General features: G+C 49.9%; 44 protein-coding genes and 1 pseudogene (1 of these 45 running past the window's edge). 8 read left to right on the forward strand and 37 right to left on the reverse strand.

Annotated features, from left to right (window positions below; genetic code table 11):
• From SBI19_RS19565 to SBI19_RS19600, 8 genes are all read right to left on the reverse strand, one after another.
• A partial coding sequence (locus tag SBI19_RS19565; RefSeq protein ID WP_483312318.1) for a glycoside hydrolase family protein occupies positions 1–474 on the reverse strand: 474 nt, incomplete at its 3' end.
• A 40-nt stretch (positions 475–514) separates the two neighbouring features.
• Entirely contained in the window at positions 515–1,438 is a 924-nt protein-coding gene (locus SBI19_RS19570; RefSeq protein ID WP_317971223.1) for a carbohydrate ABC transporter permease, read from the reverse strand.
• Positions 1,439–1,449: 11 nt separating this feature from the next.
• The gene (locus SBI19_RS19575) at positions 1,450–2,391 is read right to left on the reverse strand and encodes an ABC transporter permease (protein ID WP_317971224.1); all 942 of its coding nucleotides are present in this window, start codon (positions 2,389–2,391) and stop codon (positions 1,450–1,452) included.
• Between the two features lie 84 nt (positions 2,392–2,475).
• A complete protein-coding gene (locus SBI19_RS19580) occupies positions 2,476–4,158 on the reverse strand; it encodes an extracellular solute-binding protein (RefSeq protein ID WP_317971225.1) in 1,683 nt (560 codons plus the stop codon).
• 112 nt (positions 4,159–4,270) lie between these two features.
• The gene (locus SBI19_RS19585; RefSeq protein ID WP_317971226.1) at positions 4,271–5,728 is read right to left on the reverse strand and encodes a response regulator transcription factor; all 1,458 of its coding nucleotides are present in this window, start codon (positions 5,726–5,728) and stop codon (positions 4,271–4,273) included.
• 2 nt (positions 5,729–5,730) lie between these two features.
• A complete protein-coding gene (locus tag SBI19_RS19590) occupies positions 5,731–7,485 on the reverse strand; it encodes a cache domain-containing sensor histidine kinase (protein WP_317971227.1) in 1,755 nt (584 codons plus the stop codon).
• A 157-nt stretch (positions 7,486–7,642) separates the two neighbouring features.
• Positions 7,643–10,360, reverse strand: a complete 2,718-nt coding sequence (locus SBI19_RS19595) for a glycosyl hydrolase family 95 catalytic domain-containing protein (protein WP_317971228.1) — start codon at positions 10,358–10,360, stop codon at positions 7,643–7,645.
• A gap of 361 nt (positions 10,361–10,721) precedes the next feature.
• On the reverse strand, positions 10,722–12,530 hold the full coding sequence (locus SBI19_RS19600) for a beta-L-arabinofuranosidase domain-containing protein (protein ID WP_317971229.1): 1,809 nt from the start codon (positions 12,528–12,530) through the stop codon (positions 10,722–10,724).
• Positions 12,531–12,722: 192 nt separating this feature from the next.
• Here SBI19_RS19600 and SBI19_RS19605 point away from each other — a divergent pair, with 192 nt between their 5' ends.
• A complete protein-coding gene (locus tag SBI19_RS19605; RefSeq protein ID WP_317971230.1) occupies positions 12,723–13,601 on the forward strand; it encodes a helix-turn-helix domain-containing protein in 879 nt (292 codons plus the stop codon).
• Positions 13,602–13,658: 57 nt separating this feature from the next.
• On the opposite strand, the gene SBI19_RS19610 is transcribed toward SBI19_RS19605, so the two are convergent.
• From SBI19_RS19610 to coxB, 18 genes and pseudogenes are all read right to left on the reverse strand, one after another.
• Positions 13,659–13,829, reverse strand: coding sequence for a hypothetical protein (locus SBI19_RS19610; RefSeq protein WP_317971231.1), 171 nt, complete (start codon positions 13,827–13,829; stop codon positions 13,659–13,661).
• Positions 13,830–14,051: 222 nt separating this feature from the next.
• Positions 14,052–14,129, reverse strand: a pseudogene (locus tag SBI19_RS29670) (hypothetical protein); the annotation flags it as partial.
• A 566-nt stretch (positions 14,130–14,695) separates the two neighbouring features.
• Positions 14,696–14,956, reverse strand: a complete 261-nt coding sequence (locus SBI19_RS29600; protein WP_350340453.1) for a Spo0E family sporulation regulatory protein-aspartic acid phosphatase — start codon at positions 14,954–14,956, stop codon at positions 14,696–14,698.
• Positions 14,957–14,986: 30 nt separating this feature from the next.
• On the reverse strand, positions 14,987–15,901 hold the full coding sequence (locus SBI19_RS19620) for a glycoside hydrolase family protein (protein WP_317971232.1): 915 nt from the start codon (positions 15,899–15,901) through the stop codon (positions 14,987–14,989).
• Between the two features lie 16 nt (positions 15,902–15,917).
• Positions 15,918–16,472, reverse strand: a complete 555-nt coding sequence (locus SBI19_RS19625) for a beta-xylosidase family glycoside hydrolase (RefSeq protein ID WP_317971233.1) — start codon at positions 16,470–16,472, stop codon at positions 15,918–15,920.
• Between the two features lie 494 nt (positions 16,473–16,966).
• Positions 16,967–17,752 carry an imm11 family protein gene (locus SBI19_RS19630; RefSeq protein WP_348538017.1) on the reverse strand — a complete coding sequence of 262 codons (786 nt, stop codon included), beginning with the start codon at positions 17,750–17,752 and terminating at the stop codon, positions 16,967–16,969.
• A gap of 87 nt (positions 17,753–17,839) precedes the next feature.
• Positions 17,840–23,242 (reverse strand): S8 family serine peptidase, encoded by a 5,403-nt coding sequence (locus tag SBI19_RS19635; RefSeq protein WP_317971235.1) that lies wholly within the window; start codon positions 23,240–23,242, stop codon positions 17,840–17,842.
• Between the two features lie 1,464 nt (positions 23,243–24,706).
• Positions 24,707–26,023 carry an ABC transporter permease gene (locus SBI19_RS19640; RefSeq protein ID WP_317971236.1) on the reverse strand — a complete coding sequence of 439 codons (1,317 nt, stop codon included), beginning with the start codon at positions 26,021–26,023 and terminating at the stop codon, positions 24,707–24,709.
• Positions 26,016–26,918 (reverse strand): ABC transporter ATP-binding protein, encoded by a 903-nt coding sequence (locus SBI19_RS19645; RefSeq protein ID WP_317971237.1) that lies wholly within the window; start codon positions 26,916–26,918, stop codon positions 26,016–26,018. The genes SBI19_RS19640 and SBI19_RS19645 overlap by 8 nt, the downstream gene beginning before the upstream one ends.
• On the reverse strand, positions 26,915–27,820 hold the full coding sequence (locus SBI19_RS19650) for an ABC transporter ATP-binding protein (protein ID WP_317971238.1): 906 nt from the start codon (positions 27,818–27,820) through the stop codon (positions 26,915–26,917). Before SBI19_RS19650 ends, SBI19_RS19645 begins: the two co-directional genes overlap by 4 nt.
• Positions 27,817–28,212 (reverse strand): GntR family transcriptional regulator, encoded by a 396-nt coding sequence (locus SBI19_RS19655; protein WP_317971239.1) that lies wholly within the window; start codon positions 28,210–28,212, stop codon positions 27,817–27,819. The genes SBI19_RS19650 and SBI19_RS19655 overlap by 4 nt, the downstream gene beginning before the upstream one ends.
• 49 nt (positions 28,213–28,261) lie before the next feature.
• Positions 28,262–28,984 carry a hypothetical protein gene (locus SBI19_RS19660; protein ID WP_317971240.1) on the reverse strand — a complete coding sequence of 241 codons (723 nt, stop codon included), beginning with the start codon at positions 28,982–28,984 and terminating at the stop codon, positions 28,262–28,264.
• A gap of 170 nt (positions 28,985–29,154) precedes the next feature.
• A complete protein-coding gene (locus tag SBI19_RS19665; RefSeq protein ID WP_191206679.1) occupies positions 29,155–29,616 on the reverse strand; it encodes a DUF420 domain-containing protein in 462 nt (153 codons plus the stop codon).
• 68 nt (positions 29,617–29,684) lie between these two features.
• The gene (gene ctaG / locus SBI19_RS19670; RefSeq protein ID WP_317971241.1) at positions 29,685–30,593 is read right to left on the reverse strand and encodes a cytochrome c oxidase assembly factor CtaG; all 909 of its coding nucleotides are present in this window, start codon (positions 30,591–30,593) and stop codon (positions 29,685–29,687) included.
• A 974-nt stretch (positions 30,594–31,567) separates the two neighbouring features.
• The gene (locus tag SBI19_RS19675) at positions 31,568–31,888 is read right to left on the reverse strand and encodes a cytochrome C oxidase subunit IV family protein (RefSeq protein ID WP_317971242.1); all 321 of its coding nucleotides are present in this window, start codon (positions 31,886–31,888) and stop codon (positions 31,568–31,570) included.
• A 4-nt stretch (positions 31,889–31,892) separates the two neighbouring features.
• Positions 31,893–32,513 carry a cytochrome (ubi)quinol oxidase subunit III gene (locus tag SBI19_RS19680; protein ID WP_317971243.1) on the reverse strand — a complete coding sequence of 207 codons (621 nt, stop codon included), beginning with the start codon at positions 32,511–32,513 and terminating at the stop codon, positions 31,893–31,895.
• Positions 32,510–34,318, reverse strand: coding sequence for a cytochrome c oxidase subunit I (gene ctaD / locus SBI19_RS19685; protein ID WP_317971281.1), 1,809 nt, complete (start codon positions 34,316–34,318; stop codon positions 32,510–32,512). The genes SBI19_RS19680 and ctaD overlap by 4 nt, the downstream gene beginning before the upstream one ends.
• 76 nt (positions 34,319–34,394) lie before the next feature.
• Entirely contained in the window at positions 34,395–35,462 is a 1,068-nt protein-coding gene (gene coxB / locus SBI19_RS19690; protein ID WP_317971244.1) for a cytochrome c oxidase subunit II, read from the reverse strand.
• A 386-nt stretch (positions 35,463–35,848) separates the two neighbouring features.
• Here coxB and SBI19_RS19695 point away from each other — a divergent pair, with 386 nt between their 5' ends.
• Both SBI19_RS19695 and SBI19_RS19700 read left to right on the forward strand, forming a co-directional pair.
• Positions 35,849–36,667 (forward strand): hypothetical protein, encoded by an 819-nt coding sequence (locus tag SBI19_RS19695; RefSeq protein ID WP_317971245.1) that lies wholly within the window; start codon positions 35,849–35,851, stop codon positions 36,665–36,667.
• 150 nt (positions 36,668–36,817) lie between these two features.
• Positions 36,818–37,150, forward strand: coding sequence for a winged helix-turn-helix transcriptional regulator (locus SBI19_RS19700; protein ID WP_317971246.1), 333 nt, complete (start codon positions 36,818–36,820; stop codon positions 37,148–37,150).
• Positions 37,151–37,168: 18 nt separating this feature from the next.
• On the opposite strand, the gene SBI19_RS19705 is transcribed toward SBI19_RS19700, so the two are convergent.
• The 5 genes from SBI19_RS19705 to SBI19_RS19725 all read right to left on the reverse strand — a co-directional run bounded on the left by SBI19_RS19705 (position 37,169) and on the right by SBI19_RS19725 (position 41,989).
• On the reverse strand, positions 37,169–37,858 hold the full coding sequence (locus tag SBI19_RS19705) for a DUF421 domain-containing protein (protein ID WP_317971247.1): 690 nt from the start codon (positions 37,856–37,858) through the stop codon (positions 37,169–37,171).
• 44 nt (positions 37,859–37,902) lie between these two features.
• The gene (locus SBI19_RS19710; protein WP_317971248.1) at positions 37,903–39,582 is read right to left on the reverse strand and encodes a glycoside hydrolase family 9 protein; all 1,680 of its coding nucleotides are present in this window, start codon (positions 39,580–39,582) and stop codon (positions 37,903–37,905) included.
• Positions 39,583–39,751: 169 nt separating this feature from the next.
• Positions 39,752–40,420, reverse strand: a complete 669-nt coding sequence (locus SBI19_RS19715; RefSeq protein ID WP_317971249.1) for a GNAT family N-acetyltransferase — start codon at positions 40,418–40,420, stop codon at positions 39,752–39,754.
• A gap of 27 nt (positions 40,421–40,447) precedes the next feature.
• Positions 40,448–41,125, reverse strand: coding sequence for a GNAT family N-acetyltransferase (locus SBI19_RS19720; RefSeq protein ID WP_317971250.1), 678 nt, complete (start codon positions 41,123–41,125; stop codon positions 40,448–40,450).
• A 6-nt stretch (positions 41,126–41,131) separates the two neighbouring features.
• Complete coding sequence (locus SBI19_RS19725) at positions 41,132–41,989, reverse strand: carbon-nitrogen hydrolase family protein (protein WP_317971251.1); 858 nt, start codon at positions 41,987–41,989, stop codon at positions 41,132–41,134.
• A gap of 179 nt (positions 41,990–42,168) precedes the next feature.
• Here SBI19_RS19725 and SBI19_RS19730 point away from each other — a divergent pair, with 179 nt between their 5' ends.
• Complete coding sequence (locus SBI19_RS19730) at positions 42,169–42,699, forward strand: hypothetical protein (RefSeq protein WP_317971252.1); 531 nt, start codon at positions 42,169–42,171, stop codon at positions 42,697–42,699.
• On the opposite strand, the gene SBI19_RS19735 is transcribed toward SBI19_RS19730, so the two are convergent.
• Together SBI19_RS19735 and SBI19_RS19740 are read right to left on the reverse strand one after the other, a co-directional pair.
• Positions 42,696–44,183 (reverse strand): nicotinate phosphoribosyltransferase, encoded by a 1,488-nt coding sequence (locus SBI19_RS19735; protein ID WP_317971253.1) that lies wholly within the window; start codon positions 44,181–44,183, stop codon positions 42,696–42,698. The genes SBI19_RS19730 and SBI19_RS19735 overlap by 4 nt on opposite strands.
• 140 nt (positions 44,184–44,323) lie before the next feature.
• Positions 44,324–46,492, reverse strand: coding sequence for a DNA topoisomerase III (locus SBI19_RS19740; RefSeq protein ID WP_317971254.1), 2,169 nt, complete (start codon positions 46,490–46,492; stop codon positions 44,324–44,326).
• A gap of 263 nt (positions 46,493–46,755) precedes the next feature.
• Here SBI19_RS19740 and SBI19_RS19745 point away from each other — a divergent pair, with 263 nt between their 5' ends.
• Positions 46,756–47,598: a LysM peptidoglycan-binding domain-containing protein gene (locus tag SBI19_RS19745; RefSeq protein WP_317971255.1), complete on the forward strand. Its 843-nt coding sequence runs from the start codon at positions 46,756–46,758 to the stop codon at positions 47,596–47,598.
• A gap of 545 nt (positions 47,599–48,143) precedes the next feature.
• Here SBI19_RS19745 and SBI19_RS19750 read toward each other — a convergent pair.
• From SBI19_RS19750 to SBI19_RS19760, 3 genes are all read right to left on the reverse strand, one after another.
• Entirely contained in the window at positions 48,144–49,064 is a 921-nt protein-coding gene (locus tag SBI19_RS19750; RefSeq protein ID WP_317971256.1) for a TauD/TfdA dioxygenase family protein, read from the reverse strand.
• 161 nt (positions 49,065–49,225) lie between these two features.
• On the reverse strand, positions 49,226–50,281 hold the full coding sequence (locus SBI19_RS19755; protein ID WP_317971257.1) for an aliphatic sulfonate ABC transporter substrate-binding protein: 1,056 nt from the start codon (positions 50,279–50,281) through the stop codon (positions 49,226–49,228).
• A gap of 78 nt (positions 50,282–50,359) precedes the next feature.
• Positions 50,360–51,286 carry a TauD/TfdA dioxygenase family protein gene (locus SBI19_RS19760; protein WP_317971258.1) on the reverse strand — a complete coding sequence of 309 codons (927 nt, stop codon included), beginning with the start codon at positions 51,284–51,286 and terminating at the stop codon, positions 50,360–50,362.
• Positions 51,287–52,116: 830 nt separating this feature from the next.
• Between SBI19_RS19760 and SBI19_RS19765 the strand changes: the two genes are divergently transcribed.
• The 3 genes from SBI19_RS19765 (at position 52,117) to SBI19_RS19775 (ending at position 55,934) form a co-directional block, all read left to right on the forward strand.
• Positions 52,117–52,896, forward strand: a complete 780-nt coding sequence (locus SBI19_RS19765; protein WP_317971259.1) for an ABC transporter ATP-binding protein — start codon at positions 52,117–52,119, stop codon at positions 52,894–52,896.
• A gap of 67 nt (positions 52,897–52,963) precedes the next feature.
• Positions 52,964–53,794 (forward strand): ABC transporter permease, encoded by an 831-nt coding sequence (locus SBI19_RS19770; RefSeq protein WP_317971260.1) that lies wholly within the window; start codon positions 52,964–52,966, stop codon positions 53,792–53,794.
• Between the two features lie 811 nt (positions 53,795–54,605).
• On the forward strand, positions 54,606–55,934 hold the full coding sequence (locus tag SBI19_RS19775) for an FAD-dependent oxidoreductase (RefSeq protein WP_317971261.1): 1,329 nt from the start codon (positions 54,606–54,608) through the stop codon (positions 55,932–55,934).
• Between the two features lie 106 nt (positions 55,935–56,040).
• On the opposite strand, the gene SBI19_RS19780 is transcribed toward SBI19_RS19775, so the two are convergent.
• Positions 56,041–57,671, reverse strand: partial view of an S-layer homology domain-containing protein gene (locus SBI19_RS19780; protein WP_317971262.1) — the 3' portion only. 874 nt of this gene lie beyond the right edge of the window; only the last 1,631 of its 2,505 coding nucleotides appear in the window; its start codon lies off the right edge, out of view; its stop codon occupies positions 56,041–56,043.

Here is a 57,671-nt window from a genome sequence, read left to right on the forward strand (position 1 = left end):
CCACTGCTTAAACCACATTCGAAACGTGCCGTCCGGCAGCCGGTACACGCAGGCATCGATCACATTCTCTTCACTAATTCCAAGTGTGGACTGGAACTCCCAACGAATGAGGTCAGGGCTTGTATAATGCCTGATACGAGCCTTGCCCGTCCAATCTATCGGTACGCCGTGGACATATGTGACATACATATGGTAGAGCCCGTCATGCCAAATGATTTCAGGCGCCCAGAACGTATTTCTGCCCCATTCTGTTTCGAGACCTTCCAAGGTTCCCCGGTAAAGCCAGGTTGCTCCGCCATCCGATGAAGAAGCAACGCCGAGATCGGTGCCATGCACCCATCCGAATTTCGGACCCTCCACCGTTGCCCGGCGGTTCGTATAAATCATCCACCACTCCTTGGCCTGCCGGTTCCAGATGACTGTAGGATCTGCTGCCCCGTCATAGATTGGGTCTCTGAACAATGGCGATTTCATTCCTTCTCATCTCCTATCTTTCTACTTAGCGGTTTCCGGATTACCCTTTTACGGACCCTAACAAAACACCTTTAATAAAGAACCGCTGCGCGAACGGGTACATAACAATCATCGGAATTGACGCAATGACCATCGAGGCGAGCTGGAGCGTTTGCGCCGTAACAAGCCCCTGCCCTCGCGCTTTGTCCAACAGATCGAAGACGGAGGCGTTTGACAGTTGGGCAGAGCTCGCCATCTGCTCGACTGCCGTGCTTGTCTGAAGCAATTTCAATATCAGATATTGAAGGGTTTGCAGATGCTCGGACTGCGTGAAATAAAGGGTAGTACCGTAATCGTTCCATATGGCTACTGCCGAGAAAACAGATAACGCCGCTAAGACCGGCTTTGAAAGCGGCAGAACAATGCGGAAAAACAAAGTAAATTCGCCAGCCCCGTCCAATTTCGCCGATTCGAATAACGACTCAGGGAGGGCTTTGTAGTTCGCATTCAGCACTATGACGTTCCAGAATCCTCCGAATAAGGAAGGGATGATGTAGACCCAATAGGTATCGTACAACCCCAGCCAATTGATCACCATAAAGGAAGGAATCAACCCGCCGCTGAGATACATGCTCACAAATCCGACAGCCGCAACCCATTTTCTCCCGATCAAATAAGACCTTGAGAATGCATAGGCAAACATCGCGGTGTACAGTACGGACACGACTGTAACGATCACGGTCCGTGATGCGGTAATCCAAGTCGCGTTAATCAACCCTGGATCAGATAAAACGGTCAGCCAGCTTGCAGAGGTAAACTCTCGAGGCCATAAAAACACAGGTCCGCGCTGAAGATCCAATCCCCCGTTCAAGGAGCTCACGACCGCATACCAAAATGGATAAATGGTCGCAATCATCAGAATCAGCATGAACACGACATTCGTTATATGAAAAATCCGCTCTCCCGGAGACTTTCCTCCGACCATATCGTTCACCCCTAGAACAGACCCGATTTCGTCAATCTCTGCGAAGCAAAATTTGCTCCGACCAATAAGACAAGCGCAAGCACCGATTTCAATAGCCCTATTGCTGTCGCAGTGGCAAATTGGAATTGAAGCAGGCCCGTTTGATAAATGTACGTATCGATAACCTGACTTGCCGACAGGTTGAGCGAATTTTGTAATACGAATATTTGCGTGAAGTTATTGTTGAGCATCCCGCTGACCGCGAAGATGATCAGAATCATGACCGTTGGCATGATGCTGGGGATCGTAATATGCCGCATTCTCTTGAACCGCCCAGCACCGTCGATTGCAGCTGCCTCGTACAGCGACTGGTCGATGCCAGCCATCGCCGCCAGGTATAATATTGCTCCCCAACCGAGGTCTTTGAGCAAGCCCGTTCCGATCGCAATCCCCCAGAAGTAGCTCGGATCCGCCAAAAATTGAACCGGCTCGTGAACGAGATGCAGTCGCATGAGCACATCGTTTACAATGCCGCCTTGGGGGTTCAGGAGGGTGATAAACAGGCCGCCATAAATAACCCAAGACAAAAAGTGCGGCAAATAGGTCACGGTTTGAATAACCGATTTGAATTTCGAACTCGCGATCTCATTCAGCAACAGAGCGAACAGAAGCGTGACCGGCAATCCGACAAGCGAGCCGAAGAGATTGATGCCGATCGTATTTTTGATCATCGGCCAGAACTGAAAATTGTCGAAGATGATCGTAAAATTTTGAAAATGGTTCCACGGGCTCGTAAAGATCCCTTTGATCCCTGTAATCGGATCATAGCTCTTGAACGCCATTAACAGCCCGAAAAACGGGAAGAAGGTAAAGACGCATATCAGGATAATAGCCGGCCAGATCATGATATTGAGCTCCAGCTGCGTCCGAAAATCGTGTCCGAGAGAATAACCCTTGCTGCTGGAAGGTTTCATCCGGTCTCGTTCCTCCTTTATGGCAAAAAACAAGCTGCGCCAATGCGCTGGGCACTTTGGCACAGCTCGTATGCACTTTTTCGATTACGAATTGATTCCTTTAACCGTCACGCCAAACGCTTGCTCCTGCTTATGGAACTGCTCGTTGATTTTCGCATCGATCTCGGTTTGTCCCATTTGCTTGACCTTATCGATCATCTCGTTGTAGTACTTATCTTTCAATTCAGCATCCTTCGCGAGGACGATCTTGGAGATTTGGGCCTGCAAATAAGTCGCGATTTGCACCTTATCGTTCGCCATTTTGCTGCCTGCCGGAATGAAATCGTTCGGCATGGCGAGCGGCGAGCTATCGTATAGGACCGAAGCCTTGGCGGCTGCCGTCTGCACCTGCATAGCCATGAGTCCATCGGTACCGACCTTCGTGGTAGGAGCGGCTGTTGCGTGATCATGCCAAGCAATATTGTGGAACGGCCAGAACGCAAATACGCCGGTTGTCGAGTAATCGTTCTGGTCCTTCTGCCCCTGCTCGTTCAAGACGACAAGACCATTCTCAAGCGTATATTGTTTTCCTTCAAACCCGTAATAATTGAGCATAATCCCTTCATCGCTGGTCATGTAATCAAGCCACTTGGCGATCTTCTCCGGATTCGAGGCCGTTTTGGAAATGAATGTCTGCATCCAGCCTGTTCCCGCTTTCAACGACCTTCCGTACACAGGCTTCGTGTTCTGATTCGACAGGATCGGGCCGGGCGATACCCAAGGGATGCCCGAGTTGGTTTTGCTGGCCGTACCCCCGATATAGCAGAATACGCGTCCGGCATTGATGGCTGCGTCCACGGCCGGACCATCCAGCGTCATTTGCCCCGGATCGAAGTATCCTTCTTTCGCCGACTTGAACAAGAAGTCGAGCGCATGCTTCGTTTCCGGCGCAAAAATCATGTCCCGGTAGTTGCCATCCTTATCGACCGGCATGGCGCCGAATTGGTTCTGGAGCGTACGGAGCGTCCCGTTTTGATAATCCTTACCGTTAATCTGAAGCGGGATAACCGGCGTGCCGTTGACCTTCAAGTTCATGTCCTTCACTTTTTTGAGAGCGGCAAGCACGCCATCCTCGGTTTTGAGCTCGTCAAGGGAAATGCCGGCATCTTTCATGATCTGCTCATTGAACATGACCGCAAGATTGTCGCGGTATTTGGCCCCGTCGGAATAAAACTCGCTGGATGGAGGATACAACTTCCTCGCATCCGGCGTATCTATATGACTTGGGTAAGCGTACCATCCGCCATCCCGCTCGATCAGCGCCTTTTTCATGTCCTGCGGGAAATTGGCCAACAGCGGTGAAGAAGGATTGTATTTCTGCAAGAACTCTTCCAGATTCCACACCTTATCAGCCTGGATCAGCTTTTTCATCAAAACGCCATCCGTCAGAGTGAGGATGTCAGGAAGCGGATCGTTCGAAACCAGCATCAGGTTCAACTTCGTGCCGCCATCCTGCGCCGGAATGTTGAAATCAAACTTCACCCCAGTCTTCTGGGTGATCATGCCTTCCACCGTGTTAGGATCCGTACTCCATGGCGATGGCGGATTCCAGTATCCCGCGTCGGAGAACCAGGTCAGTTTAACCGGCTCTCCCGTGTCCGCGCTGCTGCTTGTTGCCGTTGGAGCCGGGCTGCTTTCGCTTGAACTCGGATTGGCGGAGCTGCAACCCGTCAACGCCACGATAGATGCAAGCGCAATAGACGAAAACACTTTCAGTTTCACTTTCATGTTCGACGTCTCCCCTGTTTCTCGTATTGTTTGCTGCATCTTCATCATAGTTTCGGGCGCAGCGGCTTCATATGTTCGTATTTTTTTATTTTGGTATTTATTTTTGAAAGCGCTACATTTTTCGATATTTGCTTGGCGTAATGCCGAAATGCTTCTTGAATAGCTTGTTGAAATAAAAATAATCCTTGTAGCCGACGCGCTCCACGATCTCCTGAATCGAAAGCGATGCGTCACCCAATAATTCTTTAGCCAAATTCAAGCGCTTGGCCGCCACATAATCGGTGTAGGTTTTCCCCGTCTCTTTTTTGATCAAGGTGCTTAAATACCCGATGCTAATATTGAATCGCTTGGAAATATCGCCGAGCATCAGGTCCTCCTTGTAGCCGGCATCGATAAATTCGATAATTTTCCGCATCGTTTCATTGGAAATGAGCAGGTCTTCGACATGCTGCTGCCCGAAAATGGTCTTGATCCGGTCGAAGAGCTGCGCAATCGATCCATAGTGGCGAACGATCTGGTCATAGTTCATATAGTCGATTTCGCCGGTATTGTCGCTGCCGCCGAAATATTTATAAATGATCGAGACGAGCTGATTGTAGATCGTGGAGATTTGATCGATCGGCAATTGCCGGTCAAGGCATTCCCCGTAGAGCTCCTCCAAGCCTTTGAAAATATGCTCCCGCTTCTGCTCCTTAACTGCCAATTCAAGCTGCAGGATCGTTTTGGACAATGACGCCGCACAGTCCTCGGCCTTGTAGCCGATGATGCGCCGTTCTGGCACGAAGCAGGACGTGAACAAGGCGACATCCGATTCCTGAAATAGCTTTGCAATCGGTGTCGAGAACAGGCCAATGCTGCTGATCCCGACCGATTCGGCTCCGGACAGGTTCTCGGAGATGAAATCGAGAAATGCGGAAGGGTTATGAAATTCATCGTAATTGAGTAGATAAGAGACCTTGTTAAGCCCTGTGCGAAAACGCAAACCTTTCAACCCGGCGCCCGTGATTTCTCCTGGCCCTTTCCCGGAAACGGTCACATGCGGGTAAAGACAGCTAATAAACCGGAAATGGGGGAAATCGAAGCCCGTCAGCCCCCGATTGCTCACAAAATTATGGATCTTGATTTGATGCTCGGGCTCGAACAGGTCGAACAGATCGTCCAGGAATAGATCCAGTTCCTTTTGCGCTTCCTGATTTTCCTCCATCGAGGTTTTCAGACGAGTTAAGGTTTCGGATAGTTTGCTCTTATCGACCTGCTTGAGCAAATAATCAAACGCGCCGAGCCGGATCGCCTTTTGCGCATATTCGAATTCCGCATATCCGCTGATCAGGATGACGTTCGTCTTCAGCCCTTCCCGTCTGATGCAGTCCAGCAGCTCAATGCCGCTTAAGCCTGGCATCCGGATATCCGAAATGACAACCTCCGGTTTGCACTCCCGGATCGCCTTCAGCGCGGAAGGCCCGTTATACGCCTCTCCGATCAAGGCAAAACCTAAACTTTCCCAATCGACCAATGATTTAATCCCGTATACCACCCACGGTTCGTCGTCCGCAATCAATACCGTATGCATGTTTATTCGCCCTCCGCTCGTATCGAAACGTTCAGTACCGGAAAGGTAATGCGAACCTCGGTGCCCGAGTGAAGCCGGCTTTCGATGGCCATCCCGGCTTCGTCCCCGTAATATAGCTTGATTCTCCGGTAAATATTGGACAACCCGATTCCGTGATTGCCCTCATCCTCTAACCGGCCGGGAGCCTCGAATTTCCGCAGTCCTTCCAGGAGTTTCTCAAGCTGCTCTTCATCCATACCGTAGCCGTTGTCTTGTATAACATACTGGATCCGGTTCAACGCGGGCTGATGGATCCGAATCCGGACAGAGCCGGCATCGATGATTTTCTCCAGGCCGTGAAAAACGGCATTTTCAACGATCGGCTGCAGCAGCATTTTCAGCGTTCTGACGTCAAGCAGGGCTTCATCCACTTCGACCTCGATCTTGATTTTCCCCATAAAACGATAATCGATGATCTGCGCATATTCCTGCACATGCGAAATTTCTTCCCGGACGGTGACGAAATCGCCTCCTTTGACCGAATACCGGAACATGTTCGATAAGGAGGCCGAAATAGCGGCAATGTCCTGTACGTTGTGATAAAAGGCAATGGCACGTATGCATTCCAGCGTGTTGTACAAAAAATGAGGATTGATTTGATTGCGGAATGCCGATATTTCCATCTGCTTCTTCGCAATTTCGATTTCGTACATTTGTTGTTGCGTTATTTGGATCTCTTTGCCGAGCGTATCGATTTCATCCAGCATCTTGTTAAGCTTGACGGCAAGCACGCCGATCTCATTATGAACGACGACGTTAAAACGGCGCTCTCCACCCATTTTCGGATAAGATTTCATAAAATCCATCAAGGCCTTGACCGGGTTCATAATGCGGGAAAAGAAAAGAATCAGGAACAAGCACATCATGCCGAACACGATTAGGTAGGTGACAATGTTCAGTCTCTGAATGACATTCAGCTCCTGCAGCAGCTCGTTCTTCGGAATGATGCTGATCAGCTTCCATCCGGTGCGCAGCTCGGACGACTGGAAGATGTATCGTTTGTCATTTTTCCATAACAAGGGGTCAAACGTATTGTAACTAGGCGTATCTCCTTCGTTCGCCATGATTTTGTTGTTTTGATCGATCAGAAGGAATCGGGAGTGGGGAGTCATTTTGGCGTTTTCCAATATGCGGTTGAAATTCTCGGTATTCATGACGAAGACGCTTGTTCCTTTGTAATCTCGCAGCAATTCACTTTTGAAATTGTAAATCGGAAAGGCGATGGAATAATAAGTCGTTGTCACGTCCGTATTCGGTTGCGACAAAATGCCGGAATACTCGATCCCGGAGGCGGGAGACTTAACGCTCTCGCCGGTTCCCACCCCGATGCCTGCGACAAGCTTACCCTCTTTGTCATACAATTGGATGCCTCTTATGTTCTCCTTCAGATTGATCGTATTGGCGAACACCGAATCGACTTCGTCGATCATCAGTATCCTCGTAATAACGTCCGCATCCAGAAAATTCTCGATTGTAGGGCCGTACAAAAGCGAGGTCGAGATACTGTCCATGTCCGAATAGAAACTTACCATTTTTTCCATAACCTGCTGCAAAATTTTATCCGTGGATACCGTGATCTTCCTCTCGATGATCCGTTCGGCAATCTTGTTCGAGATGACGAAGGAGATCAACAGGATGATCAGCATCGTCAGGATCAGAAACAGAATCTGTCTGATCAGGCTCTGCTTTCGAAAAAAGTGTAAGACTCTCCTCACCATTCCCCACGCTCCCTTTGAGGGTATTGTCAACTTTAAACGATTCAGCCCATTTTGAAATCGTCATGCAAAAAAACGCCCATCTCCCTTATATGCTGGGAAGAATGGGCGTCGTAATGATCGCTTCATCTCCTTATCCTCTTGCCTTCTCATCCTATCGTCAATCGGATAATGTAAATTCGACTATAACGTCTATACCGGCATTCAGCGATAAGCGAAGATGTTTGCCAGATCCCCCTTCATGCGCCGCTGCTTCTCTTCCGTTGACCGTGGCTTTTGACCAAGGGATGCCCACTTTTAATTTGATTTCATTGGAATCAGCAATGGAATTCAAAGTAACGCTCACCGTCCCCGACAAGAGATCCCATGTTAAAGCGCGGACCTCCGTCCGGGTTCTTGCCATCAACCCATGAATGGAACCCGAATGCCATTCGGAGGGAAGTGCCGGAAGAAGCTCAATTTCACCAGTGTCGGAGAATAGCAGCGCTTCATTTACGGCTCCCACAGTACCGAATAAGGTATCCGTGCAATAAGTATCCCATCTTCTGTTCGTATCATGATCCGTCATTAACGATACGTAGTAACCGGAATCCGTCATCATCGGCAGAAGAGAAGCGGCTACTTCATCGCCGTCCTTTAATCTCGCAGAGACCAGCGCCTTGTGCATCCAGCCGTGCCCCGCCGTGGCGTCCGACGTATTGTATTTGTTTCGGTTCTCAACCGCGGTTATGGCGGCTTTCGCGAGCTCGGCATCGTTCTGCGTCTCGTATGCTGGCCATGCCGGGTAGAGATGGCTCAAATGGCGGTGGTTGTTGTTCTCCGTATATTCATTCATCGCCCATTCGCGCAAAGCGCCGTCCTTGTCCACCTTGTAGTCCGGCAGCAGCTCCAGCAAAGACTCCCATCGTTCGACCGCTGCTTCGTATCCGTCGCGCATGACCGCTCGTTCCACGGTTATGACCATATGCAGTCCGTCCCTCGCTGCCGAAATATCCATCGTGGCATTGGCCGTAAGGGTGCTCTTGTAACCGATCGGGTTATTCTCCGGGGAATAAGTAGGGATGAGCAGATATTTCTCGCCTGGATTCAGCACCGATTTGCCTTGCTCATAGCATGCTTTGCCGTTTACATCCGTATAGTACTCCGGCGTACATAACTGCTCCCAGAAATTAGCCTGCTTCGTCAACAGCGGAAGCAAAATATCCTTCTCCAAATCCAAATATCCTCTAGTGAGCAGCTGTTCGAATTCTTCGTCCGTGAGTCCCCCATCCTTAACGCTGAGAATCGGCTTCAGTTCATGGATTCGCATGTAATCGTTGATCGGGATCTGTTGGTTGCCGAAGCACTGCCAATATTCGAATATGGGAAGCATACACCAGCTTGCCCCCGCATTCCAATATTGAAATGGATAGGCATTGTCGTATTCCACGTGCATCCCGCGGTCGATGTCCGAGTTAACCGACACCTGAAGCGCATCATGCATCCCGTAGGCCATTCGCGCATTGTATTCAAAATCGGGCGTATTTCTCAAGAAGAAGGTGATATACCCAAGCTGGGCATGCGTCATATGGCCTGTATTCATGGACGACACCTGCAAATTCACGTTGGCATCGAGGGTATAGATGGAGCGCCAGCCTGGATTCCACTCTCCGGTCCACATGCCGTACAACCGCGGCGCGCTTGAGCCGCTGCAGCAAATCAAGGCATATCGTCCTTGGTTGTACACCTGTTCCATAAAAGCATGATTGATCCGCGAATGGGATGCTCTCTGCGCGTTGATCAGCGTTACGTTGTCTGCGCTCTTGTCGTCCTCGTCGCCTGCAAGAGAAAAACGTACGGCGTTAAATTCCGCGGCTTGTTTTAGCGAATGAGGCGCAAGGGCTGGATCGTAATCGAATTTGCCGGAAACGTCCTTATATTTTTCAGCGACGGCATTCGTATTCTGAAACAGACCGTCAACGATTGAGTATTGCGTCATACCTGCAAAATCATCGATTTTGCCCATATCAAATGTTCGGTTCGATTGCGTAATTAAATAGACGGCGTCGGCATCGATGACTTGAATCGCCGGATTCCGTTCGTCTCCGACATTCATCGGTTCATTCGTGTCCGCAAGCAGCACTCTCTTCTGAGTTCCGTTAACGACCATAACCCGGGTCAGGCCCGCGTATCCTCCATCGATCAACTCGCTGCCCGGGTAGGACGGGTAATGGGCAACCTGCGCGATATAGGTCGCATTCGGGTCAACTAGCTTCTTGTATTGGAGCGCAGTCAGTTTGGACAACCCGTCCCGCGCTTTGTACATATCCGAAATGTCATCGATGGAAATCATCATGTTGATCTTGGCGCCGGCGGTTGATTGCGAAATCTTCGTAATCGATACGTTGTCTTCCCTGGACGTAAACGAGGTTCGGATCCACTCGCCGCATTCATCGGAATAACGGACGCCGGTTTCCGCCGTCTCATAGTTCGTCCATCTTTCATAGCCGGACACGGTTCCGTGATTCTTGACGCTTAATCTGAGTTGATGTCCGGGATGATAGCTGTACAAAAAGGTTCTTTTCCTGGTTGAACCGTCGGGAAACGTAATCTTCCATTGATCATTGAGTTGAAACACATTTTCCCTTGCTTCGGCAAGCTGTCCCGTCAGTTCTTCCGGAATCGTTCTCGGATCGCTCGACGGATAGTTGAACCACATATATTGAAAAATAAAAGTGTCCGCATACGGCGATCCCGACGTGACGTACCCGTTCTCGCCGTTTCCGCTAACCATTCCGTCCCGCCACGCCCGACCGGGATTGAACGCCGGAATCTCGGTATAGGTGCTGGCATAATTTCCTTTGTCGTACAGGCGCGCAGCGTTCGAATCTTTCGTCATGTTATGATTCTCCTTCACTTCGTTTAACTATTAGTGTAACGATCGCCTCGCCGATCCACCTGGAAAATACGAATCTGAAGATCACTGTAGGCTGAATCCGTCCGCCGGATCGCTGCCCGGTTTCATATCCGGTCGATGGTCATGCGTACCGTCATTGACCCACTGTCGATCGCTGCCAGCAACACATTTCTCTCCTCCTCGAAGCCTTTTCCCTCTCAATTTAATATCATATCCAGGAGTGTTCAAGTTCTCGTTTTATCAAAACGCCGATTTGATGGTTTTTGAACTTATTCAAACACACGTAACGTCTATACCGGAATTCAGCGATAAGGGAAGATGTTAGCCAGATCCCCAAACCGTTTTATTCTTTCTTGTAAGCCGAACTGCCGTCTATCGCATTAGAGAAACGACCATGCGGCATTGCTTGCCCCGTCCAATCCCTATAAACCGTATATTCTTCTTCCTCAACGCGATACAGCGGAATGAATTTCATCTCCCGATGCCCTTCTATGGAAAAAGCCAAATCCGCCGTCGGAAGCGCAATGAATTTCTCGAGGAAGTTAGCGTCGGTGATATCCTCTTGCAGTCGTTGATGACCAACCTGAGCAAGTAGAATATTGCCGTACATGACTGCCGAAATGTCTTCGGAGCCCTGAAGCGGAACCAGTTTCAGATCAGCACGGATATCGATATCGACGAAATCACGATTATGATAAGTATGCTCTACGATGATATAACCGTTGTCCTCCATGACATCGATAGGCATGCCATTGATTTTAATCCCTTTGATGGCTTGTCTTTTCAGCAACAGCTTAAATGACGTAGGTTCTGTAACTTCGATGACGAGCCTAGAAGTTAGTTTGTTAGGAAATTCGCTTGTTTGCGAGATAACCGCTTTCTGCTCTCTCCAGATCACCGTAGAAGAAATAAAAGCATTAAGCACGATCGTATCTTCGTATTTAAACCAGATGTTTTTTTGAAGTTCGCTCATCGCTTCGATGCCGGACGCGGTACAACACCAGAAAGAATCATAGGGCTCGCTGAATTTCTTAATCGCACAATTGCCAAGAGGCTGATGGTACTGCGAGAGGCCCGTTTTTGCACTTGCACTGTTCAAGACGGCATTATATTTCAGCGTCTCCAGATGATCCAGATATTCAACCGCCCCGGACCATTCAAGCAATCGCTCCACAATTTTCTCCGTATTATGAGCGCAGCAGCTTTCGCTTTCGCCGCCGGTTAAAGCATCCCCAAGCTTACCGAAGCCTCCCCAATGCTCTGATTTCTCAGAGACGCCGCCTTGCATATAAGCAGCAGCCTTGGAGCTGCTATTACCGTTGGCGAAGGTCCTTCCTTGCAGAAATCGATAAAAATGTATGGCCATTTCTTTGTATTTCGTTTCACCGCTGATCGAAAACCGATGCATGGCTGCAATGACCATGGGAAGATGCGTATTGGCGTGAAGATCTTCAAGTATGTCGTGTCCCGCTTCAAGCCTATCCACAAAGTACATCCTGTCGAACTTGTTCGCCAGCTCGAACAGTCGATCATCCCCCGTCAAATCATGCAAAGTATAGAGCGTATCGCCTATCCCCCCGAATTCATTCACCGGATTCAATTTTGTACAGCGAAGAATTCCATCGATCTTCCAATAAGAGAGCTTCTCGAATCGCCGATAAACATAAAGGGCTAAGTTAACGGCAAGATGCAAGGACTTGGCGTTACCCAAATAGCAATAACAGTCGACTAAACCCTGCATTATTTTGTGTAGAGTATAATAAGGCGCCCATACATTTCTATTTTCCTCTAATTCTAAAATATCCAGCTTTTCTTCCTCGAACGCGCTCAGATATCCGCTTGGTTGGGCGCATAATTCCATGATGTCAACGATCGCGGATGCCTTGCTTTCTAACAGTCCGTCCGGATCGGCAAAAGCAAATTTGGCACAAGCCGAGAGGAAATGTCCCACAAAATGACCTCTCAGACCGCACTCGCCGTCTTCCCAGCCGCCTAAGGGTTCCGCATTCGACGGGATAGCCGCGTTGATCTTAAAATTATGCATAAGGCGATCCACGTTAAATTCAGATAGATACGTTTTTACGAGCGCTCTTCGATAAGCAAAGGTTTGGTCGGTCAGCTTGACTTCATCAAGTTTAAAATTGACGAACATTATTGATTCCCCCTATTTTCGCGATTGTCTATCCTTCTTGCAACACCCCCATTTTAAAGGGAAAAGTCCACGCTTTGAATTCCCTCCCTTTGGATTGCATATCTTATATTTGGGTTTATCAAAGTTATATACAAATTACGAGGGGCATCTTACAATTAGCAATACCGCGTCAAAATAAAGGGGATTATTCATGTGCATGAAGTTATTTTACGCTTTGATCAGATCCTTAAAATCAAAGATTTGGGATTTCACACGACAAATAACCTGTACACGCACCCGAGTCGAATGCTCGATTGGGATGTTTTTCTCTTTGTCGCCGAGGGCCAGATGGAAGTATGGGAAGAAGGGTTGGAGTATATTGTCAATAAAGGGCAGTTCCTCTTTTTAAAAAGCGGAAGGTCTCACTGGGGAGAGCCAAAAACGCCTGCAGGAACATCCTGGTATTGGATTCATTTTTTCGGTCATTTAAATGGGGACGGGGATACGGTGCATGATTTGAATAGTACTAAGCTGTTTGCCTCCCCTACCGTCATGGATGTGCAACAGGAAGATTATCGAAAGCTCATTGCGCTACCCAAACATGGAGCGCTGTCTCAAACGAAAGGATTGGAAAATAAACTGGCTGCTCTTATTCAATTATTTCATTCCTCCGATCCCACTCGGGCACTTTCCCTGAGCTTGCAAACCATGGAGCTGTACTTAAAGCTATATCAAGAATCTATGAAAGAACGCCCTCCAACCAAATCCGACCGTACGGTTCTGCGAATTATCGATTATCTGGGGAACAACAATAATTATGAGATCAACGCCAAGGACCTTGCGGCTAGTCTCGATATGAATTACAGCTATCTGTGCGAAATCTTCAAACTGAAAACAGGATCTACCATTCACGGGTACAACGCCCGACTATTCATGAACAAAGCAATCGCACTTATGAAAGATTCCCAACGCAATGTTTCAGAAATCAGTGATTTGCTTGGATTTAAAAACCCCTTTTATTTCAGTAGAGTGTTTCGTAAGATAATGGGTTGCTCGCCATCGGAATACATGAGCCGGATCTATAGAAAATAAAAAAACAAGCCGGCACATCCTCAATTGGATGACCGGCTTTCACTTTGTAATTAACCTTTACGCTTGTTGCCTAGTTATCTTTGCTTTCAACAGTCCCGCTACACAGGCTACGGCACCGATTCCCATCATGAGTCCCTCAGTAAAATCATTCATTTCTATCCCTGTACGAGACATTAAGCTCGGAAGCAGCACGAATACCATTCCAAAAAACAGAAGCCCTTTTTTCATCGTTCCTTCAGCTCCTTCAGTGTCAATCGCAGCTATTAAAAGTCTCATTCGCTGATATAACTGGTCTCAGTCGTAGATATTACTCACAGCTGCTATTGTTGTTGTGCGTAATAGTTACAACTGAGACTAAAAAGCGATCAAATCGGCCGTTTTTACAGCTACAATTGAGACTTGTTATAACATCATTTAAGTCTTTCCGTTATATTAATGTTTACAATTGAGACTCTCGATCGCCTTGATGAGGCCGATCGTGCCAATACTAATAAGATCCTCGAGATCTTCTCCCGTGGGCACGAAACGATGTAAATATCAAAGATGACTACGTAGATACAAACAGTGTTTGCATCTAAGGCCACCCTGATTAAAAATTGAACAACCTGCTCAATTTCTTCTTGTTGGTCAACAAATATCCCTTCTCGCGTAGGGTAGCAAAATGCCCGGAATGAAAATAAAGTTGTTTAATGATTGGAGGCAGTTGTAAGAACAACAAAAAAGCGCCCGTCTTTACATAAATAGCAAAGACGGGCACTTTCGTTTTTCTAAAAGAAGTATGCTGATAACTAGTAAAAGATTACTAGAATTGAATCTCTACCCGGCCTGCCTTTTCTGGCAACCAACTCTGTCTGTATCCAAAATCATTACTTCTTCTACGAGAACTGCCATATCTGCGTCCATACCTACTCCCCTAATCATTGTAAAGGGATGGATACTTATTTTGTAGTCATCATAGTTATTCATCATACGAGAGGATTGATTCGGGGATTTATTTGTGAAAAATCCTACATCCGATTGGTCAGTTTTAGGATTTTCATTGCACGAGCTACGCCGGCTTTAGCCGGCTGATCAATCCCGAATTGGATGATTTATCAAATAATTCTCCGGTCAATATCATGACCATTGCCATCGCCACGCTTTCGGCTTGAGGCTCGCTCTTCATTGAAACGTAGCAGCCTAGCCGCCTGTAAGTACAGAACGATTAACGTATCCAATCGTTGAGATACCTTGACAACTTCTTGTGAATACAGCGACAACGATTCCTCGATTAGATTCAGCTCCCTGCGCTTATTTTCGATCTCAAGCCGAAGAGCATCCAGGTCCGCTGTGTAGATATCCGAAGACGATTTTATGGGAAGTCTCCTTTCGCCTGCCTTTGAAGATCAATCTTCCGCCCTAAGATTCAGCTCAAACTCCTTGTCGCGGTCGCAGATCAGCACGCCGTCCATCACTTCCAGCTTGGCAACCTGAATGGACGAGCGGCGCGTTTCATAGCCCGAATCTTCATTGTGCCCATGAACACGGCCAGGATGAGTGAAATAAAAGATATACCCTTCTTCTCCTTGTACGACTACATCGGCGTGAAGGCCGATCGTCCCGTCTTCCGCACGAATGCCAGGTTGATCGAGAATGAGGCCGTTTCGTTCCCACGTCTCAAGATCATTCGAGCGGTACACGCCTTGACCGCGCCACTCGTCTATGATCATCCAATAATAACCGCCCAAGCGGAAAACATTCGGCCCTTCGTGGCCTCTTTCGGTTATCACCGGACCAATCGGCCGCCAATCATACAGATCCTTGCTCTCGGCAGCATAGGTATGATTCCACTGCTTAAACCACATTCGAAACGTGCCGTCCGGCAGCCGGTACACGCAGGCATCGATCACGTTCTCTTCACTAATTCCAAGTGTGGACTGGAACTCCCAACGAATGAGGTCAGGGCTTGTATAATGCCTGATACGAGCCTTGCCCGTCCAATCTATCGGTACGCCGTGGACATATGTGACATACATATGGTAGAGCCCGTCATGCCAAATGATTTCAGGCGCCCAGAACGTATTTCTGCCCCATTCTGTTTCGAGACCTTCCAAGGTTCCCCGGTATAGCCAGGTTGCTCCGCCATCCGATGAAGAAGCAACGCCGAGATCGGTGCCATGCACCCAGCCGAATTTCGGACCCTCCACCGTTGCCCGGCGGTTCGTATAAATCATCCACCACTCCTTGGCCTGCCGGTTCCATATGACGACAGGATCTGCTGCCCCGTCATAGATTGGGTCTCTGAACAATGGCGATTTCATTCCTTCTTCACTCCCTTTATGCATGGTTTGTGACCTCATAAACAAATCGGTCTACATCGATATAACCCTGTTCACTCTCGCAGTTATAGCTATAAACCCCGATCCGATCTCCCCTGTAATTCCCCCATCCCAGCTGGTAGGTATCTCCGAAGCTCGTGAAATGGACCCCGTCGAAGCTATATTCGAACCGACTGATTCCGTCTTTGTCCCACACCGAACTTAACCACAGCGTGTCCCCCGGCACATCTAGCCCCCATCCAACCGCACCCGAATGGCTGAACTTCAGTACCCGTGTCCCATTCTGTTGATGAACGCCGATCGTGCAATAGGTTTGGGCAAAATGGCAAAGCCCCGCTTCCTGCCCGTCCGCCATGCCGCCGATATCCAGCTTTACGGTTGCCGCATTGTGAACGGTTCTGAACGCTCGTTGCGTAATGACGTTGCAGACGGTAAAGAAGTTACCCTTCTCTATCGGTTGGCATGCGTATAGACGCAAGTGACCCGGCCGTTCCGTTAACGACCATTTGTCGGCTCTCGGCTGATGGTTCCATTCCCAATACGGCTCTAGCACCGCCCGGTACTCATAGCTGCTGTCGTTTGCGTAACATGTTTCTTTAATTACCGCCGCATTTGAACCACTTTATACTCCACCCCATTGCTATAATATCCAACATTATCGAGTATTCAATTACAGAAAAAGGCCGGCACATCCTTAAAAGGATGGCCGGCCGGCCTAACGCTCAAGTAATAACCCTCGAATGTAAATTTAGTCTCAATCGCAGTTATTAAAAGTCTCAATCGTTGTTAGAACTAGTCTCAGTCGTAACTATTATGCACAGATATATCTGTGCGTAATAGTTACAACTAGGACTAAGAATTGGTGAAATCGACCGTTCTAATGGCTACGATTGAGACTTGTTGTATCTTCAATTGAGACTTACCGTTATTCTAATGTTTACAACTGAGACTTTCTCGTGAGGTGACACAATTGTACCGACCAGTGGTCCTAAAAAAGGCGTTCGACCCCATAAAAGGTCAAACGCCACATAAAGCCTTGCTCTATTCTTATATGTCGGATCGAGGAGACAGCTTCCATTTCATCTCTAACATTGGAATAGGAATATACACCGGCACGGACCAAGCATACGTTCCATCCGGAAGCCTGTCCCCCAATACGACTTTCCCGCTCGCTTTTTTTTGCCATTTATAATTGTCGCTGACAATTGCCCACTTTCCTTCTTCCACGATCTTCATCGCCTCTGCGAAAGTGTACTCAGGTGACTGCGGCACAGACTCCGGGACCGCCAGTTGTGGAGTGATTACGTGCTCTGTTGTCCATACTTCACGGAATACAAAACCTTTCAGCCGATGGCTTTCTACGAGCTCCTTAAATGCATCGGTAACGAAAACTTTCGTGCTGAGCTGCTGCGGAATTTTGAAAATATACTGATCCTGAAGCCGCTCCGGATGGAAAGCATAGGATTTATAGCCAATGAATGTGCCGCTTTTTAATGTCTCCTCTACAGCTTGTTCGCGGTCAATGGCATCGACAACGTTTATAACGTTGACTGCAGCGACTGGAAAGTCCTCCAGCTGCAAGGGTAAAATCTCTACGCGGCCGTGAAGAACAGACTGCAGCAGATCAATGGCCTTCTTGCTCCATATTAATTTTCCCGAGACAAAGGATAATGAATCGCAAGCGACTCCTTTCCCTTTGTAAATTTCCATCTCAATTTCTTTCCACTTCTCTACCGGGTTCCCTCGAAACTGCGAATCAAAATAACCATTGAAGTCAGTTTTAAAATCTGTAGTCGTAATTTGAACTTTACTCCCGCTGTCAAGCTCCCACACTTTCAAGGTCTCATCCCTCTCTAATTATAGATTCTCTGTACGATAATACTATTATCGCACAGAGAGTGTGTAAAATTCTTAATTTCTTTAAGGGTAAAATTCCGTTTTGTCTGTAAGATTTGCCAATCGCTTTTGACCCGTTAATAGCTCTTCACGGATTGATTCAATAACATCTAGAACGTCATCTCTGTTGTACCGGACAGCATTCAGCTTGTCTGCGACATATTTGAAGTAGTCGTAGATGTGATAGCCGTTATGGGTCGCAACCATTGTCCCGTCAATATCGATCGCCGACTCACCTTTTCGCTTCGGCAGCCATACACCATTGGCTGCGGAGTTAATATCGATATCGTGCTCTTTCAGAATTTTTTGAGCTAATTCTATGTTTGGATTGTTGTTTATATTTTGAGGAACAATATGATGTGCATCCCATTTGTCAATTCCAGGAATGCTTGGAGCGTGAATATCAACTTTTTCCAATTCTTTGGCCAGAATATTTCCTGATGTAACAGTCGTTTGACGAGAAGTGTATTGTGAAACATTTTTAGCGATATAGTCCGCAGCGGTCAAGCAAGCTGTGTTATGCGCTAAAATTTTTAGATTGGTGACATAATAGGTATGGAAGTCTTGGACGGCAAAGTTGTAGACAACATTGTGTTCTTGCACGTTTTCAATGTTTTCAACGAATACTTTGCTGCCGTCATAAGTTTCGAACTGATCCCCTACAACCAAATCTTTGGTTAATACCCAACCTTTATTTAGTATCCAGAATGGGTGCTCCGATGTAGTTGTGATGATTTCTCCGCCCGCGGTGATTTTCCAAGAATCCTCGATTTCTTTCTGGAACAGTTGTTCAACCGACTTATACGCTGTTGCTTCTGTGACTGGATCTTTCGAAAGTACCAGATCTCCAACCTTGATGTTCTCGATAGATACTTCACCGGCTGGTGTCGTTACTTTCGTACCAGCAGTAAAACAATTAATGCAGGCCTCTAAGTTGTGAATTCTACGTACAAGCTTAACCCCCGCAATCTTAGACCCCGCCGCTATTCCCTCCCCAACGAAAGGAATGGCGGAAATGGCTGATATGCTCGCGTTGACGTATTCTCCTTTCATCATATATACAACCGAATTGGCTGCATCAAAAATAGGTACAAAAATGCCCGCTATAGATGAAAGGTTCTGAACATTTGTGATCACCGATTTACTATCATCGTAGACGAACAGCTCTGCGCTTTTCCAGAACCGTTCAATCCCGTTTAATCCGTAAATGGATTCTGACCATTCGTCATACTGGTTTTCTGGACCCCTCGGAGATGCTTTGTCCCATATATATTTGCTGAAATAATTGTAGCACTCCACGCACTCATCTTTATTGCCTGCCGTTACGTCCACCAATTTGGTCTTTTTTTGCATTTTAGTCGGCGGAGCAGGAATGATTCCATCTAACGTTGTCGCCTGATTGATGACAGTAACGGTTTGAACAGATGCGTGTCGGGAATACTTGTCAGGCGGCATCGGCGCGATTTTGACGGTATACCTGCCGTTTTTGGCATAATAATACTCCAGATCCCCATTGTATACGTCAAGGACTGGAATAGCCCTGGATACATTTCGGTTTACTCTCCCACTCCATTCAAATGAATGTTTACATGGAGTTATTTTGACATAAGCAGGTGCGCCATAAGGTGTGCAACTGCCTTCAAGGAGGCCCCTTTCCTCTTCATAAATGACATAATTCTGCTGGTCGATAACTTGGATCAGCGTTTTATAATGATCGTTAGAGTAGCTCCAAGTGATTGTTGCGTAGTCCGTGAGACTAGGCTTTGATGGGTCTATATAGGCATTAACCGTTTGTAGAGCGATACCATCAGAACTGTAACTGACAGTAGCCTGCTTGTGCGAAATTTCATAGCTTACAGCAGATGTTGTTGTTGCATCAGATGCCGTTAATAGGTTACTTGCATAGTCTTCGTTAAAGGCTACCTTCGCATAGTATGTTCCGGCAGTGATATCAAACGAATCCACGTTATCAGGAGTAAAGATGCCTATCACATTGCTGTTACTATCCATTAAAGTAATCGTATTAACCGTTACGTTCAAATGGACGGATGTAGGCTCTGTAACATCTACTTTGAAATAATCTATATCAAAGCGAGAAGAAAGTTCTTGTGAATAAATTTGTTCCCATGTAGCAGGTGATGCAAGTGCAGGGGTTGAATCAAAGTCGTCTTCGACCGTGAACCGGGCATGGACAGAACCGAAGGTGTCACGAGATTTCACTTTAATGTAGTAAGTCGTATTACTAGCCAGTGAGAGTTCCACTTTTGAGAAGTTGCTTCCGTAAGGGTTCTCAGACACGTCATCATTACTCGCAATGAGTGTCGTTAAATCTGCGTCAGAATAGATGTCAATTACAGTATCGTTATTAGGACCTATTCCTTGGTAAGGGGATGTATAGAAACGATAATTTCCCGCCCCTACCTCAGTAGGGGTAGTAAATTTATAATATGAAATTTTCCCAAGATAGTTATCGTTGGATATTTCATAATTCTCTCTATTTGTTACAGGGGTGAAACCATCACCATAGTAGAAAGAGAGCCTTGCTTTAAACGATGAGCTGCTGTTATATGGGCTAACTTTTAGATAATAATCTACACCGGCCTCAAGACTTACGCTAATCCTCGAATATAGATTTCCATTCGAGTCGTCATCGTAAGCAATCCTATTGGTTAGCGCTTCATCAGAATATATACTTAACCTTGTATCGTTGATTTTAATTTCTTCTCCCCCATAGGGGCTAGTGTAGACAAGGTATTGACCCGATTTAGATGGTGCTAAGCGATAGACCTCAAAGGTTCCGTCTGGTAGACTTACGTCAACTGAAGAGTCTTCCGTTTGGGTTAGGTATTGCGTAAATAGCGTAGTTACAGTGAGTCGTGCCTTAACGGCGCTATTGTTATATCCTATCAATTTAACATGGTATTCCACACCAGTTTGCAACCATACATAGAAATCAGAGAACCTTGTACCGTTCGAGTCATCGCTATAGCCAATTTGGTTCATTAGGTCAATATCGCTGTAGAGATACAGTACTGTATCACTGGAACCACTTCCGCTATTTCCACCATAGTAACCCGTAAAGAAACGATACATTCCAGTTTTACTTGGCGTGAAACTATACACACTACTCTGACCTGCAGACTTATTGATATCCTCTGGAACATCAAGAGTAATATTCGGATAAGCAGGCGTATCCAGGGCCACATTTATACGAGTGTAAATCTCACCGTTGCTATTGTAATGCTTCAAGAGGATGTAATATGTAACCCCTTCTGTAAGCGTAGCCTTGATCTCAGAAAAAGTTGTTCCGTTAAAGTCATCGTTAGATGACAGCAGGTCCGTTAAATCAGGATCTGAGTATAATTCCAACACAGTATCATTATAGCTTACAGTTCCGCCATAAGGACTCGTATATAGTCTGTACACAGCAGTACTACTAGGTGTAAATTTAAATGTCTGACTTGTCCCTGCAGGTAGGCTTTTATCGATAGGACTATTCAAATCTAATGTTTCAATCGAAGAAGTCGTAACAACATTTACGGTGAAATAATCATCCCATTCAGGAGCCTCTGGATAATGCCAGTGGATGATATAAGTTCCTGGCAATATATTACTTGTAGTTTGCCAAAAGTAATGTAGAAATGTATCTGCGGAAGCATCCGTATATGTTTCACTTGCTACGATATTATTAGGATTGTCTAAAGGGTAAACGGTTATATTAATTTCGGATTTCGGCGTATCCAAAAACAGGTACACAAGTGCGTCGTTTCCGGGAAGTATGGTTTGGTTATCACCATATTTATTATAGCTCTGCGAAATTAGTTCAGAATCGGCCCCCACCTTAACCTTCAATATCTCCCTAGCCTTGACTGCAAGTTGCATGTATTGGGATTCTAGTTTGATATATTCCTGTTCTTTATCTTCATAATTTTGGTTTACCATCGATGCGAGTGCAGCATGATCACTTTTATCGAACTGGGCAATCTGATCCGGTAATTGACTCAATTCGTTATGAATATTCAATAATGAGTTGTATTCTTGCTCAATGAGCTTTGCACTAGTTATGTCACCTTTTTCAAGGATCATATCCTTAAGGCTTACGATATATTTGGATAATTCCGTAAGTTTCTTTATGGAAGATTCAGTACTTGAAGCCGGCCGTTCGACTTCAGGCAGTTCATAATCTATTGGTTGATCTTCTTTATCATCAATGACCAAAGGCAGTGGCTCATTTACGAGTCCCAAAGCCCTTGGAACATTCACTAAACCTTTACCATATTCCTCCTCTGATCCTAGTGATGTTGCAGTAGATAGCAGTCTGTCAACAGCTTCATTCGGATTTAGATTATTAGAGATCAAAACAGCAAGTGCACCAGTAACATGAGGAACTGCCATCGAAGTTCCAGACATTTCTGCATATTTTCCATCAAAGGTAGTGCTTAATACATCTACTCCAGGCGCTACGATATCAAGTTCACTTCCGATACCTGAGAACGACGCCCTAGTATATTGTTTATTTATTGCTCCAACAGCAACTGTCTCATCAAACTTTGCAGGGTAAAGTACGCCCTCCTCGCTAGAACCTTGATTACCCGCTGCAGCCACCACGATAATTCCAGCTTGTTCAGCAGCACTAATAGATTCATGTAATGCTTGGCTGAACACTTGTCCTCCGAAGCTCATAGAAACGATATCTATATTATTTTCTATGGCCCAATCGATACCTTTTATTACGTTAGAGTATGACCCTGTTCCAGTTCGATCTAGTACTTTAACCGAATAGAGTTCAACATTAGGTGAAACACCTACAACTCCAATGTTATCCTTTTGTGCTGCAATTGTCCCAGCCACATGGGTCCCGTGCCCGTTATCATCCGAATAGCTTGTCCCATCTACAAAGGAAACGCCACCTGCTATCTTAAGTTCTGGATGATTAGATATTCCCGTATCCATAACGGCTACTTTCACTGTTTCCCCGGTTTGCAAGGAAGTTAAATAATCACTACCGATCGCTCTCAGGCCCCACGGATAATCATCTTGATTTCCGCCAACGGTTACGCTTTCAACCGGTAGTTCAGTACCTTCTACGTTCGTCACGCTTACATTAGCATTTACCTCTACATATTCAACACCCGGATCCAGTCTGACTTGAGCCAACTCATCATCAGTCAGATCTGCTTCAAACATATCCTTTTTAAATTTCTTAAGCTTCTTAGCCTTATCCTTATGTCTTGTAGTAAAATTGTTTGCTGCATCGTTCTTTTTAAGTTTAATAATAACTTTATTCGGGCTACTATCGGTAGTGATGCTAGTATCACCTTCTACCTGAGTACTTCCAGTATTTTCGGCAAAGGATTCATTTGGTAAATAACCACACAACATAGCTGCAATGCATAATCCAGCTATGACTTTTCTTAGTATTTGCATAAATATTCCCCTTTACTAAGTTGTTATATTTATGAAGCCGGCCGGCAATCATACTGGAAATAAATAGATATCCTGCACCAAGTTGGTTATACCAGGTGAATTGCGATCGAAGTAACTTTATTTAATAATTTCTCTTCTCGTTCAAAATATATCACAATATTATACAATTAAAAATGTGTTTTTTGTCGAAAGACGACTTAATAAGTTCTCAATAACAGTTCATTTATACTATAAATTTTAGAAAGAATATGACGATAATCATAAAGAGTACCTTTCTGTCAACCACCTACCTTATAATCCCATACTCCTTATTTGCGTATAAATTGTATAAATAATCCAACTTGTTTCTCTAACATTTTGAAGTTAGTTCATTTGGCATTGATATGTAGTACTAGATTGAATCAATCAGTAATCGTGTAGATACAGAACTTATCTACAAAAATGTATTTTATTGTTTTTTATTCACTTTTCTCACCACCTAAAATGAGATTTTGAACATTTTAATCCCCAGACCACAAAGAGATGGAAAGTAAAACCACCAAAATCAAAAACAGTCCCATCAGCAGTAAGCTGGTAGGACTGTTTTTTAATGCAAAACCAAAGCTACCATTAGAGTGGGATATTAGTCTATTTTTCTTTGTTGTAACCGCCCACAGTTCCGTTATTGTTACTTACACATCATCTTATAGCCAAAGTTAACGTAAACAAAAGCAGGCATCCTTTTGAATGCCTGGCTTCAAAACACTAATACTTTTTATGCTTGCTTCGCTACCTTCACTTTCAATAGACCAGTGATGCTTCCAGCTTCAATTTATCTAGTACTCTTTTTAAGCTCGCTTCGTTACCTTCACTTTTTCAACCGCCCTGTAATGCAGCCGGCACCCAAGGGGGTTGTCAAAAACAGAAACCTCTTTGTCTATGGCTCTGGCTTAGTCGATCTGGAACGGATATTGGACAATATCTGGCCGAGCGGGCAGACAAGCTTGGAAGCACCCAACACCAGTACTATAAACAGCAGGTCTTTTTTCATTGGTTTAGTCTCAATCGTAGCTATTAAAAGTCTCATTCGTTGATATAACTGGTCTCAGTCGTAGATATTACTCACAGTCAATCGGATCTCCAACTCTAATGTCCCTCCTATACACGCAGCCATTCACACACTCTCTCTTCCCCCTTGGTTTTTCTGTTACTTCAACTTAGCTTCTCACGTAAAAACAGTCCACACCATTTTTCAATAATGTGGACTGTTATTCAATCTCCGTCTTTAATGTTAAATTTCCAACTTTTATTCTTATTCTCTAACATCAGTGTCCATTCATTCTACAGCTTTAATGTCCTTATACAACTGGTCTCAGTCGAAAACTATTGCTCAAAAGTCTTAAGTACATTGTAAATTGTCTTAACTTATTTTGTAATCTGTCTTAACTATAATCGTTACTCATATATATCTGTTGTTAATAGTCCTTACAGTTTATAAGCTTTCATCGCTTTTCTCAGCTCTTTGATCGTTGGACGTTTGCCATACATCAGCACGCCCGTGCGATAAATCTTCGCCGACAACCAGCCGCATACGAACGTTGTGATGACCAGGACAACCAGCGATAATGCGGCCTCCCATACCGGCACTTCCGTCATCCCGATACGCATGAACATCGCGTACGGCGTGAAGAACGGAATGAACGACGCGACTTTGACGAACATCACATCCGGTGCATTAAGGCCGAAGATGCCGACGTAGAAGCCGCCAAGGTTCAGGAACATAAGCGGCATAACCGCTTGGCCCAGATCTTCTGTCCGGCTGACGAGCGAGCCGACGCCAGCGTACAGTGTAGCGAACAGGAAGTAACCAATCAGATAGAATGCAATGGCATAGATGAATACATCTACCGGCACATCCTTGATGTTAATACCAACGTCCTTCAACGCGCTTTCGTTGTGCGGCAGCGCTAGATTGATTGCGGCAGCAGCGACGAGAAGCGCCGTCTGGCCGAGACCAACGATGAACATGCCGAAGATTTTACCGAACATTTGCGTCAGCGGCGACACGCTGGTGATGAGCACTTCCATGACCCGCGAGCTTTTCTCTGCCGTTATTTCCGTGGCAATAAGTTGGCCCGTGCCCATGATCGTCATGAACAGAAGGAACAAGATCAAGTAGGTAACACCATACAGCGCGCCTGCCTTCTCCTTCGTATCATCAGCTACAGCTTCGCCGTTGCTTACATCGACTTTCACGCTATCAACGACAGCCTGTGAGAACAACGCGGTCTGTTGTTCGTCTGTCAGTCCTAATCCTTGCAGCGCGAACTGCGTCTTGATCGACTGCAGCGCAGCCTGCATATTCGCCTTCGATGCATCGCTGTATACCTTATCTGCATGAAGCACCATCGCCGGGAACGAAGTGCCATCCTCTTCGAACGTGGCATACGCGTCAATGTCACCATTGGACAGCGCATCGAGCAGCTTCTTCTCGTTCGCTTCAGCCGAGTTCTGGTTCTCCACCGGAACGAATTCATAATCCGGATGCTCTTGCTTCGAGAAGAAAGCTCGCATTTGATCGCCGACGACCGAAGGCGTCACGCTGCTCTTCACAGCGTCTTCCGTCGATGCCGTCAGATATCCGATTTTATCCGGCGCATCCGAACTGAATTTATCGATAATATAAGGCAGATTCACAACAACGCTTATGATAGCGACAAGAATGAGTGTCGAAATGACATACGATTTGGTCTTTACTTTATTGCGTATCGTAAACCCTACTACTGTCCCGAATTTACTCATTGCGCTCACCTACCGTCTTAATAAAGATTTCGTTCAGCGTCGGCTGCATCAACTCGAACCGCTCAATTTCGGCCTGCCCCTGTGCATGGTGCAAAATCCGCTTCGCCGTATCCTCGGATGCGATGCCGATCTCCGTTACATTCTCATGTCTCGTTACATAACGTACGCCAGCCAACGTTTCCAGCCCCGTCACTTCGCGATCTGTCGCCAGCATGACGCGTTCACGCGGATACTGCTTCTTAACCGCCTTCACATCGCCCTGCACGACCGGATTGGAACGGTGCATGATCGTAATGTTGCGGCAAAGTTCTTCAACATGCTCCATCCGATGCGTTGAGAACAGAATCGTCTTGCCGCTGTCGCGAAGTCCTTTGACCGCTGCCTTAAGCAGCTCCACATTGACCGGATCCAAGCCGCTGAACGCTTCGTCGAGGATCAGAATTTGCGGGTCATGTATGACCGCTGCGATGAAACCGATTTTCTGCTGGTTGCCTTTCGACAGCTCCTCGATTCGCTTCCCGTAATATTCGGCTACCTCGAACTGTTCCAGCCATTTCTTCAAGCTATCTTCTGCCGCTTTCTTCGTCATCCCTCTGAGCTGCGCCAAGTAGAGGAGTTGTTCATCCACCCTGACCTTCGGATACAGCCCGCGCTCCTCTGGGAGATAACCGAGGTTATGCAGCTGCTCCTTGCTGTAAGCCTTCCCGTTATATAGAATCGAACCTTCATCCGGATAGATGAGTCCAAGCACCATCCGCATCGTTGTTGTTTTGCCTGCGCCGTTCGCGCCGAGCAGACCGTAAATTTCGCCTTCAGCTACTTGCAGGCTAAGTCCGTTCACCGCTGTCTTCTCACCGTAATTCTTCACAATTCGTTCAACTACCAATGGATTCATGCATAAACCCCTCTCTGCATCAACGCTTGTAAAATTTCGTCCAGCTGCAGCGCCTGTCTGCTGCCGATGCTGAACTGTGCAGCTTGCAACGCTTCTTCTGTCTGAGGCGCATGTTCGGTTACAACCCTATACATGCCTACCCCTGCGAGCTCTACTTCTATGACGCCAGGCATCGCAAGCAGCTTGCCCCGATCCGAGTCATTCACGGCTGGCACATATAGAACCTGCCACTGCTCGAACAGCTCATCCTTCTCGTACTTTCCAAGGATTTGTCCCTTTGCCATAAATACGATGTAATCTGCCAAGCGTCGCACTTCATCTATAATGTGAGAAGCCATAAGGATCGTTCGATCCCCCGGCTCCATATACCGATGGAGAATATCGATCATCGATCGCCAAGCGATTGGATCAAGACCGGATGACGGCTCATCGAGCAGCAGCAGCTTCGGCTTGTGGGCGATCACGAGCGCCAGTTCGAACTTGCGGCGCATCCCTTTGGACATTTTGCCAAGTTTAATGGAATCATCCACCTCGAACCGGCGAAGCAGATCCTGATACAAGTTCACGTCCCACTCGGGGTACCACTTGCGAATGAACGCTGCCTTCTCCGCGCCTCGAATCGAATCATCGAGATAATCCGACTCCTCCGGCAAATACCCGATCTGCCGCTTCCACGGCCGATCATCGCCCTGTCCAACCGGATAACCTAACATCGTCATCTGTCCTGCATCCGGCTTTGAGAGATCTAGCAGGAGGCGAAACGTCGAGCTTTTGCCCGATCCGTTCGGACCGATGATTGCCGTCACATACCCTTCCGGAATATCCAGATCAATAGGCCCCAGTCGAAAATGTGCCCGATGCTGTTCAACGCCCGCTAATGATATGGCTGTCGTCTCCATCATCCGTTCTCCTTCCATCGTTCGTCTAGAACACGAGTCATAATGTGCTCCATCTCTTGTCTCGTCAGCTGAACCCGCATGCCAGCTTCAACCGCAGCTTCAACGGCCTCGATCACCGATGCTGTCCGCTGTCGGCCGAGATCCTCTTCTTGCACGCTTGCAACGAACGTTCCCGTACCTTGTCGCGTCCGCAGCAGCCCTTCTGTCTCCAGATCTTGATAAACCCGCCTGACCGTAATGACGCTGCACTTCAACATCTGCGCCATCTCGCGAATGGAGGGCAGCAGCGTTCCTTCCGTTAGCTGTCCGCTTACGATTAGCGCCCTTAGCTGCACCTCGATCTGATGGTACATCGGCTCCGCGCTGTTCTCATTGAGATGAATCGGCAGCCACACACTTCCACCTTCTTCGTCCTTAAGTTCATTGTTGTATAAGAATAATGAGTCAGCGCGTGAAGCTTCTCATTCGCAATCTTCTGCAGGTGAGCCGATAAAACCCGTATACGGCAGCGCCGCTCGCGACTATGGCAACAACGGGATACCACCAGTTCCCATCGGCGAGTTGTTCCAGCAGATATAGAGAAACCGACTTGTCATTCGCTCCTAGAACGGCTGCCACTGCCAGATAAAGAGCTGCGAAAGCGAAGCAAATGATCATATACTTTTTGCCTGAGAAGCCTTGCTCCCAGAGTGAATACATACTTGCAATCGCAATGCTATAACTGAACCAGATGAGTACATAACCGATATATGCGCCTATGCCAAGCTGTTCACGAAGGTGTGCCGTGCTCCCATATAGAATCGCAAAGTAGAGCAATACCCCAACTGTCAGTAGACCTGTAATTTGAATCAATCGCCCCATTACGAGCTGATTCACTGAGATCGGCAGCACCCGCCACTGTACCAGCCTGCGTGTATAACAATCTTCGCGCCATGCTTTGAACGTCGTCCGATTCGCCGGGAACCCGAGCAGCGGCAGAATCGCAAGCTGTGCGAAATCAACAAGCCAAGTGACTGACAGATCCAGCTGGTCGCTCCATACATCAATGTAGAACGTGCGCGACACTAGCAGCATGTAGGCGACGAATAAGAGTGTAATGCCCATCCCTACTCGATCCTTCCGCCATTCATACTTCGCGACATGCCATGCGCCTTCCCACTTATTCATCCGTCTGTCACCATCCGTGTGCTTAGTGTGTATATCTTTATACACAGTATAATCACACCTCTGCCATGTGTCAACATCTTCCAACCTATATTTGCATAAAAAAGAAGCCTTCACCGCAAGTGCGTCGATCGCGCTTGCAATGAAGACTTCTTGATTTCACCTACCTAGCTTTAACCGAAGATCGCGTCCAGCACTGGTTTCGTATGACCGCCCGGATACATGACATAGAGCAGAATGTAGACGGCTACGCCCGTAATTGCTGTGAAGAACCAAATGACCGACGTCACACGTCCCCACTTGCGGTGCTTCGCATACTTAGCACGGTAGCCCAATGTCAGCGTTGTGATGCCGAACACAGCCGCAACCGTTGCGAGCGTAATGTGGAAGATCAGGAATACGAAGTAGTATGGCTTCAGATCGTCCGGTCCGCCCCATTCCGTGTTGCCAACGAATATGGTACGGCTCGTATACACGATGAAGAATGCCGTAGCTGCAACCGCAGCCCAGAACATTACCTTCTTATGTGCTTCCAGCCGGCGATTGATCGCGAGGTTCCAACCGATCGCAACGAGAATTGCACTAATCACGATGAACGAAGTGCTGATCGTCGGAAAAATACTATAAATGTCCATGCGTAAACCCACCTTATATCGTTATCTGAGAGCCTGCACGAGCGATTAGCCTGCAAGGCCAGTAAATCTTAGGTCATACCGTTCGCCGGATTCGGCCCTGTGCTTGGCCTCTCGTCATCATCCGCGTGTTCGCGCTTGAACCACTGCTTGAAGATATAAGCGAGAATCGAGCCATACAGCACTTCCTGAAGCAGCTTCATCACAATACCGCCCGTCTGTTGGTCTTCCAATGGCGACATCAGATTGAAGAAGCTTGGACCATGCTCGAGCAGATAGGATGGATCGCCGGATACGCAATACCCCATCATGGTCACCCAGGTATTCGGATCATTGTAAACCGCATACATTGGCGTTCCCGAGAAGATAATGAGCGCACACGCCGGCGTTAACAGCGCCCCGTTCGCGAACACATACGCCATCTTCCGCATGTCCGTTAAGCGATTCCATTCCGGAACAGGACTAACCACCTGAATCCACATCAAGAATGCCGCGATCAGCAGCACCACATAGAACAATCGATGAATCGTGTAATGCGTCATGACATAATCATGTACGACTGGCACGTGATAGAGCGAGAACACCATATTGAACAAAATAAGACACAAAATCGGATTCGTCAGAAACTTGAACTTACTCCACCACGAGGCGCGGAACATCAAACGCCACATGTAGGATGTCGTACCAAGTAGGACTAGCGGCGGCACGAGCAAATAGGACAGCGACATGTTCAGCATATGGAACGTGAACATCATATGTCCTAACAAGCTTAGCGGACCTGCCTGCGCTAGATAGAACAGAAGAGCGCCAAGGATGAACGAGATCTTCTGCATAACGCTCGTTCCAGCTTGATCCGGTGAATGCTTGCGGCGATAGGGTCCGTCAACATACAAATAAAGAATGACAACCGCTGCCGTTGCGAATAGAAACATTGGACTCCATTGTTCTCTGAACGTAAAATACTGCAGCAAACCGAGCATGGATAACCCCCACAATTCATATCCCATTCCTGTTAGCCAATCCGGTCATAACCGGGACATGCCTAGTATAGCATAAGCAATTGTGAACTCCTACCGAAAGCGGCGTTCTTGCCCTGCCGTTCATCATATTGTCAAGGATTGCACCCGTCTTAGTCCTCCCTCAAGGGAGGACTTTAAGGGGCTTCGCCCCTTTGACCCCTCATATTATAGGGGCTCTGCCCCTTAAACCCCGAATTCTGGAGGGGCTGCGCCCCCAGCCCCCTAATATACAAAACAAAGGGCTCCGCCCCTGATCCCCTCTTCAAACCAGTTGCTCTACCCACCCAAACCCTCCCTGCTAGGGAGGGCCCCAAAGGGCGATGCCCTCTGGACTCCCTAAGGACTCGCTTAGATACGATTGCACATGTGCTCGCTTACGTCCCTGCGGGACACGCTATACGCCAGTGGGATCTAGGAGCGTTAGTGGAGGGGCATACGATTTCGAGTACGCGCAGCATACGTGCCAATACTCGCTTTCGTCCCTGCGGGACACGCTTTACTTTTGGCTAATTGATATAATACGTTCGATCAACAGCTCTTCCCCTAAGGAGTCTAGGCTAAGAACCCCTGGGACCCTCCCTTAGTCTCATTAATGGGCGGTGACAGGTGCACACGATCGAACAAAGGATGCAGACGCAATAACATATCTAGATACAGTAATCCAGAAGCTTTGCCGCAAGGCGGCAAGAGCGGGCACACGAACCTAAATGATCAAAGCCGCGTCCTTGTGAGGAGTCCAGAGGTCACATGACCTTTGGGGCCCTCCCTTGCAGGGAGGGTTTGGGTGGGTAGAAACTTTTTAAATAAATAGGTTTTTACGGGGTATAAGGGGCTTAGCCCCTATCATAATTTCCGGGGTCAAAGGGGCCGGGCCCCTTTAAAACTCACAAAAAAAGAGGGCCCGATTTTCTCGGACCCTCTTGCTTTATATACGATTACCACCAAGCCCAATACTCAGCCATGATGATCATGGTGCCTGCGATAAAGATACCGCCTAGAATAGCGATTATCGCATACCCATGACCTTTATCCTTCATGTGCATCCAGAAGCCCATCTGAACGAACACTTGGAGGCCAGCCATCATCAGCAGAATGAAGATGATGAACGAAGCATTCACTTCGCCAGCCATTACAGCTGCGAAAGCAATCAGAGTAAGCAGCAGGGACATGATGTAAGCAACGATGTGCTTCTGTGGTCCTTCGTGCTTGTGGCGTTTCTTCGTCTCTTCCGTTGCGGAATGGTTAACTGCAGCCATTGACTTAGCCCACCTTTCCCATCAGATACACGACTGTGAAGATGAATACCCACACGACGTCGATGAAGTGCCAGTACAGACCTGATACATAAATCTTCGGTGCCGTAACAACCGTAAGGCCTTTCTTGAACACTTGACCGATGATAATGCTAATCCAGAGAACACCGAATGCAACGTGGGCGCCGTGGAAGCCGACCAGCGTATAGAACGATGAACTGAAAGCACTTGTCGTAAAGCCATGGCCTTCATGAACGTATTCAGCGAACTCGTAAATCTCGAGACCCAAGAAGCCAAGACCGAACAGGACTGTAATGATCAACCAGTTGATCATTGCCGTTTTCTTGCCGGCATGCATCGCTTGAGTAGCAAATACGCTCGTCAAGCTGGACGTTAACAGGATGAACGTTGCAATTGCAACGGTCGAAAGGTTAAACAGTTCGTCAGCAGTCGGGTTACCGTCGCCAACTTTATCGCGAAGTGCTAGGAAAGCAGAGAACAACGTACCGAACAGTACGACCTCAGCGCCTAGGAACAACCAGAAGCCAAGTACTTTATTGCGTCCTTCCAGTGTAGCCTTCTCCGGCTCATGTGGAAGTTGTCCTTCTACGTGCGAGTGTGCGCTCATGCTTTTACCCCCTTATCTTGCAGCTCATCTGGCTCGATATGGAAGCCATGATCATCCTTCAAAGAACGGATCAGCATGCAGAGGAACGTAAGGGCAAGTCCGCCGCCACCAACATAGTAGTTGTGGTACATGAAGCCCAGACCTGCAATGAACAAGCCAATCGACATGAACAAAGGAAGAATCGATGGCGATGGCATGTGGATCGATCCCAGCGGTTCAGCTGGCGTCATCTCTTTATGGCCATCCATTTTTTCTTTCCAGAATGCGTCATAGCCACGAACAAGCGGCGTTTGCGCGAAGTTGTACTCTGGAGCTGGCGAAGGAATCGTCCATTCCAATGTACGGCCATCTTCCCAAGCATCTGCGGCAGCTTTCTTGCCGCTGATCGAAGTTACGATGATGTTTGTAATGAAGAAGATCGTACCGAGACCCATCAAGAATGCGCCGATCGTACTGATCAAGTTCATTTCGTTGAAGCCCAGACCATCCAGGTACGTGTAGATACGACGTGGCATACCTAGCAGACCCAAGAAGTGCTGAATCAGGAACGTCATATGGAAACCGATGAAGAATGTCCAGAACGTCATCTTGCCGAGCGTTTCGTTCAGCATACGACCGAACATCTTCGGCCACCAGTAATGGAGACCGGAGAAAATACCCAAGATCAAACCACCAACGATAACGTAGTGGAAGTGCGCGACAACGAAGTACGAGTCATGGTACTGGAAGTCGGCTGGCGCTGCCGCGAGCATTACGCCCGTAACGCCGCCCATTACGAATGTCGGGATGAAGCCTACTGCGAACAAGTTCGCAGTCGTGAACTTAATGGAGCCGCCCCACATCGTGAACAGCCAGTTGAAGATCTTGATACCTGTCGGTACGGCAATCAGCATCGTAGCGATGGAGAACAGCGCGTTCGCCACTGGGCCAAGACCCGTCGTGAACATGTGGTGAGCCCATACCATGAAGCCGAGGAAGCCGATCAGTACAGTAGCGAATACCATGGAGCTGTATCCGAACAGACGCTTACGCGAGAACGTACTGATTACTTCAGAGATAACACCGAATGCAGGAAGAATGAGAATGTATACTTCAGGGTGTCCGAAGATCCAGAAGATATGCTCCCATAGAACGGCGTTACCGCCATTTGCCACTTCGAAGAAGTTAGCATCGAACAAACGGTCGAACATCAGTGCAACCAGACCAACCGTCAGTGCTGGGAATGCGAACAAGATCAACGCCGACGTGATGAAGATTGTCCACGTGAACATTGGCATACGCATGAACGTCATGCCTGGCGCACGCATGTTGATGATTGTTACCAGGAAGTTAATACCGCCGACCAGCGTACCGATACCGGCGATTTGAAGACCGATGACATAGTAGTCAACGCCATAATCCGTGTTGTAAGTCGGGCTTGCAAGCGGAACATAGGATGTCCAACCTGCGTCTGGAGCGCCGCCTGTAAACCAGCTGACATTCAGCAGAACGCCGCCAGCGAAGAACGTCCAGAAGCCAAGTGCGTTAACGAACGGGAATGCAACGTCCCGCGCGCCGATCTGAAGCGGAATAACCGCATTCATAAGCGCGAACAGCATTGGCATCGCTGCAAGGAAGATCATTGTCGTACCGTGCATCGTTAGGAGCTCATTGAATGTATCCGCGCTAACGAAGTCGTTAAGCGGTCTCCAGAGCTGAATCCGAATCATTATTGCTTCCAGACCACCGACAAGGAAGAAGAACCCGCCGGCAAGCAAGTACAAAATACCGATTTTCTTATGGTCTACGGTCGTCAGCCAGTCCATCAGGCCCTTGTAGCGTTTGACCGTGTGCGCATGCGCATGTGCCAAGGTTAATGCCCCCTTTTAATTCTCCTGATGCTTATTTCTCGTAGTCGATTTTCAGTTCAGACAAGTACTTCGCAATACCATCGATCTCTTGCTCGGAAAGCTCAACCTTCGGCATGAGCGTACCAGGCTTGACCGCTTGTGGATCTTCGATCCAACGTTTCAAGTTCTCGTACGTTGTACCTTCGTTGTCATACTTCGCTTCGTCGGTATTGACGAGAATACCGCCCACCGTCAAACGACTGCCGATATCCGTCAGGTTCGGGTACACCAGAACGCCTTGGTCGCCGATAGCATGGCAGCTCAAGCAGTTCTTAACGAGTGAATCTTTGATCGCCGGATCGCTTGGCAGTGCAACTGGCGCTTTCTGCGCGGCCGTCCAACGGTCAAACGATGCTTCATCTACTGCTTTAACTTTGAAGTCCATCAGTGCGTGGGATGGGCCGCAAAGCTCTGCGCACTTACCAAGGTAAACACCGGCTTTAGGCGCTTCGAAGAACATTTTGTTAGCGTTCGCCGTACCGCTTGCAACAGCCGTGCCTGGGTTCGTATCGATCTTGCCTGCGAGCGATGGAATCCAGAACGAGTGAAGCACGTCGCCGGAAACAGCCGTAACCGCAATCTTCTTGCCTGTCGGAATGACAAGCTCTTGTGCCGTATGTATGTCATACTGCGGATAATAGAATTCCCACCAGAATTGGTGCGAAGTTACTTCGACTTGAATAGCTTCCGGATCTTTCGAGTAATCCTTCGCCAGACCGAATACGGAGTTAACCGTCGGTACACCGAGAATAACAAGGAGAATCAGCGGAATAACCGTCCAGATAATCTCAAGCTTATGGTTTCCTTCGACCTGTACAGGAATCTTATCCCCTGGACGTCTACGGAAACGAACAATGACGTACAACGAAATCGCAAATACGATAATGACCACGATAATCATGATCGAAATCGCCAATTTCATCAAATCGAATTGCTCTTCCGCTACTGGACCCTGCGGGTTCAGTGTCGAAAGGTCTGCACGCCCGCACGCCGACAGCAATAGCATCATACCGGCAAAGAGCGGCAGAAGGCGCTTTCCTACATTCCACCGTTTCATCATTCATCAACCCCACTTTTTACGTTTTCGCAGTTGCATCTGATGGCGTGGAAAGGCGGCAAACTGCGTGTTCTAGAGATGTTTTACAACTTCTGCATTAAATCACTTTATTAAATATAAAGTTGGAGGATGTATTTGTCAACGTTTCAGAAAGAGTTCACAAATTGTTCTCAAAGCCGCCAAAAATGTTGGTTTTACAAGGGTTTTGGGGCATTTACACCCCTCCATTTTTGTGCTTATCCAACCCCCTGAAGTGACAATAAACGACATATTCCCTCTATACATTGTGCACCGAATCAATGGTCAATTATGTATGCACTTATTTACGTATATTTCGGCCGTGCCGACGAACTCTAACAGTACAGTAATCGTTAAGGGAGGTCCATTGCATGAACAAATGGTTTAGTGCATCCACCCCGGCCCGCATCTTCATGCTGCTTCTTGGCGTTGCGGTTCTGTCGAGCGGATGCAGCAGCTATAAGTATGAGCCTCACGGGTACAAATCAAACTCATACGGGACGCGCAGCGGCACGGAACGTCCTCTCGTCGACGACCGGGCACGTTCCTATGGCGCATTATCAGCATCTTCAGGCAATCACGATAATCAATTTTTCGAATACAGCTCCAAGATCTCCAAGGAGGTCGGCAAGATCAACGGCATTTCCACTGCGCTAGTCATGCTCACCAATCAGAACGCTTATGTCGCGATCGTCTTCAACGATACGGCGATCCGTACGAAGAGCGGCGGCCGCTCGAAACGCGAGCAGAACTTGGGCGGCGCGAACGAAGGCGTCTACAACCATACAACCGGCAGCTCTTACTGGGATAATCGTGAGCTGGCTACGCCGTACGGCCACGCGATGACGGTGAACGATCATACGGAGCTGCCAGATGCATTGAAACATGCGATCGTCACTAAGGTGAGCAAGTTTGCGCCTCGAGCGAAAAACGTTTATGTATCTGCTAACCGTCAGTACGTCAATCGGTTCGTCGCCTATGCGCAGAAGGCATGGCTGAATGAATCATTGACTCCATATGTCAGCGACTTCAACGCGCTTGTATCGAACCAATTCGCCGGAGGCAATAAGCTACCTGCCAGCATTGGCAAGATCAATCCAGACACGACTGGCGCAGACCGCAACAACGGCCAGAAGAATGGCGTGAAGACAGAACAGTTCAGCGGCAATACGACAGGCTCTCCGCGATAACGTGTAAATCTTTTTCTACTATTATATATAGCTGTTAGATTAACCAAATCGAGTCGGCTGCATGCAGAGGCGTAGTTCCACAGCGCCTCTTTTTGCTATACTATTAATGAAGCGACCGGATGAAGATCGAAAGAGAGGGATTTCAAGGCCATGACGACAAGCAACTACGTTCCGAAGGACCCTGTAGTAATCGAGTGCAATATTGAGAAGGCGGTAGACGTACTAAGCGGCAAATGGTCCTTTCTTGTGCTCCGCGAGCTGTTCTGTGGAACGAGGAGGTTCGGCGAGCTGCAGCGCTGCATTCCAGCTGTTAGTCCGCGTGCGCTTACGAGTACGCTGCGCCATCTCGAAGAGAATGGCATTCTAGAACGACATGTATATGCGACAGTGCCTGCTACCGTTGAATATAAACTAACGCCTAAAGGCGAAGATCTTCACCAGACGCTGCACGCCATGAAGCTGTGGGCGGCTAAGTGGACTTAAACAAACGGAAGGGAGCCCCTATGGAATAGAGCGCTCCCCTGTTTGTATCGTTACTACACCTGCATCATCCACCTGCGCAAGATAAACCTGTTCAAGCTTTACACCCTTCGCAGCCAACTGCTTATTGAGCCATACGCGATCGAAACCCGCCCGTCTGAGCGCATCATCAATGACGATCCCATCCATAACGATGTTTTGCGGCTCGCGTTCAGGCTGTACGGCCCAACCCAGCGACGCCGCCGTAAGCGGCTGCTGCTCTTTCTTAAGCAAGAACGTAATATCCCCGTTAGACTCCATGACCGCGAATTCTACATCGGCGAGCTGATGAATGCTCTTGCTTCGCATTTTCTCTAGAAACTCGTCGAGCGTCACCCGCTCCTTCGCCATGTTCTTCTCGAGAATCGCCCCTTTCTCCACTAGGACGGTTCCCTTGCCGTCAACAATGTCACGAACCCACTTGCTCTTCAGTGTCGCGAACTCCATGCCAACGGAGACGAGGACCCATACCGACAGCGCGAGCAGTCCCAGGTACCATTGGTTATCCGTGTCGAGCGAGATATAAGCCGCGATATTGCCGATCGAAATGCCTGTAATGTATTCGAACAGCGACAGCTGCGAGATTTGCCGTTTGCCTAGTATCTTGGTCATAATGAACAGAATAACGACCGCCGACAACGTGCGCAGCGTGACCTCAATCCATATTGGCAAAAGAGACACCCCTTTCCTCTCGGATAGGATGTCTCCTCCTGTCGTTATCTATTCAAGCTGTCCAGCGCCGCCGCCACGTATACAGCTGGCGAGTTCCAATAGATCGTATTCTCATTCGTGGAGAAGCTGTCTTCATGGTCGATATAACATGCCATCGGCGGGCGCCCGATCAGCAGCGCTGCTGCCGCCGTGTCATTAAGCCCTAAGTTCGGACCGCCTGCCACGATGCCTGGCACCGGCAGCGGCACACGGTCAGCAACGGAAGGACGATGATGCGGATGCATGACCGAATGAGAGCCGAATCCTGTCACGTAGCATATGCCTAACACATTACAGCCAAGCAAGTAGTGCCATTGCCGTGTCGCTGCTTCAATGTACTGCCGATGGCGGTCGCTATCCTGCGTAAGTTCTGCTGCAATTAATAGGTGCATGCCATTGTTCATCACGATCATGCTGCTGCCCCATTTGTACTGCTTCTGAGTTAGCGATACACCAAAACCGTTGCGCTCTGACAGTTCGAGCAGCTCGTCCGCCCTTGTCATCCACTGATCCGCCAGTCTGCCGCGCAGCTGCGTCGAAGTATCATCGCCAGCATCCCGAAGCGCATGCAGCAGCGCAATCGTTCCATAACCGCCGACATCTGCCCACCCTAATTCACACAGTGGAAAATCATCGGATTGCGTCAACATCACCGCCTGAACGAGATACTTGCTTTCGCCGGTCAGTCGATACAACTCTGCCGCTGCCCAATAGTGCTCGTCGATGACCATCCGATCGCCGTATTCCCCGGTCTTCACCTCTCTCGGATTGCGGAACGGCACGCGCTCGAAGCTTTCGGTGCTCTCCATCCACCGCCATGCACGTTCCGCCGCAGCTCTGCAATAGGCTGCGAACGCCTCATCGAATGGTGCGAATACGCGAGAGGCCATGGCCATTGAGGCTGCGAAAGTGCCCGCCGCTGTGAATGAAACAGGCGAGAAGACTAGCGGTGCAAGATCATCCTCTGGCATGACGTGCAAGCCAGGGAATTCGAGCGTCGTTAGTTTGTGATAGACGGCGCCGTCCTCACGCTGCAGCAGCAGCATCCACTCAAGCTCATAACGGGTTTCGTTCAAAATATCCGGCACGCCATTCCCGCTCTCCGGTATATTCGTCGACTCCTCGAACGCCGACGGATAGGCCTCGTACGCGAGCATGAGATCAGCGACGGCCTTCGCGGCGGCGACGATATACTTGCCATAATCACCGGCGTCGTGCCATCCGCCCGCCGTTTTCCGCCTAATGGATGGATCATCTCCATGAATGATGCCATCGTCTAGATGACAGGCAGCATGCTTCCAAGGGCCAGCATACTTTTCTTCTAGCTCCATGCCGCAGCGCTGAAAGTAGAAATTCCGCAGAAGAGCAAGCTTGATGGCTTGATAAGGACGATGCGCGATGGTGAATACAGGCGATTCTATCGCATCCTTCATCCGAATGCGATAGCTGCCGGGTGTATCCAGTCCATCCAACCGGCCTGAGCTCACGCGCACACCGGCAGCTTCATCCTCCGTCGCTGGCGATGTTGTACCCGTAAGTACGCACTCATCCGTATCAACATTCAGAACATCGAAACTGCCTGACACGATTTGAGTTGAAAACGCTTTCGAAAACCCGGTCGAAAATCCAATCTGATTGACGCGGATCGCCGCATCATTCCACTGCTCACGTTTCATATCAGCCATGCAAGTTCCCCTCCTAAGCTCGTATATGATTGGTTGCCCTTCGCCGCGGCTCAATTCCTTCTATATATAAAAACAATCGCCGCGGCGAAGAACATAATGACAATGGTGCATATTTATCACGATTATACATGATCCCATCGTGAATTGGGCCAAATAATGATTAAAACTTTTACAACGGCAGCAGCGGAAGCGACTGTTGGTTATCGAGCGAAGCGACCATAGCTTCCCAAGCCGCCGGCTTGTTCGGAAGCACGGCATAGTAACGACGCAGGAACGCTGCAACCAGCGCAGCGTCGATTGTATCGCGTCCGTCATACGGCAAGAAGCCAAGGTCGAGACCTTCCACGGCTTCGCCGTCATTTTGCCAAGAAGGGTGTACGTAAGTCAGATCAATTCGCTTGTAGCCCATATGAGATAGCACTTCGCGGCGAACATAAGGGTTCATTACCATCAGGCCGCCGAAGTCATGGTCGCCTGCGCGATAAGGATCATAGATCTCGGCGAACATGCCGTCAAGCTTATTGCCCGCCGCCTGCGCCAATGCATCGAGATCGCGCTGACGCGACTGCCACAGGAACGGACCGATGCCAAGACCCGGACGGCCGACAATCGTGAAATCCGTCATCGCTACATTAAAGTCCTCGTAATAACGGTACTCCGTCGTACCAACAACTTCACCTTCATGGATCGCAACGAATACGCGGATGCCCGGATCCTCCAGCGGTTCCTTCCATAGGTCGAATGCGAGCACTTCCTCCGGCGGGAACACGCGTCCCATCAATGCATGCATCTGCGCGAATAATGGATCATTAATAGAAGTAATGCGTTGGTATTCCATAATAACAGCCAACTCCTTATACCTTAATTAGTCGTTACGAAACGGGTTGCGCCACTCCATCAGCGCTGCGCAGTTGCCCGATTCCTCATCGTCCAGATAGTTATGCGCAACCCCAATCGGCGTTCGGCCGACACGCAGCATGAATGAGATAACAGGATCGTTCTGCTCACCGCGAATGACCGCATCGAGATACTGCTCCGGAGTCATCGAATCCGCCGCGCGATGATAGCCGGACAACCGCCCGCCTCCCAGCAGCCGTTTCAGCCGGTGATGAACAACGACATCGTACATCGAGAACATGAGCCATTGTCCCAAGCGCAGCTTGCGATACTGAGGCCTGACGCACAGATCGACGACATAGAGCGTATCGCCTGAAGAATTATGATTGCGTATGTACCCGCCGTCCGTCATCTGCTCCCAGCTGTGCGCACTGCTATTCGGGTCCTGTTCATCCGTCTTCACGATGAGTGCGGTCATCGATCCGGCGAGCTTGCCGTCCACCTCAATACACAACGCTCCATCTGCAAAATAACGCACGTGGTTCGTCAGCTGCTCTCGATTCCACCACAGCTCAGACGGATAAGGCGGCGGAAAGCACTCCGCCTGGATTTCGATAAGCGCATCGAAATCCGCCTCTGTATAGCTTCGCACGATGGCGGGAACGGGCTTGCCCTCGTTCATGACATACAGCTGCTTACGATACACGCCGCATCACTTCCAATCGGTATAAAGATCGGTGCGGCGATCCCGCCAAGTCATTACCGAGCCGCGCTCGCGAACTTCGTAGAGCAGCGACAGATCAAGGTCTGCCGTCACGATCATGTCATTATTGATCTCGCCTTCTACGACGATGCCGCGAGGCGGGAACGGAATATCGTTCGGCGCCAGCACAGCCGCTTGCCCATAGTTGAGCCGCATGAAATCGACCGTAGGCAGCGAACCCACTGTGCCCGTCGTAACTACGTATAATTGATTCTCGATCGTCCGCGCATGCGCACAGTAGCGGACGCGGTAGAAGCCTTGGCGGTCGTCTGTGCAGGACGGACAGAAAATAACGTCTGCGCCAAGCGCCCGCACCATCCGAACGATCTCCGGAAACTCGATATCGTAGCAAGTCAGCATCGCAATTCGTGCCTTAGGCGTATCGAATACCGTTACCCCGTCGCCCGCCTTCATGTTCCACTCCGTCACTTCGGTCGGCGTAATATGCAGCTTCGGTTGTACGCTGACTGTACCGTCGGGCGCGAACAAATGCGCTGCGTTGAGCAGGTTGTCCCCGCTTCGAATGACATGCGTACCGCCGATAATGTACATGTTGTAACGCGCGGCAAGCTCCTTGAACAGCTCGATATACGCGTCGGTGAAGTCCGGCAGCTCTTCGATGCTGCGCGCCTTGCCGTCCGCTCCTGGAATAGACATGAGCTGCGTCGTCATGAACTCGGGGAATAACACATACTCCGAACCGAATTCATCCGCCGTCCGAATATAATGCTCCACCTGCGCCGCGAACGCCTCGAACGAGTCGATCGAATGCAGATGATACTGTACCGCAGACACTCTTAGCTTCATCCTCTACCTCCTGCTTGAACAAAGAATTACCTACATTGTGACGGAAAAATCAACCTTCAACAAGGCTGTTTTCCCATTTTGGACGGGTCATTTCAAATCAAATGAGAACTGGAAACTATTTATTCCGCATGAAATGGATGTAATAATCGAATAAGGTCTACGACCGACCCTAAGGAGGAATGTTTATTCTGTTACTGAATACGGATGATCTAGCCGCTATGGACAACGAAGCGCTCATTAAGCTCTGTTTTCAGCCATTAATCACTCGTTACAAAGAGCAATCGGCACAGGACGGTAATATCGCCTTGCTGTTCGAATCGTTCGAGCACGGCGAGAAGGCGCTGTTCGCAGTCTGGACCTTCTTGACGCATGCGATCAGAGGAACAGACGAATTCCACTGGCGATGCTTGCTCTTCCTCCACATCCCTGCCCGCTTCACCGGCATGCAGGCAGGGCTTCGGATGTTCGGAGATGCAGCCATGTCAGCTCTTCTTGATGATATTCATGCCGCGACCGCACACCTCCCGCATCGCGGAGAGCATGCGATCACGATGAACGAAGCACAATCCATCTATAACAGCAATTGTATGTATGCGGCCTCCATCCTTGCCTTAGAGGCGCGCCTGGTTCAAGCTATGCCCGAGACCATCAGACTAATCGCCGCTTATATTCGAGGACAGGTCAGCGAGTTCTCCGCCCTTCGACTTTAATGCTGCTGCGGGCCGTATTGCTCGATCAGCTGTCTCTTCTGCTCCCATACCGCATCGCTCAGCACGACCGGATAAGGCTGCGGATTCACTTTGCGCAGCACTTCGGTCGGGAACATCTCAAGCTGACGGCGATGCTCGGCGCGAATCGCAGCAAGACTCGGCAGCTCTGCCACTAACTCTCCGCCAACAATGATCGGCTGGAGCAGCGGAACGGCATCATAATCGGTCATGAAGCGCTGGCGATACGTCTGCATCGGATCGAACAATCTGATCCGTTCGCCGCGCTTCACATCATTCTCCCACCCGAAAGCCATGTAGTCCGCCTCAGCCCGGCCTGTCCTTCTGTTAACCAGACGGTACACATCCTTGCGGCCTGGCGTCGATACTTTCTCCGGATTGCCGGACAGCTTGATGACGGGCACAAGCTCTTCGCCCTGCACCGCCTCACGGGCGACCAGCTTGTATACGCCGCCGAGCGCCGGCTGATCCGATGCCGTAATGAGCTGCGTGCCAACACCCCAAGTATCAATACGGGCACCCTGCAGCTTCAGTTCCGCAATGATCGACTCATCGAGATCGTTCGATGCGACGATGCGTACATCGCCGAAGCCCGCGTCGTCCAATTGACGACGCGCCTCCTTCGACAAGTACGCAAGATCGCCGCTGTCGAGCCGAATCGCGCTCATTCGTTTGCCCATCGCCGCCAACTTGTGCGCCGTTGCAATGGCGTGGGGAACGCCGCTTACGAGCGTATCGTATGTGTCGACGAGCAGCGTCACATCATCAGGCAGCGCCTCCGCATAACGGTCGAATGCTTCTTGTTCGCTGTCATGCGCCTGCACCCAAGCATGGGCATGCGTCCCCTTCGCCGGAATGCCGAACAACATCGCTGCCCGCATGTTGGACGTTGCATCGAAGCCGGCAATATAGGAAGCGCGAGCTCCCCATACAGCAGCCTCCGCCTCCTGGGCCCGACGCGTCCCGAACTCCAGCAGCACATCGCGCTCGGCCGCCCGGCGAATGCGCGCCGCCTTCGTCGCGATGAGCGTCTGATAGTTCATGAAGTTGAGCAGCGCCGTCTCCACAAGCTGCGCCTCGAAGACTCTTCCTTCTACCCGAACAAGCGGTTCATTCGGGAAGATCAACGTCCCTTCGGATACCGCGAAGATATCCCCTGTGAAGCGGAAGCTGCGCAGCTCTTCGATAAACCCTTCATCATACCTTTCCTCCTGATCCCGAAGGAAAGCCAGCTCATGTTCATGAAACCTCAGCGAACGGATATAATCGACAATACGCTCCAAGCCGGCGAATACCGCATAGCCATTGCCGAACGGCAGCTTCCGGAAGTAAGCCTCGAACACGGCCTTCCGATTATGGGTGCCGTTCTTCCAATGCGCATACATCATATTGATCTGATATTTATCGGTATGAAGCGCCAGATGCCCGTACTCCCGGCCTCCCGCTCCATCAAAATGGATCGTCATCGCCCATCGTCCTTCACTAGTCGTATTACGGTGCGAGTTGCTGCTTCAAGAGGTTGTTCAACAGTAAGGTACTCCCTTTTCGGCTCCTTCATTCTAAAGGGGAGCATCTGCGTCTAAGCTGCAGTTCAGAAGACTGCTTGTTAGTCTTTGTTCTGTCCTTCAAGCGCCGCCTTCAATGCATCAGCCAATCCGCCGGACAACGTCACCTTATCGCTGTACTGCTCAACCATCCGCTTCTGTTGATGTTTGTTGACGCGACCGCCTCCCGCCTTATCCTCGAGCATCTCAATCACATTGCAGCGGCGGCATTGCGCGTACTTGCCGGCTTTGCCCGTGTGAATCTCCATTTTCTTGCGGCACTGCGGACAACGCTTGTTGGACAACGCAGGTTCTGCCGCGCGGCGGAAGCCGCACTCCCGATCTTGGCAGACGAGCGTCTTGCCGCGCTTGCCATTCACTTCGATCATCGGCTTGCCACAGTCTGGGCAGCGCGAGTGCGACAGGTTGTGAGGCTTATATTCCTTCGTCTCCTGCTTCACTTCCTCCACCCACGCAGCTGCTTTCTGGCGAATGCCGGACATAAACTGCTTGGCATTGCCCTGTCCCTTCGCGATGCGCTCCAGCTCGCGTTCCCACTCGGCCGTCAGCTCTGGGCTGCGAAGCTCCTTCGACGCCAGCTCAATGAGCTGCTTGCCTTTACCTGTCGGTACAAGACGGCTGCCCTGACGGTCGATCGTCTGCGAAGAGAGCAGCTTCTCGATAATGTCGGCGCGCGTCGCAGGCGTACCTAGGCCGTACTTCTCCATCTTGGACAGCAAGCCCGCTTCATTATATCGTGCTGGCGGTTGTGTCTGTCCCTCGCGAAGCCGGCTCTGCTTGAATGTTAGCGATTGATTCGCGTTAAGCGGCGGCAGCAATTGCCCGCCGCCGCTGCGGCCTGCCCCCTCATCGGCTCCGTCGCCGCTGCCGTCGTCTTCACCGTCTAGATCTGCCGCGGATACACTGCCGTAGGCTTCTTTCCAGCCCGCATCCTTCAATACGTTGCCGCGAGCATAGAAGCGATCTTCGCCCACTCGCACGACAACGCTCGTTTCATCATAACGACATGGCGGACTGAACAACGCGATATAACGCCGAACGATTAAATCATACAACTTGCGCTCTTCCGGGCTAAGCGCCGATAGATTCACATATTGCTCCGTCGGAATGATTGCATGGTGATCGCTTACTTTGCTGTCATCGACGATGCGCTTCGTAACCGCCAGCGGTGAGCGGAGCAGCTTCCGCGCTACGGTTGCATAAGGACCAACCGCGATGCTCTCCATCCGTCCTTTGAGCGTAGAGACCATATCCGAGGATAGATAACGCGAGTCCGTCCGCGGATATGTCACGAGCTTATGCTGCTCATAGAGCCGCTGCAGCACGTTCGACGTCTGCTTCGCCGAGAAGCCAAGCCGTTTATTCGCATCGCGCTGAAGCTCGGTCAGATCATAAGCGAGCGGATGCGGTTCGCTGCGCTCGGCTGTCCGCAGCCGATCAACGACCGCAGGCTTGCCGTTCGTCCTAGCGATAACCTTCTCTGCCTCTTCCCGCGTCCACAGCCTGCCGTCATGTCCTTCCTCGCTGCGCCATGCCGCTTGGAAGCCGCCGAACTCGGCCGCAACCGTCCAATACGGCTTCGGCTGGAAGCCGTTAATCTCGCGTTCGCGATCCATCAGCATAGCCAATGTCGGCGTCTGAACTCGTCCTGCTGACAGCTGTGCATTGTACTTGCTCGTCAACGCGCGCGTCACGTTCAGGCCAATCAGCCAATCCGCTTCCGCTCGGCATACAGCCGACGCGTACAGACGGTCATATTCGCGGCCGGGCTTCAGCGATGCGAAGCCGTCCTTGATCGCCTTGTCCGTCTGCGACGAAATCCACAACCGCTTGAACGGCTTGTTCCAGCGCGCGAGCTCCATAATCCAACGCGCGACAAGCTCGCCTTCGCGACCTGCATCCGTTGCAATAATAAGCTCTCCGATGTCAGAGCGCTTGCATAGACCAAGCACTGCCTTGAACTGCCCCGACGTTTCCCGAAGCGGTTTAAGATTCATACGATCCGGCATAATCGGCAGATCATCCAGGTTCCATGTCTTATATTTGGGATCGTAATCCTCCGGTTCCGCGAGTCCGACGAGATGGCCAAGCGCCCAAGTGACGACATAGGCAGGCCCTTCGATGTAGCTTTTATTTTTATTCGTACAGCCGAGTACACGCGCGATCTCACGCGCTACGCTTGGCTTTTCCGCTAATACGAGCGATTTCATCCTCTGTTCTCCCCTTGAAAACAACGTAATGGTCCCATTATCGGCCATTGAGCTTCGCAAAGTCAAAAAAATAAGCAGTACGCCCGCTATTCCGCGGGAGCACTGCCTATGATCTTACATACGCTTTCCCAATCACTTGCACATGCAGCACGCAGCGGCTGGCGCAAGTCTTTTTTATTCCAACATTTACTGGTTCACAGCTGTGGAGGCTGGCTGGTTTAATAGCTGTAAGGGCTTACAACATACATATAAAGAGGTGTATCATGCGCTTACGTACAACGATGTCCACCCTGCTCCTTGGAGCCGCATTGCTCGGCACACTGTCCGCCCCTGCATCCACCTTCGCTGCCACATACACGGTTCAACCGAATGACTCCCTCTGGTCGATCGCCACGCGATACAACACAACGATAGCTCAGCTTAAAGCCGCTAACGGGTTGAAGTCGGACATGCTGCTTGACGGGCAGCAGCTCCAGGTGCCGTCCCCATCCTATCTGTCGACTTACAGCGTACGTGCAGGCGACACGATGTGGATCATCGCGAATCGACTCGGCGTACCGCTCGCCAAGCTGCTCGCTGCAAACACTCAGCTGGCTAACCCGAATGCGATCTGGCCGGGCTTAACGATCAACGTTCCAATCAAGCCTGCGTCACATCTTACGGGTATTTTTCCTTTGAAAAAGGGTACTTATTCGCCATTCAGCAATACGTTCGCGGATTCCCGTACTTGGTCGACCGACGGCTCCGCCGTTCGATCGCATGAAGGCGTTGATATTATGGCGCCCGAAGGTACGCCAATCTACAGCGCGATGAGCGGCACCGTCGTCCAAGCCGGCTGGCTTGAACTCGGCGGCTGGCGGCTGACGATCCGCGTCGACGACAGCACGGAATTTTACTACGCACATATGTCCAAGTACGCACCCGGCATCGTCAAAGGCAGCGTCGTCGCGGCCGGACAACTGATCGGTTACGTCGGCAGCACGGGCTACGGCCCCGAAGGTACGAAGGGAATGTTCGATCCGCATCTGCATTTTGGCATGTACAAACGCAGTCCTTATACGGCAATCGATCCGTTCTTGAACTTGAAGTGGTGGGAGCTTGGATAACGACTTCGAATGTAAATGACTAGAAAATTTGTGATTACATGTTGCGCGAAACCTATTGATCTGTTATATTAGTAGTTACATGTCTATATTTAACCCCGCAGGATTCCTCTTAGAAGATATTTTTCCTGGCAAATAGCTTCTCGTTCTGCCCGTATCCGCCGCTCTGGCGAAGGTTGGTTGTTCACTCGCCTAACACCATTCGCTGATTCACACTGGCGCGGTCTTCGGAGCCGCAAGGACGAAAGAGAGGTAGGGCTTTCGTTGTTTTAGTTAAGCTTTGCTGTAGCATAGCGGAACTGGGCACAACCACATGATTCAACTAACGAACCGGGGAATCAACGCGCATCGTCAGCGCACCGGTGAGAAAACCTTTATCGAAGCAATTCAAGATGAGCGACTGCGCTCTTAGGTAGGTTTTATCGCCAATAAGAATTTGCACGTCCGAGTGGACTCGGACACTTGTCAATTCTTATGTGGTTAAATATAGGAACACAATAAACGGCACCCTTGACGGGGTGCCGTTGTCCATTTCTATGACTTTATTATTACTGAGCTTGCTGCTCTTCAGCCACTGGCTTGATCACGCGGCTCGAACGACCGTCTACGCCTACCGGCACATCGCCAGCAAGTGTTACACGGCGCACAACGCGGTGCTGTTGTCCATAATCGTTAACCGCATAGTGCTGCGTCGCGCGGTTATCCCAGATCGCAACGTCACCCTCCGCCCAGCGCCAGCGAACCGTGTTCTCCAGACGAACGACATGCTCCTGCAGGATGTTGAACAGACGCTCGGAGTCCTGCGAACGGAAGCCGACGAAACGTCTTACGAAGTGACCCAGCAGCAGATGGCGCTCGCCCGTCTCCGGATGGACGCGAACGACAGGATGCTCCGTCTCATATACCGTCGATGCGAATACGGCGCGGTGCTTCTTCAACGCTTCTTCCGACACTTCCTTGCGAACTGCCGTTGCGTAATCGTATGCATTGGAGTGCACTGCACGCAGGTTGTCAGCCAGATCCTTCAGCTCTTGCGGGAGATCTTGATAAGCTGCAGCCGTATTCGCCCACACCGTATCGCCGCCTGCCGCCGGAATAACGACACCGCGCAGAATCGATGCTTTCGGATAAGCGTCTACGAACGTTACGTCTGTATGCCACGAGTTTGCACGGCCGCCATGCTCCGAATCCAGCTCAAGGATCGAGCTCGTGCCTTCTTTGACCGGTACTGTTGGATGGGCATAAAGCTCGCCAAGCAGCTTCGCGAAACGTTCTTGTTCTTGATCGTCCAGATGCTGCTGACCGCGGAAGAACAATACTTTGTGCTGCAGCAGCGCTTGCTGGATCGCATTGATTTCCTCTTGATCCAGATCGCCGGACAACCGGATTCCTCTAACCTCTGCACCAATACGACCTGCTACCGGTACTACTTCCAACAGGACTTGCTGATTGTTAATTGCTTCGCTCATGGGAATCCCTCCGAATAAATAATGAATTTGTGCGTCAGCTCCATTTGCAGTACAAACGACAAAGGAGCCGGCGCGATACGATGCGCTAGCTCCTCTGCAGCCCGAGACCGCATCGAAGCTAGTTCTAAGCCTTCAGCCATGATGCGAGTCCTGATGTCGATTTATTTCAAAGCTTGCGTGACGAACGTGTCGTTCACTGCTTCTTTGAACGTAATTGGGTTTTTAATATACTTGTTCTCGAGCAAAATATCGCTGGAAGCCTGCTGCGCATTAAGCGCATCCTGCGTATACGCCGACAGGATCGGCGAGGAGTTCGCGAGAACCTGCTTAACCGTATCGACGGACATTTTCGTCTGCTCCGAGAAGATCTGCGCAGCTTCGTCTGCATGGGCAAGCTGATAGTCGACCGTCTGTTTGTACACCTTCAGAAACTCGACGACAAGCTCGGGATGCTCCTTCGCAAACTTCGTGTGCGCAATAAGCGACGTCGGGGATAGCACAGTCGTATCCGACTCGACAATACGCGCTTTGCCGTTATTCACATTTTGCGTAATGTAAAGGTCCCATGCGACCCAGCCATCCAGCTTGCCGCTCTCGAAGGCCGCTTGCGCATCATCCATCTGCAGGTTGATGACGTTAACGTCCGAGATCGACAGACCAACAGCGTCAAGCACCTTGATCAAATAAACGTTAGCTACCGTGCCCTTCGGCAGGCCAATCGTCTTGCCTTTTACATCCTCCAGCTTCTGGATCGGGGAGTTAGGCGGAACGAGCAGGCGCGCACTGGATTTGCCCTCAGAGTTTAGGCCAATGATTTCAAATGGCAGCTTGTTCGACAGACCCGCGATCGTCGCACCGTCCCCGAGGAACGATAGATCGACGCGTCCGGCTACGAGAGATTCCAGCAGCGGCGGGCCGCTCGGGAACTTGCTCCATACAACTTCGGCGTTCAGCTTGCTGAAGGCTTCTTCATAGAAGCCCTTCGCTTGCGCAATAATGAGCGGGCTGAGTCCTCCGTTGATCGCAATGTTCACCTTGATCTTATCGCCGCTTGGCTTGGATGATTCATCGGACGCCGCTGCACCTTCTGTCGTCTGAGACGAAGCTTGTGCCGACTTATCTGTCGCGCTGTCCTTCTTCTCCCCGCATGCCGCTACCACGAACGTTAATATAACTGCCAATGCCATGACCAAACCTGCTCTTGTCCACTTCACCATGATGGTTTCCCCCTCGATCTGAACGCTATTTGTATAGTAATTAGGCCGATATTGCTTCTCTATTTAAATAATCGAATCTTAGTAAGGAATGTCTCCGACGATCGACACGCGCTCTGCTACGCGGACGTTCGGGAAGTAATCGGATACGGCGTAGTGCTGCGTCGCACGGTTGTCCCAGAATGCGATCGAGTTTTTCTCCCAATGGAAGCGTACTTGATACTCTGGTATTCTCGATTGCGCGAACAGGTATTGCAGCAGCTCTTCGCTTTCTTCTGGTTCCAGTCCAACGATGCGGATCGTGAAAGCAGCATTGACGAACAGCGTCTTGCGGCCCGTCTCCGGATGCGTGCGAACAACCGGATGCTCAGCAGCTGGGAACTCGATTTGTTTCTCAGCCAGACGCTCTGGCGTCAGTGCACGGCCGAACGAAGGCGTGAAGTCATGGATCGCTTTCAGACCGTCGATGCGTTCCTTCACCTCATCCGGCAGGTTGTCATAAGCTGCTGCCTGGTCGGACCACAGCGTGTCGCCGCCGAATGGCGGCACTTCCGACAAGCGGAGTACGGAACCGAACGCTGGATTTACGCGCCAAGTTACGTCCGTGTGCCAGATGTTTTCCATGCCCGTTACGTTCTTGTCTTTCGCGAAACGCGTTACTTCTTCCGTGTTGCCTTGCGGCAGGAAGGGATGCTTCTCCAGCTCGCCCCACAGCTTCGCGAATGCAAGATGCTGCTCGTTCGTAATATCCTGATTGCGGAAGAACAATACTTTGTATTCGAGGAAAGCGCGGCGGATTTCAGCTTGAAGCTCTGGTCCCACCGGCTGGCTCAGGTCTACGCCTTCAATCTCTGCACCGATGATCGGGCCGAGCGGCTTAACCGTGAACAGCGTGTATGGCTGCTCCTCTACACCCTCTGGCAGACGGCGGAGTTGGTAGATGCCTGCATGTCTTTTGCGTTTAGGCGCGTAGCTGCGGGATAGATAATCAATCGTTTGGTTTGTCATGAGAATCAGCTCCTAATCATCGTTTTAGTCGGTAGTTTATTAGTTTACATACCTGTTTAGTAGGGATTGAGGATAAAAAAAGAGATTCACAGTTATAGCATGGGCGCCATGCTCCCAAGCGTTTCTCACGAAGTGAGATGATCGCTGCGAGCATGGTGCATCAAGTCTTAAGAGCATCTTGCCCGCTCTGTCTTGATGCTGCGCTTTGCTATATCCATGAATCTCTGGTTGTCCAGTCGATCCCAGCTATACAAGAAGTTGATTAACCTCTATTGTTCATGCTGTGATGCTTGTGCTTCATTGTTGCTTTGTTGGTGCGTCGTTCTGATGGCTAAATCTTATCAATTTAATTCCGAGTTTGTCAATAGGTTTTTAAAACTTTGTTCGATAGATATTTCTGTGATTTTATCGCTTCATCTATAGCACGATAATTATTAAGGGGGGCTTCTCAGTTGCAGCCAGCAGACAATGCATAGTTAATTGGTGCGAATAATATGTTATTGACAGGTTTAATTCCGAGTGATATGATAGGAATTAATTCAGGCGAAACGAATTACTTATCGTCAAACTTCTCATAGAATCGACCATACGAATGGAGATTCGGAGCAAGCAAGCGGTTTGCGTGGCAGACACCCTGCCATCGCTATACGCCCAGCTGCCCGAATCTCCTTTTTTTTACCACATAAGAAGGTACAAGTTTTCGAGTCACTCGAAAAAAAAACAAATTCTTATTGGCGATAAAACCTACATCTAAACGCGGTCGCTCATCTTCTAAAGGCCGCGATAGAAGTTTTCTCATGCCATTACTTTTCCAAAAGGATGTGTTGAACATGACAACGACGACAAAAGCACTGCTCGAGATCGACAACGTCAGCAAAATCTTTCGAAACGGCGCCACAACTACGCATGTACTCGATCGGATGAGCTTAGCAGCGACCGAAGGCGACTTCGTAACGGTCATTGGTCCGAGCGGCTGCGGCAAGAGCACGCTGCTCAAAATCATTGCCGGTCTCGACACCGACTACAGCGGCAGCGTCAACATCGAAGGCCGCAAGGTCGAACGGCCGTCGCAGGAGAAAGGGTTTATTTTTCAAGAGCATCGCCTATTCCCTTGGCTTAATGTGGAGAGCAATATCGCAGCCGATCTGCCGCTCAGTAAACCTGAGGTTCGCAATCGCGTCAATGAGCTGATTAAGCTGGTCAAGCTCGAGGGCTTCGAGAAAGCTTATCCGCGTCAAATTTCCGGCGGCATGTCGCAGCGGGTCGCAATCGCAAGAGCGCTGCTGCGTAAGCCGAAGGTACTGCTGCTTGATGAACCTTTCGGTGCGCTCGATGCCTTCACGCGTGCGCATCTTCAGGAAGCGCTGCTCGATATTTGGCAGACGAACCGCACGACGATGGTGCTCGTCACGCATGATATTGACGAAGCCGTCTTCCTCTCGAGCCGCGTTGTTGTCATGGATGCAAAGCCTGGCCGGATCAAATCGATCATCCCGATCGATCTGCCGTACCCGCGCAAGCGCACAGGAACAGCATTCCAGGATATTCGGACGCATGTGCTGCGCAGCTTGGAGCATTCGGATGCGGAGGAGCCGAGCTATACGATCTAGCACGCTTCTTAGGGATCGACATACAGTACGGCTTTCAAGCCGCCTGATAAGGAAAGGATGATTGAAGATGACGTCTACCATTGCCGTGCGCAGCGAGCAAGCTGCCCCGCCTAATATCGAACGGCGCAAACGTGCATTCCCTTGGAAAAGCGCGGTGCGCGGTGCCATTATCCCTGCAGTGGTCATTGCACTGTGGCAAATTCTATCCTCCAACGGCTCCATCTCCGAGACGATGTACTCGTCTCCATGGAACATTCTGCAACAATATTATGAGCTCACTAAGACGGGCGAGCTCCCGCATCATCTCCGCATCAGCCTCGTCCGCGCTTCGCTCGGCTTCCTATTCGGCGGCGGCGCGGGTCTTTTGATCGGCTTGCTCGTCGGCATGTCCCGTCAGGTCGAGGAAGTGATGAACCCCACTGTCCAGATGCTGCGGACGATTCCGCTGCTTGCGATCACGCCGCTGTTCATTATGTGGTTCGGCTTCGGCGAGCTGTCGAAGGTGCTGCTCATATCGCTCGGCGCATTCTTCCCGATGTATGTGAACACGTTCCTCGGGGTTCGCAATGTGGATGCGAAGCTATTCGACGTTGGCCGCGTGCTGGAGTTCAACTGGTGGAAGCGGACGTCTCGTCTCGTGCTGCCGGCCGCCCTGCCGAACATTCTGCTCGGCACGCGACTGTCGCTCAGCATCGCATGGCTCTGCCTCGTCGTCGCCGAGCTGCTCGGCGCGGAGAGCGGCGTCGGCTACATGATTCAGGACGCACGCTCGTTCGTGCAGACCGACGTCGTGTTCGTCGGCATTACGATCTTCGCGATCGTCGGCAAATTGTCCGACTCGATCGTCCGCGTACTGGAGCAGCGTCTGCTGCGCTGGCAGGATAGCTTTAAAGGCTGAATGACTAGGTGACTAAATAACTAACCACTCGTACAGCAGTTAAGTGACAGCAGTCTGTCTGTTGCAAAACATACAATGGAATGTACCTCATACCCCTCATTTAAACACTCCCATTGCAAACTGTGCAGCAGAATTCCGACCTTTCGATCGTAAACGAGGCATCAACACGATTAACGGTTGGTTCTATGCACAGATTGCAGCGGCAGCGCAATATTGCCACTCCAACAGCGATTTCTATTGTACGAACTGCAACGCCGGCACTCCCGCGCACCTCCCTCTGGCTGGCATCGCTTATTATGATTGGAGTTGGCGCGCTGTTATTCGGATTGCATGCCGTGTGAAAGAACGAAACTCAGCTATCCTCTTGAGAGAACCTGCTGCATACGCTGCAGGTTTGTTTCATGGTGCGCCCTCATTGCCGATGCGGGCTGCCGAATATGCCGCACTCTGCAAGGGTTGAGGTTGCCTTCCGAGCCTCAGTTGTGACTAACATGTGAAATATATCACAACCTATTGTCAAACGATTCAAAGTCGCATATGATAAGAGCAACAAGAGGTTGTGAATTAAATCACAACTAACTGCTCAGCTAATTAAACAACCTGACTGCAACCTAACAAAAGCGCAGACCTGCGCTACCGAACTTAGCGTTCACGTCCTACTGAGGAGTTTAACACTCAACAGGACACAAAGGATGCCGTCACGAACTCGGAGCAGTCCCAATCGATCATCCCGTTAATGTTCGCTCAAACGCAGTTTAATTTTAGCTAAGTATGTGAATTAATTCACAGGAAATTTGAGGAGGAATCTCGTATGAAGATCGCGGTTATTGGATGCACGCATGCCGGTACGGCTGCTGTAACACAAATGGCTAAGCTTTATCCCGAAGCGCAAATTACGGTATATGAACGGAATGACAACGTATCGTTCCTATCGTGCGGCATCGCCCTTCATGTCGGCGGCGTTGTACAGGACGTGAATAAATTGTTCTACGCATCGCCGCAGCAGCTGACCGCGATGGGCGTACGAATGAATATGCGTCATGACGTGCTTGATGTCGACACCGAGAATCACAGGCTTCGGGCACGCAATCTGGCAACCGGCGAAATACTGAACGATACGTACGATAAGATCGTCATGACGACCGGGTCGTGGCCGATCATTCCGAAGCTGGACGGCATGGAGCTGGACAACATTGTCCTCTGCAAAAACTACGCTCACGCCCAGACGATCATCGACAAAGCCCAGCACGCAGAACGCATCACCGTCATTGGCGCTGGTTACATCGGCATCGAGCTTGTCGAAGCGTTCGAGCTGCTCGGCAAGAAAGTAACGCTTATCGATAACATGGATCGCATCCTGTTCAAATATCTCGACCGCGAATTCACGGACGCCATTGAACAAGAACTGACTGCACGGGATATCGAGCTTCAGCTTGGTCAGACGGTAACCGGCTTCCGCGGCGAGGATGGCCGAGTCGACACGGTAGTGACGACAGTTGGCGAATACGCAACGGATCTCGTCGTCCTGTGCATCGGCTTCCGCCCGAACACCGAATTGCTGAAAGGCCAAGTCGACATGCTGCCCAATGGGGCGATCATCGTCGACGAGTACATGCGCACAAGCCATCCGGATGTATTCGCTGCCGGCGACAGCTGCGCAGTCTTCTATAACCCGACGCATAAACACGCTTATATCCCGCTCGCAACGAACGCGGTACGGATGGGAACGCTCGTCGCACGCAACCTGCTGAAGCCAACCGTCCGCTACATGGGTACGCAAGGTACGTCGGGCATCAAGATCTACGATCTCAACATTGCATCGACCGGCATGACGGAGCAAGCCGCGCTTGATGCAGGCATGCAAGTGAAAACCGTGCTGCTCGAGGACAATGATCGTCCAGAGTTCATGCCGACGTACGAGAAAGTGCTGCTCAAAGTCGTATACGAAGCGGAGACCGGCCGCATCGTCGGTGCGCAAGTGCTGTCGAAGGACGACCTGACGCAGGCGATCAACACGATGTCGGTCTGCATCCAGAATGGCATGACGATGAACGAACTGACCTTCGTCGACTTCTTCTTCCAGCCGCACTACAACAAGCCGTGGAATTTGCTTAACCAGGCAGGTCTGCAGGCGATGTAATCGCAGTGAAACGAATAAATCGCAAGCCGTGCTCTACGCTCGGCAAACACAAACAGCCCGCCGCGTCTCTCATGGACGCGGCGGGCTGTTTCAGCTTCACTATCTGTTACTTGCCGATATAGGCAAGGACGGCAATCAGTACGGTCACGACTTCAGCACGCGTTGCTTCGCTGTTCGGATCGAACTTGCCGCCGATGCCTTGGATGAGCCCTGCCTCGTAGGCCGCCGCAATATAAGGAACCGCCCATGCCGGTATCGAAGCCGCGTCTGTGTATGGCAGACTGCCAGTGCTTGCTGCAGTTTGCTTGCTTGGCTCAATGCCGAGCGCACGCACGAGCATGACGACCATTTCGGTCCGCGATATACGCTGCGACGCACGGAATGTGCCGTCCTCGTAGCCGCCAATGATGCCAGCCGCCACTTCTTGCGATATGTATGGCTGCGCCCACGCTGGTATGCCACTCCAGTCCGTGATGCTCGCTGCCGTGCCGGATGCATTCGCCTGCAAGCCGAAAGCGCGGCCAAGCATAACCGCGAACTCCGCTCTCGATGTCGTGCCGCCCGGCTTGAACGTGCCGTCCGGGTAACCGGCAGCGATTCCACGTTCCACCGCGTTTCGAATCGCCGCTGCCGCCCAATGATCAGCAGGAACGTCCGCGAACGGCGCAGCATTGCTGGTGCTGTCGTTACCCGTACTGCCGGTGTCAGTGTCGGTTTCACCGGTGCTGCTTCCCGTGTCACCGCTGCCCGCTTCGTTGTTCTCCCCACTATCCGATCCGCCCGCGTTCGTATCGTTTCCGCCGGTGATGCCGCCGGAATTATTCGGATTGCCTGTATTCGGATTCGTAGTATCCGTGCCGCCGCCAGTGGATGGAAGTGCCGATCCTAATAGATCGGTAATGCGTTCTTCCGTCGAACGATTAACCCGACCGATCGTATCCAAGTAGCTGCGGAACACCTCATAATCAACAAGATTCAATTCATAATGTCTTCCCGCCTGCTTCGCCTTCTTCATCGAAGCATAGAAGTCGCCGCCGTCGGCCATGAACGAATTCGTAGCGACGATATAGTAAGCGTCCGGCTTGATGTCGGAGTATGAGCCGTCTGCATTCTTGATCTGCACTTTCGCAATGCGCTGGCCTGCCGTTACGATCTCATTCTTAACGGAGTCGACAACCTCGCCTTGCTTCGTGGAGTCATAATAGAAGCGCATGCCTGCCACTTGCGGGAAACGTCCTTCGCCTGTCTGAACGCCGCTCACGCCATTCTCAAGCGCAGCGACAATCTCCTGACCCGTCATCTTGAGCGCGGTCAGATTGTTGCCGTACGGCATAACGGTCAGCAGTTCGCCAAGCGTAATGTCACCTGTGTCAATCGATGCACGGATGCCGCCTCCGTTCTGAATCGTGACGTAACCTTCCACATCCGCCGCAGCCGGTACGAGGCTCTTCACCTTCGCCAGCATGCCGTCCGCGACCAGATCGCCAAGGTTCGTCTCCTTCTTGCGCACGTTGCCGCGCTCGCCGTCGAGCACCGTTTCCGTGTAGCCGATAACCGTCTTTTTCAACTCGTCCAGCGGTCCGGCGAATTCCGCCAGCTTCGTCTGAGCAGCCGTGTCCGAAGCAATGATATATTGTCCCGCAGTGTCCTTCGCGTCAATCTCGATCAGCTTGCCGTCCCAAGCGGTCAGCACGCCATCGGCATCGAACGTTGCATCCAACTGACCAAGGAAGGCGC

Source organism: Paenibacillus sp. CCS19 (assembly GCF_033239625.1).
Classification (GTDB): domain Bacteria; phylum Bacillota; class Bacilli; order Paenibacillales; family Paenibacillaceae; genus Paenibacillus_T.

Excerpts from the sequence above, each read along its gene's own strand:
- SBI19_RS19570 (WP_317971223.1), bottom strand. The coding sequence starts at position 1,438 with ATGGTCGGAGGAAAGTCTCCGGGAGAGCGGATTTTTCATATAACGAAT.
- SBI19_RS19575 (WP_317971224.1), bottom strand. The coding sequence starts at position 2,391 with ATGAAACCTTCCAGCAGCAAGGGTTATTCTCTCGGACACGATTTTCGG.
- SBI19_RS19580 (WP_317971225.1), bottom strand. The coding sequence starts at position 4,158 with ATGAAAGTGAAACTGAAAGTGTTTTCGTCTATTGCGCTTGCATCTATC.
- SBI19_RS19585 (WP_317971226.1), bottom strand. The coding sequence starts at position 5,728 with ATGCATACGGTATTGATTGCGGACGACGAACCGTGGGTGGTATACGGG.
- SBI19_RS19590 (WP_317971227.1), bottom strand. The coding sequence starts at position 7,485 with ATGGTGAGGAGAGTCTTACACTTTTTTCGAAAGCAGAGCCTGATCAGA.
- SBI19_RS19595 (WP_317971228.1), bottom strand. The coding sequence starts at position 10,360 with ATGACGAAAGATTCGAACGCTGCGCGCCTGTACGACAAAGGAAATTAT.
- SBI19_RS19600 (WP_317971229.1), bottom strand. The coding sequence starts at position 12,530 with ATGTTCGTCAATTTTAAACTTGATGAAGTCAAGCTGACCGACCAAACC.
- SBI19_RS19610 (WP_317971231.1), bottom strand. The coding sequence starts at position 13,829 with ATGAAAAAAGGGCTTCTGTTTTTTGGAATGGTATTCGTGCTGCTTCCG.
- SBI19_RS19620 (WP_317971232.1), bottom strand. The coding sequence starts at position 15,901 with ATGAAATCGCCATTGTTCAGAGACCCAATCTATGACGGGGCAGCAGAT.
- SBI19_RS19635 (WP_317971235.1), bottom strand. The coding sequence starts at position 23,242 with ATGCAAATACTAAGAAAAGTCATAGCTGGATTATGCATTGCAGCTATG.
- SBI19_RS19640 (WP_317971236.1), bottom strand. The coding sequence starts at position 26,023 with ATGAGTAAATTCGGGACAGTAGTAGGGTTTACGATACGCAATAAAGTA.
- SBI19_RS19645 (WP_317971237.1), bottom strand. The coding sequence starts at position 26,918 with ATGAATCCATTGGTAGTTGAACGAATTGTGAAGAATTACGGTGAGAAG.
- SBI19_RS19650 (WP_317971238.1), bottom strand. The coding sequence starts at position 27,820 with ATGATGGAGACGACAGCCATATCATTAGCGGGCGTTGAACAGCATCGG.
- SBI19_RS19660 (WP_317971240.1), bottom strand. The coding sequence starts at position 28,984 with ATGAATAAGTGGGAAGGCGCATGGCATGTCGCGAAGTATGAATGGCGG.
- SBI19_RS19665 (WP_191206679.1), bottom strand. The coding sequence starts at position 29,616 with ATGGACATTTATAGTATTTTTCCGACGATCAGCACTTCGTTCATCGTG.
- ctaG (WP_317971241.1), bottom strand. The coding sequence starts at position 30,593 with ATGCTCGGTTTGCTGCAGTATTTTACGTTCAGAGAACAATGGAGTCCA.
- SBI19_RS19675 (WP_317971242.1), bottom strand. The coding sequence starts at position 31,888 with ATGGCTGCAGTTAACCATTCCGCAACGGAAGAGACGAAGAAACGCCAC.
- SBI19_RS19680 (WP_317971243.1), bottom strand. The coding sequence starts at position 32,513 with ATGAGCGCACACTCGCACGTAGAAGGACAACTTCCACATGAGCCGGAG.
- ctaD (WP_317971281.1), bottom strand. The coding sequence starts at position 34,318 with ATGGACTGGCTGACGACCGTAGACCATAAGAAAATCGGTATTTTGTAC.
- coxB (WP_317971244.1), bottom strand. The coding sequence starts at position 35,462 with ATGATGAAACGGTGGAATGTAGGAAAGCGCCTTCTGCCGCTCTTTGCC.
- SBI19_RS19695 (WP_317971245.1), top strand. The coding sequence starts at position 35,849 with ATGAACAAATGGTTTAGTGCATCCACCCCGGCCCGCATCTTCATGCTG.
- SBI19_RS19700 (WP_317971246.1), top strand. The coding sequence starts at position 36,818 with ATGACGACAAGCAACTACGTTCCGAAGGACCCTGTAGTAATCGAGTGC.
- SBI19_RS19710 (WP_317971248.1), bottom strand. The coding sequence starts at position 39,582 with ATGGCTGATATGAAACGTGAGCAGTGGAATGATGCGGCGATCCGCGTC.
- SBI19_RS19715 (WP_317971249.1), bottom strand. The coding sequence starts at position 40,420 with ATGGAATACCAACGCATTACTTCTATTAATGATCCATTATTCGCGCAG.
- SBI19_RS19725 (WP_317971251.1), bottom strand. The coding sequence starts at position 41,989 with ATGAAGCTAAGAGTGTCTGCGGTACAGTATCATCTGCATTCGATCGAC.
- SBI19_RS19730 (WP_317971252.1), top strand. The coding sequence starts at position 42,169 with ATGTTTATTCTGTTACTGAATACGGATGATCTAGCCGCTATGGACAAC.
- SBI19_RS19735 (WP_317971253.1), bottom strand. The coding sequence starts at position 44,183 with ATGACGATCCATTTTGATGGAGCGGGAGGCCGGGAGTACGGGCATCTG.
- SBI19_RS19740 (WP_317971254.1), bottom strand. The coding sequence starts at position 46,492 with ATGAAATCGCTCGTATTAGCGGAAAAGCCAAGCGTAGCGCGTGAGATC.
- SBI19_RS19745 (WP_317971255.1), top strand. The coding sequence starts at position 46,756 with ATGCGCTTACGTACAACGATGTCCACCCTGCTCCTTGGAGCCGCATTG.
- SBI19_RS19750 (WP_317971256.1), bottom strand. The coding sequence starts at position 49,064 with ATGAGCGAAGCAATTAACAATCAGCAAGTCCTGTTGGAAGTAGTACCG.
- SBI19_RS19755 (WP_317971257.1), bottom strand. The coding sequence starts at position 50,281 with ATGGTGAAGTGGACAAGAGCAGGTTTGGTCATGGCATTGGCAGTTATA.
- SBI19_RS19760 (WP_317971258.1), bottom strand. The coding sequence starts at position 51,286 with ATGACAAACCAAACGATTGATTATCTATCCCGCAGCTACGCGCCTAAA.
- SBI19_RS19765 (WP_317971259.1), top strand. The coding sequence starts at position 52,117 with ATGACAACGACGACAAAAGCACTGCTCGAGATCGACAACGTCAGCAAA.
- SBI19_RS19770 (WP_317971260.1), top strand. The coding sequence starts at position 52,964 with ATGACGTCTACCATTGCCGTGCGCAGCGAGCAAGCTGCCCCGCCTAAT.
- SBI19_RS19775 (WP_317971261.1), top strand. The coding sequence starts at position 54,606 with ATGAAGATCGCGGTTATTGGATGCACGCATGCCGGTACGGCTGCTGTA.